This is a genomic window from Bacillus sp. PS237, assembly GCF_037963345.1.
GTDB classification, from domain to species: domain Bacteria; phylum Bacillota; class Bacilli; order Bacillales; family Bacillaceae; genus Bacillus; species Bacillus subtilis.
On record NZ_CP150156.1, the window covers coordinates 2,426,751 to 2,482,453 of the forward strand.

Here is a 55,703-nt window from a genome sequence, read left to right on the forward strand (position 1 = left end):
TGCAGCAATATGATCCCTTGTGAGGGCGTCAGCCTCTTTTCCTGTCATTCCCGGCTTAATATGTGCGACGCCAAGCGCCTGAGCATCAAATACAACCTGATAGATCTCCTTCAATTGATCACTGGGCTGACCTACAGCGACCGTCCGGGTAATATCAGAACAATATCCTTTATAATAAGCGCCAAAATCAAGCGTAACAAGGTCTCCGCTTTCAATCAGTTTGTCACTGGCCACACCGTGCGGAAGGCTTGAACGAAGGCCTGAGGCGACAATCATATCAAAAGAAGAGCTGTCTGCTCCCTGGCTTCTCATATAAAACTCCAGCTCATTGGCAACAGCGATTTCAGAAATGCCGGGTTTCATAAACGTCAAGATATGTCTGAAGGCATCATCTGCAATCTTCGCAGCTTCCTCTAATATCTTAATCTCTTCACTAGACTTAATCAAGCGCAACTTTTCCACGGATTCAGCCACAGGCACTAATTCGGCATCACTGATAACGGCGCTGTATGAAGCGTAAGTGCCATATGTCATGCTGTTCTGTTCAAAGCCGAGACGCTTGATGCCAAACGATTCAACAGTGTCGGCAGTGGTCTGAATCAAGCTGCCGCCATGTTCAATGATCTCAAAACCCTTTACCTGAACCTTCGCCTGCTCAGTATAACGAAAATCCGTAATAAACGCTGCTTTGTCACCCGATATAACAGCCAAACCCGCCGAACCTGTAAACCCTGTCATATAGCGTACATTAGTGTTGCTTGTAATCAGCATGCCGTCAATTCCCAGCTGTCCAAACAGGTTTCTTAATTTCTCTAGCTTCATCTTGATTCTCCCCCTTGCTGGCTTAATAAGTAGCGAACAGCAAGCTTGTAGCCTTCAGCTCCAAGACCGACAATCTGCCCTTTCGCAACAGGAGCGATAACCGACTGATGCCTGAATTCTTCCCTGGCGTATAAGTTTGATAAATGCACCTCTACCACAGGAAGACTGATGCTTGAAACAGCATCCCTGATCGCATAGCTGTAATGACTCAGGGCGCCGGGGTTCAGAACAATCCCGCTGTATTGCTCCTCAGCCTCATGTATCGCATCTATCAAATCACCTTCGTGATTAGACTGGAAGAAAGTGAGCTGGATATGTAAGGCTTCAGCAAACTGAAAAAGATCTGTTTCAATATCGGTCAGTGTCTGGCGGCCGAATACTTCAGGCTCACGACTCCCAAGCCGGTTAACATTCGGTCCGTTCAAAATCAAAAAATGAGGCACACAATCTCTCCTTTTCGCGAGGGTTTCTCATGTAAAAAATGTTCACTTCTCGTGAACATTTTATCATACTGGAAAAGGATTATACACTATTCTCTATGCATTCCCAGCGCACGTGCAAGCTTTTCCGAATTCAGCTCATTGTATTCAAATGAAATAGAATACCCGACAAACAGCCCGTAAAGCAAATAAATGCAAATGGTCGTAATAATTGTATCTGATGTCAGTTCGGTCACCGTGCGCACATCTGGAAAAATCGGATTAAAAACAAAAAACACGAGCAGCCAAAGCACCAAGCCGTATAAAATACCCGGCCACATTGTTTTTAAACGTTTCAATAGAAGAAAATAAAGAAATGCTGCGCCAATTGAAATTACTCCAATCAAAATGATGCTGATTACCGTTCCCAGCCCATGTTTTTTCCACTCTCCGAGTACAAACGGCTGCAATATCATATTCGGGCTGATTTCGGAAAAATGAAACAAATATGCGATATAAGCAACGAAACTCCAAAGTACGCCTCCGCAAAAACCTGTTGCCGCCACCCTGCCGGCCATTGAAACAGGCGGCTTTTGCTTCTCATTCAATTCTTCATTTTGTTCTGTATCTTTTTCGCTTGTCATCATGGCACCTCCAGTTAAAGTGTGCCCAAAAAATGAAATGTCAATAAAAAAGCTCACACTTTTTGGCAGCTGCGAGTAAAATTTGAAAATAACGGGTATAATGCATGTAGAAAAAGCAAGGCTATGGCAATTTTTTCAGCCTGTCAATCTAGAGGTTTAGCGCTGTTTCCTGTACAATAGAGTGAAAGGAAATGGTTAGCAATCCTAAAGAAATAGGCAGGTTGATAATATGTCAAAACATAAAGTTCCGCCCGCTTACGGCGGGCAGGCTGTTGTGGAAGGCGTTATGTTTGGCGGAAAGCATCATTACGTTACAGCCATCAGAAGAACGGATGGAAGCATTGACTTTTTTAAGCTTCCACGCAAACACAACCCGAAACTGAACATCGTGAAAAAGATACCGTTTTTACGGGGGATCGCGGCCATTATCGAAGCGAGTGCAAACGGCACAAAGCATTTGAATTTTTCAAGCGAACGTTACGGGCTCGATCCATCTGAAGACGAGACACTTGAGCAGGAAGAAAAAAAATCCTCTGGGCTGTCTATGTATCTCAGCCTCGCAGTTATAGGCGTCCTATCATTTTTGTTCAGTAAATTCGTATTTACATTGGTTCCAGTTTTCTTAGCGGAACTGACAAGGCCGATTTTTTCCTCGAACACAGCGCAAATCGCGATTGAAAGCCTGTTTAAGTTGATTTTGCTGCTCGGTTACATCTATTTTTTGTCCATGACACCGCTTATTAAAAGAGTGTTTCAATATCATGGAGCCGAACATAAAGTCATAAACTGTTATGAACAGAATTTGCCAATTACTGTGGAGAATGTCCAAAACCAATCTCGGCTTCATTACCGCTGCGGATCAAGCTTTATTTTATTTACGATTATTGTCGGCATGTTTGTTTATTTACTCGTTCCGACAGATCCGCTTTGGCTGCGTGTTATAGATCGTGTCGCACTGATACCGGTCGTGCTTGGTATATCCTTTGAAGTTCTGCAGCTGACAAACAAAGTGCGTGACATTCCCGGTCTGAAATTACTTGGGTACCCGGGACTTTGGCTTCAGCTGTTAACCACAAAGGAACCTAAGGATGAACAGGTTGAAGTTGCCATCGAAAGCTTTAACGAACTTCTCAGACTCGAAGCATTGTCTGAGCAAAATCAGAAGCCTTCTCACAACGTCATCTAAAATCCGTTGCCCTGCTATTACTTTCGGAGGTGGACAGTTATGAATCATCGTGTACAACCTATTATTGCTGTATTAATTGCGCTGGGAGCGTTCGGTTTCCTCTATGTGCTGGTAACCAATCCCGGAGAAATGGCAAAAATGGCGGTAACCGTCATCGTGGCAGGTATCATTATTTATTTTATTGTGAAATATGTAATGAATCGAAATGCGGGCAGCGAAGGAGCAGCCTTCAAAAAAGCGGCGAAACAATCACGGCGCCGGATGAAAGAACAAAAAGCAAAACACCGCGCCGGACATAAGGGACGTGTCAGCCACCTGCGAAGCGTTCCGAGCGCCAGCAAGCCTAAGCCGATGATTCTCAAGAAAAAAAGCCAGACTCAGCTGACTGTTATAGAAGGGAAAAAAAATAAAAAGAAAAACAGAGCGCTTTTTTAATAGGTCCACTGCTTTAAAAACAGCTCTGTCCGTCTTTTACCTAGCTCAATCAGGGCTAGTTTTTTTTGTTGTGTTAAATGAAAATCAGTGGCCATTACGTCATCAACAGGGAGAAAAATGATATTTTGTTCATAGCGTGACGCAATGTGCCTTGCGTCATGAGCATCCTTCATCGTTTCAAACAGGGCGCCGAACAGTTCAAAAGCGTTGCGGATATTTTTTTTCGGACGCTCTCTTTCACGCGGCGCAAGCGTGACACCGATCACAGGGCGCTTTCTTTCCTTTGAAAACAGCCAGATTGGAAAATTGCTTAACACGCCTCCGTCGACAACCGTGGCGGTGCCTGTGTCCGTTTTTAATTTTATCGGTTCAAAGAAATACGGAATGCTGCAGCTCATTCTGACCGCTCTGGCAACCGGGAACATATCTGGATTTAACCCGTAACGGGCCAAATCGTCCGGCAAAACAATCATGGTGCCGTTTGTCAGATCAGAAGCAATAAGGCGCAGAGACCCTTTCTGCAAATCGCCGAAAACCCTTATGCCTTTCGCTCTTAACAGATCAGCAATCCATTTTTCTATCGTATCGCCTTTGTATAAGCCAAGACGCCAGTAGATGGACACCCACTGGAGCATCTTTAAGGGGAGAAATGAGTACCTCTGATCCAGCAATTTCTCTCCGTCCACTTCTTCAATTAAAGCGTGGATTTCCTTACTGGTGTAACCTGACGCAATGAAAGCGGCAATAATGGCGCCGGCGCTTGTACCCGCAACTCTTTTAAAGCGGAAGCCTTTTTCCTCAAGCACTTCATAAGCGCCTGCGAGCGCAATGCCTTTTACTCCTCCGCCGGAAAACACACCGTCAATATACATCTCATTCCCTCCCCCTCCATCCGATCGTTTATTACCATTTTAAGAAAACACGCGAAGAAATAGACCAACGAATGACGGGTGGCGTCAGCGTATCAAAAAAGACGGCCTCCTTCGAGACCGCCTTTTTACTGATTATGATGTTCTGTTTTCTTTTGGATTGATTTCAGATCTTTTTTACGGGCATCATCTTCTTCAAAATATTGAACAAGATCCCCGATGCGATCAATACTGTTCCAGCTTAAATGATGTTCGATTCCTTCGACATCGTTATATATTTTCTCTTCATCAACACCAATGATTCTTAAAAACTGCTCAAGCAATTCATGTCTGTATACCAGCCGTTTGCCTATTTTTTTCCCTTTAGACGTTAACACGAGACCGCGATATTTTTCATAAATTAAATATTCGTCTTTATCTAGTTTTTGAACCATTTTTGTTACAGAGGAGGGATGGACTGCCAATGCTTCCGCGATATCGGAAACTCGTGCATATCCTTTTTCTTCAATCAGCATATAAATCTGTTCAATATAATCTTCCATACTTGGTGTTGTCATCGAAACCCTCCCAAAAAGCACCTTAACTTTATAAACCATTACAAGTTTACACTAATGAACTTGAAAAAACAAGGATGCTCCGCGGGTCAAAAGCCCTGTTTACCGCTTATAATTCCATTCATCTGAAGCGTACTTTGTTTCAGCCAAGTGATGAACAAAATCAAGCTCTTCCTGAGAAAGTTCATATGGCTCCAAATGAATGTTAAGACCTGTTTCAAATCCTTCTTTAAAGGCTTTACGAGCCTCATCCATCGTCACCCGCTTTTCGATGAGTTCATTAATGGCAACCGCTTTATTTTTGAAATTGCGCTGCATCCGCTCTCTTACTCTTTCACTTGGATATAAGAACAGATCGAACAGCTTGTCCTCATCTAAATCAAGAAGAATGGAGCCATGCTGAAGAATCACACCTTTTTGTCTCGTTTGCGCGCTTCCCGCCACCTTGCGCCCCTCAACCACTAGTTCATACCACGAAGGCGCGTCAAAACAAACAGATGACCGCGGATTTTTTAAGCTTTCTTTTTCTTTTTCAGTTCTCGGGATGGCAAAGTAAGCGTCCAGACCGAGATTTCTAAAGCCTTGAAGTATGCCTTCTGAAATAACCCGGTAAGCCTCAGTAACAGTCGCCGGCATCTCGGGGTGCTCTTCCGAAACAATTACGCTGTATGTCAGTTCCTGATCGTGCAGCACACCTCTCCCGCCGGTCGGGCGTCTGACGAATCCGAGATTATATTTATGTACTGCTTCAAAATTGATTTCCTTTTTAATATTTTGAAAATACCCTACAGAAAGTGTCGCCGGATTCCAGCCGTAAAAACGGATAACCGGGGGGATTTTCTTTTCGCTGTGCCAATATAAAAGCGCTTCATCAAGCGCCATATTGAATGCAGGACTTGCATTGCCTGAGTCTATAAACCGCCAAGTTTCTTTTTGCATTTTAAGACCTTCCTTACCGTTTTAATAGAATCAGTTTATCAAACTGTCGGGAAAATGAAAAATATTTTAGTTCCATTATAGATGACAATCACGCTGTGCTTTACTATAATAGTATTTGTCGAAAACGGCTCTATGACCTTGTTTTATGAAGCAGGGTTTTGATTTTATATGCTAAAGGAGTAGAATCACATTGTCTAATATGATCGTTTTGATTATTTTTGCTGCATTTATCATCTATATGATTGCTTCATATGTCTATCAGCAGCGAATTATGAAAACACTTACCGAAGAAGAATTCCGCGCGGGTTACCGCAAAGCGCAGCTTATTGATGTTCGTGAGCCAAATGAGTTTGAGGGCGGACATATTTTAGGCGCCCGCAACATCCCGCTTTCCCAGCTGAAACAGAGAAAAAATGAGATCCGTACGGACAAGCCTGTTTACCTGTACTGCCAAAACAGTGTCCGCAGCGGACGCGCGGCACAAACCCTGCGCAAAAACGGCTGCACTGAGATTTACAACCTAAAAGGCGGCTTTAAAAAATGGGGCGGAAAGATTAAAGCGAAGAAATAAAGCAAACAGCTGTCTGGTAGACAGCTGTTTTTATTTATCTTTCTTCCGCCTCGTATCTGAGCACTGGGTGTCTCGCCGCTTTTGTTTCATCCATTCTTTTTACAATCGTTGTATGCGGGGCCTCCTGAACAAGCTCCGGATTCTCCTCCGCTTCTTTTGCGATTTGAATCATAGCATCAATAAACGCGTCCAGTGTTTCCTTTGATTCGGTCTCTGTCGGCTCGATCATGATGCATTCTTCAACATTAAGCGGGAAATAAATCGTCGGCGGATGATAGCCGAAATCAAGGAGCCGTTTTGCAATATCAAGCGTACGCACTCCCAGCTTTTTCTGCCGCTTCCCTGATAATACAAATTCATGCTTGCAATGGCGGTCAAACGGAAGATCGTAATAAGGCGCGAGTTTTCTCATCATATAATTGGCGTTTAACACTGCGTTCTCAGTAACAGCCTTTAATCCGTCAGGCCCCATGGAGCGAATATACGTATACGCTCTCACATTAATGCCAAAGTTGCCGTAATACGGCTTCACACGGCCGATCGCATGAGGGCGGTCATAATCAAACGTAAAGCGCCCTTCTTTTTTGACTAAAACTGGCTTTGGCAAATAAGGAATCAGATCTTGTTTTACGCCGACAGGGCCTGAGCCGGGGCCTCCGCCGCCATGAGGGCCTGTGAATGTTTTATGCAGGTTGAGGTGCACCACGTCAAATCCCATATCACCAGGTCTCGCCTTGCTTAAAACGGCATTTAAATTAGCGCCGTCATAATACAGTTTCCCCCCCGCTTGGTGTACAATTTCCGCCATCTCTGTAATCTGCTCCTCAAACAAGCCGAGCGTGTTCGGATTCGTCAGCATAAGAGCTGCAGTTTCTTCATTCACTGCTCTTTTTAAATCCTCTAAATCAACAAGCCCTTTTTCATTCGATTTCACCGTAACGGTTTCAAAGCCTGCTACTGTTGCTGATGCAGGATTCGTCCCATGCGCGGAATCAGGGACAATGACCTTCGTCCGCTTGAAATCCCCGCGAGCTTCATGATAGGCACGGATCATCATCAGCCCCGTCCATTCGCCGTGCGCTCCGGCAGCAGGCTGAAGCGTAACCTCATCCATTCCCGTTATTTCTTCAAGGTGTTTGCTTAAATCATATAAAAGCTCTAATGCGCCTTGCACCGTGTCTTCATCCTGAAGAGGATGAATCGCAGCAAAACCAGGAATACGTGCGATTTTTTCATTGATTTTCGGATTATATTTCATCGTGCAAGAACCGAGAGGATAAAAACCGGAATCCACCCCGTGATTGCGTTTGGACAGCGCTGTATAATGGCGCATGATGTCCAGCTCTGAAACCTCCGGCAGCGCTGCGTCTTCGTCACGAATATAGGTGTCTGACAAGAGGTCCCCCAATTCGATTTCCGGTACATCGAGCTCCGGCAGACTATAGCCGATTCGGCCTTCTCTTGAAAGTTCAAAAATAAGTGCCTGGTCCTGATTACTCATGGCGATCCCCCAATTCCTGAATGAGTGCGTCAATTTCTTCTTTTGTTCTCAGCTCTGTTACAGCAATCAGCATATGGCAGTCCAGCTCTGGATACGTCAACCCAAGATCATATCCGCCAATCATGCCTTTTGCCAGCAAACGCTTGTTCACAGCTCTCACCGGCTCATCCAGTTTGATGACAAATTCATTAAACATCGGCCCGTCAAACATAACAGTAAGGCCTGCTTTTTTTGCTTCTTGCTTTGCATAGTTGGCTTTTAAGAGATTTTGGCGGGCTATATCTTTTACGCCGTTTTTTCCGAGAGCAGTCATGGCCACTGATGCTGCCAGCGCATTTAAAGCTTGGTTCGAGCATATATTTGATGTTGCTTTATCCCGGCGGATATGCTGCTCCCTGGCTTGCAGGGTAAGCACAAAGCCTCTTTTTCCGTTTTCGTCTTCCGTTTGTCCGACGAGACGGCCCGGCACCTTTCTCATTAATTTTTTAGTAACGGCAAAAAAGCCGCAATGCGGGCCGCCGTATGCTGAAGGAATGCCGAAAGGCTGCGCATCACCGACGACGATATCAGACTGAAACTTGCCCGGCGGAGTGAGAAGACCTAGCGCCAGCGGGTTGGCTGAAACAATAAACATGGATTTCCCTTGATGAGCGATAGGCTCAATATCCTTTAGCGGCTCGATCCTGCCGAAAAAATTCGGGTACTGAACGATCACTGCGGCTGTGTTCTCGCAAACGGTTTGGCGCAATGCATCAAGATCCGTAACGCCATCCGCAGCGGGTACTTCAACAACATCAATATACTGACCTTTTGCGTAAGTTTTCAGCACCTCTCGCGATTCAGGATGCACGGTTTTTGACACAACAATTTTTTTCTTTTTCGTGTGGCCTGAAGCAAGCATTGCTGCTTCTGCCAAGGCTGTTCCGCCGTCATACATCGAGGAGTTGGCGATATCCATGCCTGTCAGTTCACAGATCATCGTTTGGAATTCAAAAATAGCCTGGAGCTCTCCTTGTGAAATCTCTGGCTGATAAGGCGTATATGCGGTATAAAACTCAGAGCGCGAAATGACATGATCCACAATGACAGGCTGATAGTGGTCATATACACCCGCTCCTAAGAAAGAAGCGTATTGTACGGTATCACGATTTTTAGAGGCCAGCTTTGTCAGTTCTCTTGTTAATTCTGTCTCTGATTTCGCTTTTTTGATTTGATGCTCTTTTTTATATTTGACGTTTTCCGGTATATCAGCAAATAAATCATCGATGCTGCTTACGCCGATAGTAGCAAGCATCTCCTGTTTATCCTTTTCTGTTGCGGGCAAATAACGGTGCTTCATGTGTTGTCTCCTCTCTCCAAGAAAAAATATTAGCGTTTATAAAATGGTGTTTTGACAACCTTTGCTTTCACTAATTTTTTGCGTATCTCTACATCTACAACAGTCCCGATCTCACTCGTTTCCGAATCAATTAAGGCAAGGCCGACGTTTTTTCCTAATGTCGGTGACTGCGTGCCGGTTGTCACCTTTCCGACAGACTTGCCATTTTGGAAAACCTCATATCCGTGCCGCGGTATCCCTTTTTCAATCATTTCGAGACCGACAAGTTTGCGCTTCGCTCCGTTTTCTTTTTGTTCACTCAATACTGACTTACCAAAAAAGTCAGACTCCTTTTTGTGCTTTACAGCAAAGCCTATACCTGCTTCAATCGGTGTAATATCCCGGGTCAGCTCCTGACCGTAGAGCGGGAGCTTCGCTTCAAACCGGAGTGTATCACGTGCACCGAGACCGCATGGAATCAATCCGTATGCATCCCCTGCATCGATGATTTTTTCCCAAATATGCATAGCATCATCACTGCGGCAGTAAATTTCATACCCGTCTTCTCCCGTATAGCCAGTGCGTGAAATAAGTGCTTTGCGGCCGCTGATATCGGCTTCATCAATAAACGCAAACGGCTTTAATGCAGACACATCCGCATCTGTCAGATTTTTCAAGACCGCTTCTGCTTTCGGTCCCTGTACAGCCAAGAGCGCGATTTGGTCTGACTGATTGTCAATCTGTACATCACCTGCTGCATGTTCTTTCATCCAAGCCAAGTCTTTATCTATATTAGAAGCATTAATGACAAGCAGATAGCGGTTCTCTCCTTTTTGATAGATAAGCAAATCATCGACGGTTCCGCCATCCGGGTAACACATCGCTGTATATTGAGCACGGCCTGGCGTTAATGCGGAAACATCATTTGTCATCAATCTTTGCAAAAAAGACAGACTGTCGTTTCCTGACACTTCGACTTCTCCCATATGAGATACATCAAACAAACCGGCTGCAGTTCGGACAGCCTCGTGTTCTTTTTTTATAGAAGAAAATTGAACAGGAAGCTCCCAGCCTCCGAAATCAATCGTTTTTCCTCCATATTCCTTATACAGGTCAAATAACGGCGTTCTGTTCAGCATCTAATTCCTCCCCTTTATCAACGGCGCAGCTAAAAAACATACAAAAAAGGACAGAGAAACACCTCATGTAAAATGAAGGTTCTCTGTCCTGGCACCTGAAAGTTTACTTTGCATACGCAAAGACGTCCCCTTTGGTGGTTTGCGCATCCGCACAAACACTCTCCAGAGTTGCGTCGAGCAAGAGTTCTTTTGCCTGAGAGATTCACTCCGCAGTTTGCTCCTTCGGCGCCTGTATCCCGAGGTTTTCGGTCAGGTCTCTCCCCTTGCTGTCATTCGCTCATATTTTCATGCTGTTATGGACATACTATAGCAATATCTTACATCAAATACATACTCATATCCTACCATCATCACTATATGCTGGGCAACAGCAATTTGGGCAGATTTTTCTTATATTATTCATCTTAAGAATCGAAGAATAAGAAAGGCGGTTTCAAAGCAATGAATACAGAAATGATCTACGATGCAAAATGGCCTGAAGAATTTGCTGAAAGACTGAAAAACGATGGCCCTTGGGCAAACTGGGAACTGTACAAGCTCTCTGCAGAAATCCAGAAAACATTAGCAATTCCAGATTTTGAAGGCTTACGGGCTCCTTTATATCTGCCTTCCTTTACGCCGCTCCCCCACCAGCTTGAAGTGGCGCAAAAAGTGGTTGAAAAAATGAACGGGAAAGCGATTTTAGCAGATGAGGTTGGTCTCGGAAAAACGGTTGAAGCTGGACTGATTCTAAAAGAATATATGATTCGCGGATTAGCAAAAAAAATTTTGATCCTTGTGCCCGCTTCCCTTGTGTCACAGTGGGTCAAAGAGCTTCAGGAAAAATTTTTGATTCCGGCTGTTGAACAAAAGAAAAGCTATGTGTGGGAGCAATGCGATATTGTCGTCTCATCAATAGACACCGCGAAGCGCTCGCCCCATCGAGAAATCGTTCTGTCTATCCCATATGATCTTGTCATTATTGATGAGGCACACAAACTGAAAAATAGCAAAACGAAGAACTATGAATTTGTCCGGAATCTCGTAAAAAAATATTGCCTGCTTCTTACCGCGACGCCAATCCAGAACCGTATCGAAGAGATTTTCAATTTGGTGTCCTTATTAAAACCCGGCCATTTAGGCAGTCAGAATCACTTTCAGGAGGAGTTCGCCAAGAAGAAATCCAGTTTAGAAGCGCATGAACATTTAAAAGATCTTGTGAATAAAGTCATGATCCGTAACAGGCGGCATGATACAGGGCTGAATTGGAAACAGCGCCATGTTGAAACAGTGCCGATTCAATTTTCTCCATCAGAGCAGGCGCTTTATGATGAAATTTCTCGCTTGAAGGAAAGTATCAATAAACCAGCCAGCATGTTCTCGATTATGACCTTGCAAAGAGAATGCTGTTCGAGCAGAGAAGCGGTGTATATGACGCTGAAAAAGATGCTTGATCAAAAAGAGAAACAAGCACCTGCCATTGATGAGGATACGATTTCAGTTTTAATAGATCGCATCAATCAAGTGACACAAAATTCTAAAGCGCTTCAAGTCGTTGATTTAATCAAAAAGATTGACGATAAGGTCATCATTTTTACAGAATACCGGGCAACCCAGATTTATTTGCAGTGGTTTCTTCAGCAAAACGGCATCAGTTCTGTGCCGTTTAGAGGCGGATTTAAACGTGGAAAAAAAGACTGGATGAAGGATCTTTTCCGCGGAAAAATCCAAGTCCTTATTGCAACTGAAGCAGGCGGTGAGGGAATTAACCTGCAATTTTGCAATCACATGATCAACTATGACCTGCCATGGAATCCGATGCGGCTTGAGCAAAGAATCGGAAGAATTCACAGACTCGGGCAGGAGCGTGACGTGCATATTTATAACATGGCGACAAAACATACGGTGGAAGAGCATATTCTAAAGCTTTTATATGAAAAAATTCATTTGTTTGAAAAAGTGGTCGGTGAACTTGATGATATTTTAACGAAAATTCAAGTGAACAATTTTGAAGAGCATCTGCATGACATTTTGTATCACTCAGCAACAGAAGAAGAAATGAAAATAAAAATGGATAACTTAACCTCATTTTTGTCTTATAAAAAACAGCAGCCTGCTGAAAAAAGAGGATCTTAGCCTGTAAGGAGGTTTTATTAGTGAGACAGCAAGAGGTTCACGATTTTCTGCTGCGTTTTTTTCAAGCAAACAGCTGCCAAATCGTCGATCAAGGCTTAGGCTATATGACAGTGCAGCTTACAGTTGAAATGGACAAACAAATCATGAACCGCCCTTTCTACTGGCATTGGCGCGAGAAGACAGGCGGTGATCCGAATCCAATGAAAATCACTTTTATTACAGATAAAGAAAATGCGCCAAAAGACCTAGATGGTGAATTTATATATTTTGGGGCCCCGCGTCTTTTTCAAATATTTAAAGCTGTTAAACAAAATGGGAGATTTACCAGAATGTATGAGAAAATTGAATCAGCCGGAGCTAAAGTCCCACTTCAGCCTTGGCTTGGTATAAATGTCACGATTTCATACCAGTCCGACATGAAAAAGGATAAGTTATTGTCACTAGGTCTTCACCTAGTCTCTGGAACGATAATTGAAGATTTTCAAAGCAAGCTGACCCAGTTTTCACTGACGTCTCAAATATGTGACTATTGCTTCACCATTTCACCTATGATCAAACCAGAAAGCGGACTTAAGCGTATGGAAAACTATATTTCCAAATCCGCTATGCAGGAGCCGTCCGACTGGGCGGAACAGGCGGTTAACAGGTGGAAGAATGATATGACATTGCTTGATAAGTTTTACGAGCATATAGAAGAAAAACCAGAAGAATACCATCTAGAAAAACAGGCGCTGAAAACCTTGTATCAACCAAAGATATCAGTTGAAATTGAAAATGGCGGATTGTTTTATCTGCAAAATAATATTTCAAGCTAACTTTTTTACTATTCGACATCATTCTCGTTTTTTTTGAGAAAATACGATTATAATAAAGGTATATTGGAAAAAAATTCTGGTGATTTAATGGCAAATGACTTCCAGAGACTAATGAAGCATACAATAAGTCATGGCCGGACTGGCTGAAATACATAAACAAGTATTTTAGGAGGAGAAACTGCATGAAGAATGCAAAACAAGAGCACTTTGAATTGGATCAAGAATGGGTTGAATTAATGGTGGAAGCCAAAGAGGCAAATATCAGCCCGGAAGAAATACGAAAATATTTACTTTTAAACAAAAAGTCTGCTCATCCTGGTCCGGCAGCCAGAAGTCATACCGTAAATCCTTTCTGAATGTGCTATAATATCACAAGGAAGGTGATGACATTGATTGGCCAGCGTATTAAACAATACCGTAAAGAAAAAGGCTACTCACTATCAGAACTAGCTGAAAAAGCTGGGGTAGCGAAGTCTTATTTAAGCTCAATAGAACGAAATCTACAAACGAACCCCTCCATTCAATTTCTCGAAAAAGTCTCCGCTGTTCTGGACGTCTCGGTTCATACTTTGCTCGATGAGAAACATGAAACCGAATACGATGGTCAATTAGATAGTGAATGGGAGAAATTGGTTCGCGATGCGATGACATCCGGGGTATCGAAAAAACAATTTCGTGAATTTTTAGATTATCAAAAATGGAGAAAATCCCAAAAAGAGGAGTAGTGCCTGAGCAGAGGCACTAACTCCTCTTTTGTCAATAACCATCGAGACGGCCCAGTATATGAATACTGGGCCGTCTCTTTTTATGGCTGTTATTAATTTTTATCCTCGCTGTGCGCTTTTTCATTTTCTTTCACATAACCGTCTTTATCAGTATGGTCCTTTTTGATTGTCAAGCCGTTCCACTGTGTAGCTTCGAACGAGAATTGAAGCTTAATGGAGTTGCCTTGATATTTATTTTGAACCATAAGCCCGTTTTCATCTTTTGTTTTATCATCTTTGAATTGGATTTCCATTTGAACCTGATCGAAGTCAGTTGGTGTTTTTGGAACACCATCATATTCAGGAGCGGTTTTACCGTCAATTGTTGCTACATTGACTTTACCGCTTGCATTTAAGAATTTAGGGTCAATTTGTTTTTTGATTTTTTCAGTAGCCGCTGCATCATTTTTAGCAGACATCAAATACAAGTCTTTAAGGTTCGCATCATCTAAAATAATGTTTTTCGGGTAACCATTGCCGCCCTCTTTTCCAACTGTCAACAATGTCACTTCAAACTGGCTGAGGAAATCTTCTGGAGATGTATTGCTGCCGCCGTTTGCTTTAAAATCTCCATAATTAAGCGCCATTAAAACTTCTTTGATCGCAAGTGATCCGTTATTTTCAAATTGGAAATCCTTTGTCAACTTATCTCCCGGCTTTAGATTTGATAAGTTCACACTCGCTGAATTCTCTTTAGCAGATAAATCAAGCGTACCTGATGCAAAAGTAGCATCCTTTGATTTAATGTCGTTAAATGCTGCCCATGTTCCTCCTCCAACTAAAGCTAATCCTAGTGCTGCAGAAGCAACTCCTAAACTCAATTTCTTTTTCATACCCATGGTAAACTCCCCTTTTATTGAATGATTTTATATCGAAACCTGTTGCCAGGTTTACAACTGAAGTTAAGTAGACATGGTGCTGTCCTTTGTATCTGTTTCCAAGGCTTTTGTCTTTCTTTCAATTTCTCTAATGGCGCTGCTGATCGTCACAAAAGCGTACACTAACAGCATCACGCCGGGAACAATCAATAATACAGCCGTTCCAATCGGCTGGCTGGCAAAATGAAGCATATAGCCTGCATATGGAAGCTGAAAACCTGTGTATTGTGCGCGAACATTTTCGTCCGATACAGGCGCTGAATCAGCTGCTGCATTATTATCACCTTTTGTTTTAAATAACAAATGGTCTCCTTGCTTTGTTATGTCAACAATTCTGTGGGTGACAGCCGTATTTGCATCCTGCATAAATGTAATAACGTCACCTTTTTGAAGCTCTTTCACATCAGCGATTTCTTTTACCAATATTAAGGAACCTGTATTGAACTCCGGCTCCATCGAACCTGACAGAACTGATTTCAGCGTATACCCAAACACCGCCGGCTCTCCCCCGGATGAACGTGTTGAAATCACGACAAGTGTCAGCACAATAATAAGAGTAAAGATGATCACGTATAAAATATTACTGATCAGCTTCATTGCTTTTTTCATCCTCTTCCCCGCTTTCCTTCTGGTCTGATTGAGTTTCATTTTCTTTGGTTACAGCTTCTTGAGATGTTTCTTCTTTCATTGTTTTTTCCTGTATATCCTTTTGTGTTGTTTCATTCTCCTTTTTGACGTCCGACTTTGTTTCTTTTTTAGGGACTGTCGGTTTTTCATCGCATTTTGCAAGCGTCATAGGCTCCGACCACTCAAATGTACTGCCGTTTGCCGGGTAGCCTGCCGGTTTATATACTTTAAATGCATAAATGCCGGGTTTCATTTTTTTCTTCGTCTCAATTTTATAAAGTGAATCGCCAATTTGATTGGTGACAAATCCTTTTTCGATCACGTTCCCATCCTTTAACGGTTTGCGGGCATTTTCAAGCTTATGAAGCTCCCACTTCCACTTTGATTTCTTAAGTTTCTCACCTGTATTTTCGAGCACAGCAAATAAGGCGAAAGGTGAGCATACAGTGCCTTTCGTATCCGTTTGATCTGATATGTGCAAATCACTTTGATCCCAGCGTTTATCATAATGGCAGTTTTTATCTGTATGCTGAAAGTCTTTACACGTTTGAAGTGAGACATCAAATGTTTCAATATCATGAAAAGCAGCGCTTGTATCATCGGAAAATTGTAAGCATATTGCGGCAGTCAGACTGAAAATGACTGAAAGCTGAAAGATAAGCAGAACTTTCAGTTTCGTCTTCGCCTTTTGCTGATTGTGAAACAATCGAAACATATCTTACCTCCTGTAAAACACTGTAACTTGATATGACAATCGTTCTCTTTAAAGAACTTCACAAATAGAGTATAATCAACGATTTATAGATTTAAAAACACCGAAATCGCTCATTTCGTTCGTTTAAAAGAATGTTTTCATCATATTACAAAGTCTTGCTCAGTATTGCTCATTTTTTCAATTTTTTAGAAATTTTTGGGATTGTTATGTGAGAATTTAAATGCATATCCCATTATTATTTGGTAATAATAAACAAAGAAAGGGTGACAGCATGATGATCAAACAATGTGTGATTTGTCTATCTCTTCTCGTCTTTGGCACCACAGCCGCTCACGCAGAAGAAACACCGCTTGTAACCGCCCGCCACATGTCCAAATGGGAAGAGATTGCTGTAAAAGAAGCAAAAAAAAGGTACCCGCTCGCACAGGTACTGTTCAAACAAAAAGTATGGGACCGTAAAAGAAAAGATGAAGCAGTGAAGCAATACCATTTAACTCTGAGGGAAGGGTCAAAAGAATTCGGCGTTTTTGTGACGATTTCATTTGATCCTTATAGCCAAAAGGTCAATAAAATTGCCATATTAGAAGAATATCAATAAGGTCCTCCATTTTTTGAAGGACCTTATTCGTTTATTTGCGGTTATTTTTTCCGTTTCAGCCAAAGTCGGAAGCCATAGGGTAAAATACCGAACCACTGCTGGGAAACAGGCGTTTTTGTTTCTTTCCGCACCTCTTTTCGTTCTTTTCGCTCATCTCTCGGAGTATCTATATATTTGACAAATTGCTGCGTCATATATTTAACATAATCATTCGTTTTCACGTGATCACCTCATCATTCAATTATTATGAGTGTTGTCTCACATGACTTTTTTTATACCCTTTACACTGTTTTATTCTGTCCATCTCAGCAGTTTTTTCTGTTTTTGGTCAAACACGATCTGTGCAGTTCTTTCTGTTCCCGAATCCGTTGACACTCTTAAGTTGATTTCTTTTTGTTCTTTTATCGATGTATCATGAATGTAATAAGAAACCCGTCCATATAGAAATTGCTGCGTACCCTCCTGGCCTTTCCGTTCCTCTAGAACATGCCGAATCGAAAGAAGCACCCCATTTTGAAGCAAATTCTCTCCTATGTATAACTCTTTTGTTTCCTTCTCAAACATGCAGCGTGAAATATATTGAGCAGCAACAAAGTTCACGATTAACAGCACAAGCGCTGACACAAAAAGAACAGCTGGATAAATAAACCCTCTTGTACGATACATTCACCCCCCTCCTAAATACGAATAGACTGGAAAAGCAGTTTGATACACTTTTTGGTCTTCACTCTCAATTTTCAGCAAAACAACACCATTTTCAATATCAGCTTTCATGGCAGTAATATGATCTAAAATCGGAACATGCCCTTTGCCATCCACTCTTTTTCTTATCATTGAATGATAAATGTCAAAACGGATGTCTTGTCCGGAAAGATTGGTGCAGATTAACACGCTCCCATGCTCGGCTGTCTTAACTGCCTGTGATTCCTTGCATTCATTCATCATCTGTTCTATCGAAATCATCCATTCCTGCTGTGTGAAACCGTCATGTTCCTGCTGTCGAGACAAAAACAGATGGATAATCGCAGCTAACGATCCTGATATGAGCAAAAAGACTGAGAGCGAAAATAATACGTTAAGAAGCGTGTAGCCATTCTGTCTGCAAAATGCTGAGGCAAAATGATTTTTCTTTATAAGCTGCGGCTTTGATACATACGTTTTGATATTCGCCCTCCTCCTCCCACTTCATTGCATAGATATGATTGTTCTTTGTAATCGTTTTTGACGCGGCTCCTTCACCACTCATGACATATTTGCTAATGCTCTCATTCATCATCTGATAGCCAATTTCTCGTGATTCCGCCATTTTTTCATCAGCCATCAGCTTGTCCCACAAGGGGACGACTGTCAGCAGCACAAACAGCCACAGGCTTAGCGCAGACATTGTTTCTATTGTAGAAAAACCTTTATTTTCTCTCCACATTGACTCTCCCGCTCCCTAGATAAACTGTTATGTCATAAACGGCATGGCCTTTTACTCGTATTTTTCCGCCTGCATTCGGGTGCCCTTTCTCATTAAATTCCAAACGGTCTTTTAATGTCAGCAGTTCTATAGAAAGTCCCGTTGCATACGGACGTTCAATAACCGTATCACCAATGACTAATTGATATTCTTTTTTATGAAAGAGAATTTTTGTTCTTTGTTGACGGGAAATAGCAGTCTGCTGTGTGAGCATAATATCATTTTTCAGCTGACTTGCTGCCTGTCGGACAGCTGTATTGTCATAAGCAGGAGGAAGTGTAGTGAAGACGGCCACCAGGAGGATAGAGGCAAGGCTTAACACAAGCAAACTTTCTAAAAGGGTAAACCCCTTCTCCTCGTTTAATTTAATGTTCAACCTTAACTTCTCCGCCGGTGATGATAATGCGCTTACCATTTGGACAGACAGCATCCTTTTTCACATAGCCCTCTGACTGTAAATCGGCAAGGCTCGGAGTTTGTCCTTCATGATCAAGCTCAAATGCAGTCATTTGTGCCTTAACCATGTTTTGTAAGCCTTCACAGCCCTTTTTTTGAATGGTTTGATTATGTTTCGTGACGTTCGGTATCGTAATTAAAAGCAAAATCGAAATAATAAAGAGCACGATTAACATTTCAACAAGTGTAAATCCTTTCTCATTCATCAGCCTCTTCCTTTCACATTTGATTCATCATCTGATACATAGGCACAAGCATAGATAAATACACAAGTAAGATCATCGCTGCAACAAATCCATAAATCATTGGCTGAAGGATGCCTGTCCATTTTTGCGCTTTGTGTTCCAGCCGCTGTAATATGAATTGGCTGTATGTGAAAAGCTCCCGATCCAATCGGCCGCTCAGCTGGCCGTGAGATATGACTTTTGATAAATCAGTTTCATAAAAAAGGCTTCCACAAATAGCGGATTCAATTGACTCACCGGCTTTTAGCCGTTCAATCAATTGTTCAGCCTCGCAGCGGTAGAAAGGGAGAAACGTTTGATGTTTAAATGCATTAAGGCTGTCATAAATTGAGAGGCCTGATTTTAAAAGGCTGCTTAGCTGCAAAGAAAAAAAGTAGCTGTTAAACAGCTTTACAAGCTTTCCAACCAAAGGAATCCTGATACAAATCAGCATTTGCCGGGCAGGTGATTTTTTCTTAAACACAAGCCAATAATAAATCCCGATACCTGCTGTAAAAAGAACAAGCAAAATGATCACAAGATCAATATGCTGAAAAAAAGCAAAAAGCATATCGGTTGAACGTGAGGTTTCCATATTCATCGATTGATAGATACCGGAAAACTGAGGAATGATGATGGACTGTAACATATAAAACATGACAGCGACCGTAAAGATGAGGAAAAGCGGATAGCGCAGCACTCTTTTCAGCTGGTCTGCCTGTGCAATTTTTCGTTCCAGCAGCTCTCCGCTCTGGATCATTGAAGCAGGCAGTTCACCATGTGTTTCAGCAAAATAACAAATACCTACGGCTTCCTTATGAAATGACAAACTCTTTAGTACTTGATAAAACGGAGCCCCTTCCCTCAAACAAGTGACCGAATCAGTCAAGTCAGCCGCCTGCCTCTTATTCATCTGAAGTTCCATCAGGCGTAATCCATCCAGAAGTGTATATCCGCCCGCAGTCATTTCACCGAGCCTCTTTAATAACCTGGCTTGATCCTTTAACAACCAGACTTTTCTAATCTTTTTCATGATAAACCCACCGGTCATAGTTGTTTGTCGTTAAATAGCCGAGCGCAATTCCTTTTCTGATAATTTGACGAAGCGTTTGATATTGGTAATTTGCATGATTTCCTTTTGCCTCCTGGATACATTGCTGAAGATTTTTCCCGTATAGAAGCTCATAAACGCTAGCTCTCCTAGTATTTCGTGACTGTCGGCAATACACTGATGAACATCCGTTTTCACAAAACGGGCAAGCCAAATCAACCAAGCGCTGAGCCGCTATTGCAATGACAGTCTGTTCGATTTCATTCATATTGATACCGAATTCAAGCAGTCTGTAAATTGCGCCCTTTGCGTCTCTCGTATGAAGGCTCGTTAGTACCAGATGTCCCGTCATCGCTGCCCGCACCGCAATTTCAGCTGTTTCCGCGTCTCTGATCTCACCTAAAATAATCATATCGGGGTCATGGCGCAAAATTGCTTTCAGACCTGCGGAATAAGTTACACCGGCTTTTTCATTCACCTGAACCTGAAGAACATCTTCGTCCCTTGTTTCAACAGGGTCCTCTAATGTGACAATATTTCGATTAAAGTGTTTTTTTGCATATTGAACGAGAGAGTATAATGTGGTAGTCTTCCCTGAACCAGTCGGCCCGGTAAAAATGAGCATGCCATGGGAATGTTTTAAAAACGAGAGTAATGTGGCTCCTGTCTTCGGAAATAGCGACAATTTATCAATCGAAGGGATATTGTATTGGGGCATCACTCTGATCACGAGGCTTTCTTCATTAATTGTGGGCAGCGTTGACATTCTTAAATGAACATTTCCCTCTTTCAACTTTAACGTAAGCGAACCGTTTTGCGGCTTTCGCCTTTCACCTATATCCATTGCTGAAAGAAATTTAAAATGTGAAATCAGTCTTACGCACTCTTCTTTTTTCATGTCCCTTTTTTTCAGCAAGGCATGATCGACCCGAAAATGAATGATAGCGTCCCGCTCCCTCGGCACAATGTGAATATCAGAAGCCTTTGTTAGATATGCCTCTTCAATCAAGTTTTTGCTTACCTTTTCTATTGAATCCAATTTGATTCCCTCTCCTTTCAACGCATATTGTAGAAAAAGAAGAAAAGGTAATCAAACAGGGAAAACGTGATTTTGTGAGATGTTATATGCTGAAAAACCAATTCTTTCTGGCAAGAAAAAAGACTTTCAACTGAATGTACCCCTGTCATTATAATTTTCCCTATAAATAAAAAAGCAGACATGGTCACCATGCCTGCTAGATTCCATTTTCATTATGCTGTTTTCGCTTATTGACCAGTATCTTTCTCAACGGAAAGATCGCCTAATGCAACAATACCGGTCATTTGGTCATTTTCAAGAATCGATAAACTGCGGATTTAATGCTCTGTCATAAGCCCCTTGACATCGTATCCGGTCACCCTGATATGTCTGGTGAAAAAGCGGGGCACGCTGCACAAAATATGAAACATCCTATAGAGTCCGCCTTTTTCGAGGTTTCTTTTTCTTCTTCCGCTCCTGCAGCATATCTCCCGTCCAGCCTTTTTTTCTCAAATAGAGATAGATCAGAACTGTAGATGTGACAATCAATAAGAGGGAAAAGAGATATCCGTATTTCCAATTCAGTTCCGGCATCACTGAAAAGTTCATCCCCCATAAGGCACCCAGAGCTGTAATCGGAGTAAAAAGCGTCGTGAAAATGGTCAGCGCTTTTACAATTTCATTCCCCCTATGTGAGGTAATGACTTCCTCTGAATGCAGCAGATTGTTAAGCTCCCCTTCAAATTCGCTGATGTATGTAAATCCCCTGTCAATCTTCAGTTGTGTCCGCTGATAATCCTTTTTCCCTTCATTTTGAGGTAAAAAGGTTTCTTTCAACGCCATTTCAATTTTTTTAGCGCTTAATATCAAATTTTTCCAAATCATCAGTTCATGGCGCAGGAGATGGACGCGGTTTAAAATGCTTTTGCTATTGTCGTCTTTAATTTGCCATCTGAGCTTTCTCAGCTTGACTTCAAATTCATCAACACCGATTAAATACGCATTCATTAGTTCGCCGAGAAGAATTAAAAACCCCTCTATCGCATTGTCCGCTCTTTCCATTTGCCGAACAACTTCTTTGCCTTTAATCTCTCTCAAAATTGAAAAGTCAAAGTTGATTGTAAAAAAATATTGTCTGGTGATATAAAAGTGAAAAACAGTATGGTCTTTTTCTTCACCAAGCCCCTGATCATAAACAATCGACCCAAATACTGCTTCATTTTCCGTTTCAGTTGTATCTACTCGCAAAAAATTAACGTGATGGTTATTTTCAAACCACTTTTCACACTGAGGCCAGTGAGAAAAATGGATTAGATCTCTTGCCTTACTTCTTTCTTGAGGCCCCATTTGGTACCAAAACCAATCCTTTCCCGTATGTGCCTTCATGTCAAGCTCCTCCAAACTTTTGTTCTTTATTCTTTAATTGCCCAATAACCGCGTCACTAAACCAGTCTGCCGCTTCAACACATGTTTTATGAGCATTTTCAGGTGGTATGGAATGTAGAAAGACATCGGAAAAGGGAGGTGCATGCCTTCCTTGGAGAAGGCAGTTGTTTTGGAATTTATCAATTTACTAGCAGTCGCTATTCTCATTTTGTTAACAGGATTTTTCGTTGCCGTAGAATTTTCAATCGTAAAAGTGCGGCGATCCAAAATTGATCAGCTTGTCGCAAAAGGAAAGAAAGGTGCTAAAGCGGCAAAGCATGTCATCACTCACCTTGATGAATATTTATCAGCCTGTCAGCTGGGCATCACAGTCGCAGCTTTAGGACTGGGATGGCTTGGGGAACCGACTGTGCAAACTCTGCTTCGACCGCTTTTTCATAAAGCAGGCTTAAATGAATCGCTTACCCACCTGCTTTCACTCGTCATCGCATTTTTAGTGGTTACGTATTTAAATGTCGTTATTGGGGAGCTGGCGCCAAAGAGTTTCGCCATTCAAAAAGCAGAAAGCATTACCTTGTTGTTCGCTAAACCGCTTATTTGGTTTTATAAGATCATGTTTCCATTCATTTGGCTGTTGAACCACTCTGCCCGATTGATTACAGGAGTGTTTGGGCTGAAGCCGGCATCAGAGCATGAGCTGGCTTATACAGAGGAAGAACTTCGGGTCCTATTGGCTGAAAGCTATAAAAGCGGCGAGATCAGAAAAAGTGAATTAAAGTACATGAATAATATCTTCACCTTTGATAAACGAATGGCAAAGGAAATTATGGTGCCGCGAAATGAAATGGTTAGTTTGTCACTAGATGAAGACTCCATTTCAAATCTTCAGGAAACAGTCAAGCAAACAAAATATACACGGTACCCGGTTGTAAGAGAGGATAAAGATAACGTCATTGGCGTGATTAATATGAAAGAAGTGCTGTTTTCCATGCTGACGAAAGATTTTTCAATCAAGAAGCATCAAATTGAACCTTTCGTACAGCCCGTTATCCATGTAATTGAGACGATTCCTATTTATAAACTATTGCTGAAAATGCAAAAGGAACGCACTCATATGGCGATCCTCATAGATGAATATGGCGGGACGTCCGGTTTGGTCACTGTCGAGGATATTATCGAAGAAATTGTAGGAGAAATCCGTGATGAATTTGATGCGGATGAAGTGCCTCATATCCGCGAACTTGGAAAGGATCATTACTTGTTAAATGCAAAATTATTAATCAGCGATGTTAACAGCCTGCTTGGAACCGATTTATCAGAGGCTGAAGTAGACACCTTGGGCGGCTGGTTTTTGACACAAAACATAGACGCTGAGCCTGAAAGTGCCATAGAATATGATGGCTACTCTTTTAAGGTAAAAGACATCAACAGCCATCACATTTTATTTATAGAAGTTAAAAAAGCTGAATAGCCCGTGAAAGGCTGTTCAGCTGCTATCTTTCAAGATAAACATGGCAAAGGCATCAACACTCTTTTATTTTAAACCCTTTATTGGCCAGGGCTTTAGCAAGACTTTGCTCTGTTTTCACATTCGAAAAATCCAGACCCAGCTTCACGACAGTTTGGGCAATTTCCGGCCTGATTCCTGAAATAATAGTCTCAATGCCGAGCAATTTGGTGCTGTCAATCACTTTAAAAATTTGATAGGCTACCATGGTATCAACGATAGGAACGCCCGAAATATCTAAAAATAAATACGAGAGCTTTAACGCTGAGCACTGCTCCAGCACAGACTCCAAAATCGTCCTCGCTCTGTGCGTATCAATTTCACCGACAAGCGGAAGAATCCCAATTCCATCAGTAATCGGCATAATCGGCGCACTCAATTCATTAATCATTTCTTTTTGCGCGTTTAATTGTATCATGGTCACCTGGTGATATTCTTCCGTAAACACTTCGATGATCTCATCAATGTTTTGATTCAAGATCCGGCTCCACTCATAAAATTCCTGAATGCTGATGTCTTGAGAAGAAGCTTCGCTGAATTTATGAATCCATTCAAACATGATGTGCCTGAAAGTGTTAAACTGGCCGACACTTTGTGTAACCGTCACTTCATGAACGGCACGGTCTCTGGCGCATTGAAGAGACCACCGGTTGAGCTCATCCTCTACGTCTTCTTTTCTAAGGGATTTTGCTACGATGGTCACCAATAATTCATGCTGGTCTTTTAACTTTTGTTCTAGTTTTTGCTGATCTTTCGCTGAATACAGCCAGCTGCCGTTTGACGTACAAACTTCCAGCCATTGTTGCGTAATATCTTTTTTGTGCTCTGTTAAGTGCTGATCAAGAGCTATCATCTTAATGAGTTACCTCCTGTTTTTGAAAAATGTACGCTATATATGTATAACGCGTCTGCCTTTACACATACTATGTTTAGATTCAATGGGCTATAGCCAAGCGGTAAGGCAATGGACTTTGACTCCGTGATCGTTGGTTCGAATCCAGCTAGCCCAGTTTCTGAACAGGTGAAAAACCGAAGATAAGCTGATTCGTATAAATCAGCGGATCTTCGGTTTTTCATCATGCAGATTGATGAACCGTTTTCTTCTTCGATAACTTCAACAGTTCTCCCGGGTTATAACCAATCACCAGCTTTTTGTTGTCTACTAGAATCGGGCGTCGCAAAAGCTTCGGCTTCTCGATTAAAAGTTCCAGCACCTCATTTACCGTCATTTCTTCAATGTTTAAATTTAAATTTTTGAAAGTCTGGCTTCTTGTCGCCAAAATTTCATCAATTCCTTCTGTCGTTAACGATAAAATGTACTTTAATTCTTCTCTTGTCGGGGTTTCTCTGAATAAGTGCCGTTCGTTAAATTCAATTTGATGTGCTTTAAGCCAATGTTTTGTTTTTCGGCATGACGTGCAGCTTGGATATGAGTAAAAAGTTAATTGTTGTTCCATTCGTTTTTTCCTCCTCAGTTAACCATCTCTTTGTAGAATAACTACCCGGATCATTTTTCATTTAAACCATTTACAGAACTTTTTTCGGATTATTTTTTAAAAAACATTCATACAATAGAAAACACAATCAAAGGGACAAATTCCATTTGTATATTAATAATGAAAATGTTTACATTTCTAGGTGTGATCTATTATAATAACAGTCAGAGGGACTCTCGGGAGGGGATAAAAATGAATCGCATGTTCCGGGTGTTAGGATTTTGGACGGGAATTTTTGCAGTCATGTTTTATTTAGGTGATATGAAAGATGCTTCCCTTTTATTTTTTGGACAGACGATCTTATTTGTGTTTCTATCGTATTTGAACTTAACCGAACGCATGTATATTTATATTTTTGGCGCTTATTTAACAATTTTCTTCGCCGGCTTTACATATTACTCAATTTTTATTATGGTGCCCGGCGGCGGAGGCCATTAAATGCAGAAAGAGACAAACCTTATCGGTTTGTCTCTTTTTTTACAATGAAAACCCATTTAAAAACGGATTTTGATCCTGCTCAGTCAGTACGTCTGTTTCAGGTCCATGGCCGCTTAACACCAGCGTGTGTTCCGGAAGCGTAAGCAGTTTTTCATGAATGGACGTCAGCAGCGTCTCTTGATTGCCGCCTATTAAATCCGTACGTCCTATACCGCCTTGGAACAAGACATCTCCGGAAATGACCAAGTCTGCATCTTTCACGTAGTAAGACACACTGCCTGGTGAATGTCCCGGCGTAAATAATGTTTCCAAATGAAACGGCCCGATATTCAACTCACCGTCGCCTTCAATTAGATGATCTGCAGGCTTAGCTGTGACTTCTATCCCTCGCAGCATGCCGGAGCCGTTTAAAGAAGCGTCCGCAAGCCAATTTTTTTCATTTTGATGCAGGTAAACAGGGATATCCCATTTTTCTCTCACTTCATCAAGCGCCCCAATATGGTCAAAATGGGCATGTGTAAGCAAAATGGCTAAAGGCGTCAGCCCTTTTTCTTTTATGTATTGATTGATTTTATGTCCCTCGCCGCCCGGATCAAAAATCAGACATTGATCATCACTGATGAGAAAATATGCGTTCGCTTGAATCGGCCCTACTGGCATTCGTCTCCATTTCACTATTATCACCTCTTTCTTTTTTATGCTCTTATTATGAGGGTTTTTGAAAAAAGATTCAAACAATCGCAATGAAAACGCTATCGACAAACCTATAAAAAACAGGTAGAATAAAACTGGAAAGAATTGCAGGTTTTTCAATGTAAAGGGGGCTGTGTTATGTTACTTGTCGTGATTTTCGGCCTTGTCGCTCTTTTCGCTTTATGGGGAGTCTTGCGTTCTGTTAGAAATAAAAATATACTCGGGTTTTTATTAGCCGGTGCCACCTTATTTGTCTTTGGATGGTTTACCGTGATGACCGTAATAAACAGCGGGTATCCAACCGCACATTAAAACCTGTATCCGATCGGATACAGGTTTATTTTTATGGCTGTAAATGTTTATTGACACTTTCTATTTTGCTCTCAAGCGTCGTTTTTTTGTCACGCCTGTCATCGATACGGATATTCGTTGCCACTCTGTGCAATCCTTTTTGAAATGGCGCTTCGTGAATTGCCTGAATAACTGCAAAAAGGTCACTGAGTTCTCCCTCGATCAGCGTATTCATCGGTGTCAGCTGATATTTGATTTTCCCTTCTGCTTGATATCCTTCTAATATCTTTTGCACATCGGCTACGTAAGCACTGACACTGGGTGTTTCCGTACCGATTGGGATAATGGTTACATCTGCGATAGCCATCGTTATTCCATCTCCTTTTGATCAATGATGAGTTGCTTCGTTTCATGTGATTTCAATAAAATAATTTGCTCAAAATGAAAGCCGTATAACGCATATTTCCCGTTCGGAGATATTTGAATCGGCTCCATTTCCCGCAGAGACACAAGATCTTTTGTCTCTCCCGATGCTACATTGATTGCTGCGAGCTTATATGCATCGCCGCTTTGTTTGAATGTATAAAACAGGCCTCCTGCTTCATCATAGTCATACTCCATTGGAGCCAAACTTGTATATTTCGCTTGGAGCGGCCATTTCGCTGTAACAGGTGATGTTGATTGCGGCGTTTTAAACTGATACGTCCCTTTTCCTCCGGAAGCTGATTTGACAGTAAAACTCATTTGATGGAAAGAATCGAAGAATAGAACGTTATCCTCAAGCTTCTGTTCCGTCTTAGAAGCTGTATCGAACGTATATAAAGGCCCTGTTTTATCGTCTCTACCCTCTTTTACATAATCAAATGTATTTTTGGATGTCCAATGAATGAACGGAACCTGTACTGGGCTTAAGAAAGATTCGTCTTTTTTAGCATTCACCTGATATGTATGGAAATCCCAGTTTTCATTGAATTCCGTCACCATCATTTGATAAGGATCATACTGATTCCAAGCAGCTTCAAGCTCATACGTTTCGTAATCTTTTTCGTAAAGCGTCTCTCCTTCTGCATTAAGCAAAACCACTGCCGTCTTTTGGCTATGTGTGATTTGCAGCAGAATCATCTGCTCCCTCGCATTGATTTGAACATCAACGATTTGACCATCCGTTTGATAGAGCTTTTTCGCTTTGCCTGTAAAGATGCGGTACGCAAAAAGCTCTGTTTTCGTCGGATTAGACGCAGTATATAATATTGTGCTGTTATTCAGCCAGCCTTCCGCCCCATCCGCTTTTTCCGCGGAAAGCGGTATGATGTCTTTTTTCTCATCTTTTGCCGCCGATGCCTGTTTTTGCTGCTGATGAGATGGTTCGCATGCCGATAAACTAAACAGCAATACCGCCAGCAGAATAAAACAAACTGATCTCATCAGCATTCCCCTCCGATCATCTTTATTCTCTCATATTTGCTTCGGCAGAAAAAAGAAAAAGTTTCAGTTACTCATGAAAAAATAACGCCCTCCACAAGATACCGCTTGTGGCGTTATATATGTGTGAAAACTGCTGAAACGGCAAAGGATTTTGGCCTTTTCCAAGTTCCACCGTATACCCTTCCTTAAAATAATGGTGAATAAACCAATCACGAAATCCAGCATAGCTGTCTATATCCCTTACTCCCTTATAAATGTTCCCGCTTAACTCCTCAAACTCCTTTATGACGGCAGCAGATTCCTCAGGCTCAAGGCCTTTATAGCCCCAATAAATTTCTTCTCCTTGAGTATGAAGAGCCAGCAGTCTGTCAGGCGGATTCTCCGTGATCAGCCGGTACATCGCAATAGATTCCGGCTCCGTAAGCGGAGAGATTCCCGGAAAATCGCGGTAGCTGGGTGCTGTCGGTTTTCGGTATTTTTCAATTTCCCATAATGATGGAAATTGTTTATTTAAATCAACCCCGTTTATATTCGCCTTCCATTCATTAAAATTTGGACGATGTTCATTTAGCCTTTCGAGTTCATCTCTTCTGGCTCCCATGACTTCTGATCCGTTTAAAACAAGATCAACGCCATCCGGATTGACAAGAGGAACGAGGGATAAGGATGTGCTGTTAAACAGCTTTATGGGAGAAAAGCCAAAGAAAGGCGAATTGCAGCATAATGACATACAGTATTCCTTAAACCATTTTAGCAGGACAGACGTTGTAATCCACTCATTCGCATGAAATGACGCGTTCATATGGACCTTTTTTACGGCATGCTCCCCACCAGCCTTCAGCTCCCAGATAGGCCTGCCGAGTACAGAACGGCCAATTTCCCGGCATGAGACAAACGGAAAAACATCAATAATCTTCTTTATTTCCTTTTCAACAGCTGAATCATCATAGATTTTCTCTTGCTCAATCCAGCTATCTGAAAGTTTCAGCTGCCGAGGCTGTAAAAAGCGCTTTATGTCCTGAATGGTTTGAAGCTCTTTGCCGCTATGCTCCTCTATCACATAACCAGGGCAATACAATTGATGTTTTTGTGCGGAGCGATTTGCACTTTTAAGCAATTCCTCGTCTATCTTCAGTTCTTTCGCCACATTGGCCAAATTGTTCTTGATCTCAGGTTTCACCGTAATAAACGCCATCATCATCCCCCTTTTTTGTTACTATATGACAGCGTATTTAAAAAAAGAAAGCCTCCCGCTCACTTCGATGCGGGAGACATTGTGATTATGATGCCTGATCAAGCATTTGTTTTTCTTTCCGCTTTGACGAATTGTCCAGCCTTTTCTGGTCATAAAATCGCAACAAATCCCCATAAATGATTTCATCAGAAAGTGATAGCTCCTGTTTTGCTTTATCAGCAAATGCTTCACATTGTTTTGTCTCTTCTAACGGTTTTCCCGTCTCTTTGTCATAACACGCACCGTCTGTATAAACAACCTGATCTGTGATAAAGCTCCCGTCCCGGAGCACCGTGAAGTCCAGTTTTTCGTCTGAAAGCAGATCGTTGCCGAATTGAATTTGATCTTTCGTATCAATCCCTAAAAGATTCATCAGCGTCGGCCTGATATCAATCTGCCCGCCTACTGTTTCAATGGTTTGCGGCTTTTTATCAGTAATACCCGGAATATGAATGACCAGCGGCACTTTTTGGAGCTGTACCTCTTCAAATGGGGTTATTTCTTTTCCTAAAAACTGCCCCATCGCTTCATTATGGTTTTCTGATATACCATAATGGTCACCATATAATACAATAACAGAGTTGTCGTATAACCCGTCTTCCTTCAGCTTTTCGATAAACCGTTTCAGCGCCTCATCCTGATAACGCACTGTCGGAAAATATTTATTTAGCGTCTGGCTGTTTGAATCATATTCATCAATCAATTGATCCTCTTCATCAAGATCAAACGGGAAGTGGTTCGTCAGTGTAATCAGCCTCGAGTAAAACGGCTGAGGCAGATTTTTCATCAGCTCTGAGGACTGCTCAAAAAATTCTTTATCCTTAAGTCCCCAGCCGACTGAATTTTCGTCAGTTACATCATACGAGTTAATATCAAAAAACGAATCATATCCAAATGAGTCGTACATTAAATCACGATTCCAAAAGCTCTTATTATTAGCGTGGAGCACCGCTGAATAGTATCCGCTGTTTTTCAAAATTTCAGGAGCGGCCATATATTGATTGCCCGCATTCGTAAAAAATACGGCACCTCGTCCAAGCGGATACAGTGAATTGTCCACGATAAATTCAGAATCCGAGGTTTTCCCCTGGCCTGTTTGGTGGTAAACATTATTAAAGTTGTAGCTCTGTTTTATAAAGTCATTCAGAAAAGGCGTGATTTCTTCTCCATTCAATTTTTCATTAATCACGAAGCTTTGCGTCGACTCTAAGGATACGAGAATGACGTTCCTTCCTTTTGCAGCGCCGAATAAGCGTTTGTTGGCATCCTTCGCATTAGCGGTTACGTAGTTTTCAATCTCCGTCAGGCTGTTGCTGTCTGCCAACGCTCTCTGTGCGGATTGCTTTGACTGAAGAACGCCATCGTAAATATGAAAATTAAACAGGCTAATGTTTTTAACAAGCATTTCTCTGTCAAATGAGCGTGTCAATAGCTGAGGTCTTTCCGCCTCAGACAAGCCCAGGTTGAAGAAATAAACAGAAGCAACGAACAAAAAATAAGCCGCCCGTTCATTTTTCGTTGAGGGAATGTCCGATTGAAAAGCTTTTTGCCGGATGTGAAGCCATATTAAAACCGCAATATCTACAGCTAATAGGAGGTCTGTCGGCTCAAGAAGTGTTCCGATGCTGCTTCCGAGATCACCCATATTGCTCGTTTGAAAAAGAACAGGGATTGTTAAGAAATCATTGTAAAAACGGTAAAAAACCATATTTGCCAGCAATACAAACGTGACAAGACAGCTCATCGCGATAATGTAGCGATTTCTGTTTTTGCCTTTTAAAAACAGGCTGAGGCCAAAAATAAGCAACAAAAAACTCAATGGGTTGATAAACAGAATAAATTCCTGTGTTAGATTGTCGATTTTAATATGAAAACTGGTTTTGTAAACAGCATACGTTTTCAGCCACATCAATAAAATGGCAATCAGCATAAATGAAATCTTCGAAAAAAACGTTTTTCGCATTTCAACCTCCTATGCAGCACGCTCAAAAAAATCAGTCTATTCCCAACATTCTCATTAACACATCAAATTAAATCTTAACCTGAGCACAACAAAAAATCAATTTCATTTACACAATTTTAACAATTTTGATGTTTCAGCCATTCATTTTTAGCGATCCAAGCGCCTCCGATAACGCCGGCATCATTTCCAAGTGCTGCGATTGAAATATCAGCAGCTTGGGCTGCCCGCGGAAACGCGCATTTGCGGAATGTTTTCTCGACTTTTGATCTCAGCAGTTCTCCGGCTCTCGATACGCCGCCGCCAAGAACGATTTTGGATGGATTAAGCGAGCTTGCCAAATTTCCGAGCACCAAACCAAGATGCTTGGCTACATAATCAACCACCTCAAGGGCAATTTCATCATTTTCACCCGCCGCTTCAAACACATCTCGCGCTGACAATTGTTCGGTTGCTTTTAAACGTGTCGTCTTTTTAGCATTTGCTATTTTTTCTTTTGCAATTCTTACAATTCCGGTTGCTGACGCAATTGTTTCGATACAGCCCGTTTTGCCGCAGTTGCAGGGCGCTCCGCCTTCAGGGATGCTGCAAATATGGCCGATTTCTCCGCCGGCGCCATTTATACCATGTACAATTTCACCATTTGCAATGATGCCGCCGCCAACTCCTGTGCCAAGCGTCACGAGAATGACGTCTTTTGCGCCATCACCCGCTCCCTTCCACATTTCCCCGAGCGCAGCAATATTCGCGTCATTTTCTATAACAGCTGGGATGCCGGTTTCTGTCTCCAGATGGTTTTTCAAAGCATAATTTTTCCACCCTAGATTTACTGTTTCATAAACCACTCCTGCCGCCATATCTACAGGGCCTGGTGCACCCATTCCGATGTATTTGATGATGTGCTTCGGTTTTTGCAGCTCATCCAGCTTGCTGTCGATTGTTTTTGCAATTGTGACAGTAATCGTGTCGCCGGTTTTATCTGTCGGAACTTCCCACTTATGCTGAATTTCGCCATATTGATTAATAAAAGCGAGTTTAATCGTCGTTCCTCCCAGGTCAATGCCCGCAAACCATATCTCGTCCATTTTTATCACCTTAGCCTTTATAAAAATCTCTTCCGTTTTTTGTTTGTTCCAATTCTTTTCGAAGGACAGCTGCCGCTCTGGCCCACTGCTCCTTTTCAATCATGTGGTTCATGTATAATTCCTTTAATTCATCCAGCATAAACTCAATTTCAAGCTCTCTGTCTCCAAAATAAACAATGTGGCCAAACGTTTTTAACAGCTGCTGCACATCATAAAATGTATTCATTTTCCTCACCATTTCTTGAACTTAACTATCATAAGCGTATTCATAAGGAAGCGGTCAGTCAAGAAGAAAACGCTGACAAAAAAGCCAGCTTCCTTTCCATATTCCACCTCTATGATTCTTTATTGTTTTCAATTTGCCGCTGCAGCTCCTTGTAGCGCTGCTCCTTCGGCTTCAGTTTCACAGCCGTCTGGATGGCCTTTTCTGCTTGTGCAAGCTCATTTTTTTCCGCATACAATAACGCTAAATTGTAATAGGAAGCATGGTCTTTAGGTTCTTTTTTCACTGCTCGTTCCAAAAGGGAAACCGCCTGATCATATTCGCCGATTTGAATATCAGAAACAGCAAGAATTTTCAAAAGATCGGCAGAGGCATCTTTTTGCGCTGCTTCTCCGTTCAGCAATTCTGTTACTTCTTCATACTTTCCTTCCTGATACAGCTCGCTTGCCTGCTGAATCAGCGCTGACTCCTGGTGTGAAGGCGAATGCAATCCGTAATATAAAAATCCAACAGCCAAAGCAATCAGCAAAACCGCTGACAACAATCTTTTTCCAAAGGCTCCGGCTTTAGGCAACCCCAGTGCTGCTGCAGCGAAAAAGCCGCCAATCAAGCCGCCGATATGTCCTGAATTATCAATATTCGAAACCGCAAAACCAAAGCCCAGATTGATGATAATAATGACAATAATATTGGTTCCTATAGTTCTTAAAAACATTTTTCGATTAGACAAAGCAACATACAGTAATGCACCTAAGCATCCGAATATGGCTCCTGATGCCCCTGCCGAAGGATACGGGCTGAACACAAAACTCGCAATCGAACCCGTAATGCCAGCAGCCAGATAAATCAGCAAAAATCTCCCCGATCCATACATCCGCTCAACCGCTGTACCAACCGACCATAAAGCCAGCGTATTAAAAGCTAAATGCGCTATGCCGATGTGAAGCACGATCGGTGTCAGAAGCCGCCACCATTCTCCTTGTGCAATCAGGCTGTTTTCTTTTGCTCCAAAAGCCACCAGTGTCTCCGTATTAGTGCTGCCTCCGTTTATTTCGAGCAAGAAAAACATCAGGATCTGAAGCGCAATAAATAAATATGTAAAAGTCGGTTTTCCGTTTTGAAAAACCGCCGCTTCAGTTTTTCTCTGTTCTTCTTGTTTCAGCACTAGCGAAAGGAAGCGTTCTCGCGCCATTTGCGCGTTTTCAAACGAAGCGTGTTCCTCTGAACAATCTTCTGTACGAAATGATGGAAAAACCGCTTGAAGATCATCTCGAAGCATCGTTCCTCTAACGATCGCCGGCTCAACTGACACAGTTCCCTTCTCAAAAGTTTTTTTTGCAATCTCTTCCCAGTCATCAACTGGGGCTTCCGTTGAAAAAAACACGTTCAGCAGCTTCATCCTTCGTCTGCCCAATTGATGTCTGACTCGTTCTACTCGTTCGGCCTGCTCTTCGATGTCTCTAACCATTTCTTGACGGAAATCAAGATCGTGCTTATAAAGACGAACTAGATCATGAGAGGACTTGTCCGGCGCTTCCAGCCATATTTCATCTGACTCACCGGCTTGTATGACGCCATACCCGCTATTCACCAGGTGCGCCGCAATTTTCCAATATGTATACTCCAGCAAAAACATGTTTACCGCTCCAATAGTTTTTTTTCATTATAACAGCTGGCGCTCCGAAACGCCTACTGAAAGCAAAAAATCCCGTTTTTCACGGGATTTTAGAAAGCTTGCTGTATAAACTTATTGCGGATAAATGGAATTCTTAAAAACAAATGGATAAAAGACCGCCTGATTCCTGGCTGGCTGAGTACAGTATTCATAAGACGGTAGCGATTTTGATAAAACATGACGGCAGAAACCGCGAAAATGGCATATATCAAAAGTTTTTTCATGATATCCCTCCTGCCAATAGGGTTTGTTATTCTACCTTATTTATTCTCGAATAAGGGACAGGAAAGTTATGAAAAACAAGAAATAATCCGATCCTCTGTTATCAGCTTATGTACCGGGATGTCATGCGGCAGACGGGGTACGTGCGCAAACAACTGGCACTCCAAAAGCAAAGAGACTGTCTTCCCTTCATATTCACTTAAATAGCGATCATAATAGCCGCCTCCAAAGCCGACCCTAAACCCGTTAACATCAAAACAAACACCCGGAACGATCATCAAGTCAATTTGTGATGGGTTTACTTCTTTTGTTTTTTCAATTACCGGCTCGAGCAGTCCGGCGTACACGGTTTCGAGCTGATCATCAGTCTGATATGTGCGAAATTGCATTTTCTTCGTGTCCGGATGGCATTTTGGGATGCAAACTTGTTTCCCTTCTTCCCAAGCCTGCTCAATGACAGGACGCGTCGGTATCTCTAATCCTCTGGAAATAGTGACGGCAATGGTGCCGGCATTTTGCCACTCCGGCAGAGAAAACAAGTACTTATACATACGTTCCGTTTTTTGAAGAATATCTTCATTTGATAAAGCAGACAGTGCCTCCAGCGTCTTTTTTCTTAATTGTGATTTCATCTCTCATCCCCCTCGGAATAGAAAAAAAGCCAGAACCTTTTTCAAAGCTCTGGCTTTTTTCTTACACCTCAAACAGCAAAGCTGTTATTTTGTTTCACGGTGTAACGTAGATTTTTTATCACGTGGGCAATATTTTTTAAATTCAACGCGGTCTGGATTGTTGCGTTTGTTCTTTTTAGAAATATAGTTACGCTCACCACATTCAGTGCAAGCCAAAGTAATATTAACGCGCATTATTTTCCCTCCAAACTAAAATCATTTACTTATTCAGACTTATATATAATACCACTATAATGGACGGAATGCTAGGCTGTTTTTCAATGAATTGCTGAATTATTGAAGATACGCTCATAAAGCTGCAAATATGATGACATAATGAGTCGGGGGTGGTGGAGCTTGAACACTTGTTGTCTGCCAGCTTCTTTTATCCGGCGGGCTTTTTCCCGGTCTTTTAAAAAACTGTCCAGCAGATCAGCAGCTTCCTGTACGAGCGTAAAATCAGCGATGATTGCCGTTTTGTCATGAACCGCATAATCACAAAAACCACCTGACTGAGAAACGACAGTCAGCACACCTTGTTCCATGCTTTCTTGCGCGGCAAGCCCAAACGGTTCATAAGAACTAGGGAAAACAGCCATTTCACAGTGAGACAGTAACGTTCTGATATCTTTCCTATTTAGAAACGGCAGAAACATGACGCGATCCTTCAGGTTATATGCCGCAGCCAATTTCTCATAGCAGGACAGAGACGGCCCCTCCCCAGCCAGCACTAGATAGAGGTCAGGCTGACGCTGCTTCAAGATGGCAAACACCTTTAACAGCTGCGATAATCCTTTTTCCGGAACAAACCTTCCATATGAAAAGAGGAATCTTCTATTCATGCTTCTCGGGATTTTCCCCTTCTCTTCCTCCATAGATGCAGGGCTTGGGATAACGGTTATTTTCTTATGTGCCGCCTTATCAAGAGACCGCTTCATAAATGTGCTTAATACGATCAATGCATCAGCGGATTCTATAAGGAGCCGTTCGGTCATGAGCCTGTATGGGTGTGGGGCTTCTCGGCACACCTTCTTCCTTTCGCTTTCAAGACCGTGGATTGTCGCAGCAAGCGGAAGGCCAAGCCGTTGTTTCAAATACTGGGCGGCAGGGGCAGTTGTGTCATCATGGGCATGAATCAGATCAAAGCGTTTATTGTGTGATAACACATGGCGAACCATTGTAAAGTTAGCATCAGCTATGTAATCTTCAAACTTCGCATACGAAAACAGCTGCCCGCTCGGAGTAAAAACCGTAATGTTGATATGAGGGTTTAAATAGGAAATGAGGCGGTTTAAATGGACACCGAGCCCGCTTTTCGGCTCATCGGGATGTTCGGGTGAAAGCATGAGAATGTTCACCGTTCTTTTTCCCCTCTCCCATAACAGGTGTATGCAGAAAATTGCGCCTCCCACCTGGTGTGCGCTTCTTCAATCTGAAAACTGTTTATATGACGAATCCCATTTTCATCAAGATAGATGTCGTCTGTACCGGCAAGCTTGAGAGAGACATTCATTGAATTCACAATTCTGTATTCAGCCCGATATACAGCATCACCAGCCGCCTGTCTAATCGTCCATTCTCCTTTATCATACGTTGTGCGTTTTGTCCTGACAGCTTCAATGTCTTTTCTTTTGATGACAATGCGCAATTCTTTTATCATATCCTGCGTTTTTTCGAAAAGGACCGCTTCAGCCAGCCGCATTGTTTCTTCTGAGATTTCCCAGCTTACGGTCAAGGTGTGAGCGTTTTGAATGATTATGTCGAATGTGTCCCTAAAAAAGGAAAGCTTATGTCGTATATTATAGGGAAATGGGTGTTTATCCATGGACTCCTAACATTCTCCTTTCCAATCGTTCACTTCGTGTTCCTATTAAACCATTACATGAAGAAGAAGCGAAGAAAGATTTCTCGACAAAATCTCGTTTTTTTCGCGAATTCCTTTAGAAACTATTGGTTTTATGGTATAAAAAAGAAGGATAAAAAAAGAATAGAAGGTGATGAAACGTGGAAATTGCTATTATTGCGTTGTTTATCGTCAGTATAGCGCTAATTGCATTCTCATATTCTCAAAGAGACCCGATGAAAGATGTAGAACAGGAGCTCGAAACACTGCAGCTTTCTGCGATGCAGGAAATTTACAAGCTCAAAAAGAAAATGACAGTGCTTGAGGAAGAATTACTGGAAACAAACCTTGTCATTCGCAAATCAAAGCAGAACGACATCAATCAAAAAATCGCTAAACAAATACTTTCTAAATATAATAACGGTATGTCAGCTGAAGCGATTGCTAAAGCTGAACATGTATCAGTGGAAGACGTGAATACGATTATCAAAGATAATGAGAAGGTGCTCGTATGACAAAACGGGGCATTCAGGCATTTGCTGGCGGCATCATTTTAGCGACAGCCGTTCTTGCAGCTGTTTTTTATCTGACTGACGAAGACCAGGCCGCTGCTGTAAAAGATAATAAAACAGTAACCGAACAAGACGTGAACAATTATCTTGATTCTAAAAAATTGGTTTCTGTCAACCGTGATGAATATCAAAAACTTCTCGATTCAAAAGAGAAATCCTTAAACAATGACAGCGGCTCAGACACGAAATCAGACAAAGTCAAAACCTACAAGCTCACCATTAAAGACGGCATGAGCACGGCGGATGTATCTGCTATTCTTGAAAAAGAGGGCATTATCTCTTCGGCTCAAGACTTTAATGACTATGTCATTGATGCCGGCTATCACAAAGAAATTCGTGCCGGCGAGTTTAAAGTAAAATCAGACATGAGTTTCAAAAAGATCGTAAAAACGTTAACACGATAAAAAAACAGGCTGACTCAGCCTGTTTTTTTCATCCAAACTTTCCTGAAATGTAATCGAGCGTTCTTTGGTCCTTCGGGTTAGAGAACATTTTATTCGTATTGTCGCATTCAACAAGCTCGCCCATGTAGAAAAAGGCGGTTTGATCAGAAACCCTTGCTGCCTGCTGCATGTTATGCGTGACAATGACAATTGTATATTTATCTTTCAGCTCTAGAATGAGTTCTTCAATTTTTCTCGTTGAGATTGGATCTAGTGCAGATGTCGGTTCATCCATCAGCAAAATATCAGGATTGGTCGCAAGTGCTCTGGCGATGCAAAGACGCTGCTGCTGGCCCCCTGACAGCGAAAGAGCGGACGTATGCAATCGATCCTTCACCTCATCCCATAACGCCACGTCTTTTAATGACTTTTCCACAATTTCCTGAAGCTTCTTCTTATTTTTGGTGCCGTGGACTCTCGGTCCGTAAGCCACATTATCAAAAATAGATTGCGGAAACGGATTCCCTTTTTGGAATACCATGCCGATATTTTTTCGCAAATCCACGATGTCCACTTTATCCTTTAAAATGTTGCTGCCATTATAGTTCAGCTCACCTGCAAGCTTTACATTCGGCGTCATTTGAATCATTAAATTCAATGTCTTGATAAAGGTCGATTTCCCGCATCCGGATGGTCCGATAATCGCCGTAACCTCATTTTCATAAATGCTCAAATTGATATTTTTTAAAGCATGATGCTGCCCATACCATAAGTTCATTCCATTGACTTGATATACTTCCTGTTTCATTACAGCTTCGGTAGCAATACTCATTGCCGCCCTCCTATCCGAATTTCCCGTTAATATAATCCTCTGTCTTTTGCTTTTTCGGACTCGTGAAAATCTGTTCGGTCTGTCCGTATTCTACAAGCTCGCCGTTTAAAAAGAATGCCGTCCGGTCAGAAACCCGCAGAGCCTGCTGCATATTGTGCGTGACAATAATAATTGAGTATTCTCTTTTCAATCCTGTAATTAATTCCTCTATTTTTGCATTTGAAATCGGATCAAGCGCTGAAGCTGGTTCATCAAGCAGAAGAACAGCCGGCTTCATCGCAAGCGTTCTCGCGATGCATAAACGCTGCTGCTGGCCGCCGGATAACGAGAGTGCGGATGAATGTAAACGATCCTTCACCTCATCCCAGAGCGCTGCTTTTGTTAAACTTTCTTCCACAATTTCATCTAAAACAGCTTTATTCCGCTCTCCGGCATATTTCAATGCATGTGTGATATTCGCATAGATCGATTTCGGAAATGGATTTGGTTTTTGGAAAACCATTCCGATTTCTCTTCTCAAGCTGACAACGTTAATATTGCCGCCCAATATATTTAATCCCTCATAAAGGATTTCACCTTCCGCTCTTGCAGATGGAATTAAATCGTTCATTCGGTTAATATTTCTCAAAAAAGTAGATTTTCCGCATCCCGACGGCCCAATTAAAGCAGTCACCGCATTTTTTTCAATATCCATGTTTACATGATGAACGGCTTGTTTATTTCCGTAATAAATGGACAGATCTTTGACCTCAAGCACGTGGTTCTGCTTCGGAACAATAACAGCTCGCTCAGGTTTTTCTTTTACCATTTGTTCAGACATGTTTTTCGCCTCTTTCCGTTCTAATTTGCCGTAAGCTTTTTGTAGATCATCGTGCCAAGCCATCTCGCCGCGAGATTAAACACAAGAACAGAAATCACCAGCACGGCAGAACCACCGTTGGCAATCGCTTCAGCATCCGGAATCATTCCTTGTGTATTGACGTTCCAAATGTGGACCGCAAGTGTTTCAGCGGGCCTGAAAATATTAAGCGGTGATGTTTCCGAAAACGGGTTCCACTCCGTAAAATTAAGACGCGGTGTTGTCAGGCCTGCCGTAAATAATAATGCGGCCGCTTCCCCGAACACCCTTCCTGACGCTAAAATTGCTCCTGTGATGATAGAAGGAATCGCACTTGGAATTAAAACTGTTTTTACGGTATGCCAGCGTGATACACCTAAAGCGAGAGAGGCTTCCTTCAGATCTTTAGGGACTGAACGGATCGCGTCTTCTGTCACACGCACCATGACAGGAAGGTTAAAAACAGTTAACGCAAGCGCTCCGCCTATGATCGTATAACCCCAGCCTGTTAAGTTGACAAACATCAATAATCCAAACATCCCAATGACAATAGACGGAAGAGATGAAAGCACCTCTATACATGTTCTAATGAAGTCAGTTACTTTGTTATTAGGCGCGTATTCAGCCATGAAGACTCCGCCGCCCACACCGAGCGGGATTGTAATCAGCATTGTAATAAACAAAATATAAAAGGAGTTAAACAGCTGATCTCGTATGCCTCCTCCAGCTGCAATGGCGCTCGACTTTGTTGTAATAAATTGAAAACTGAGCTGAGAAACACCGTTTATAATAATATAGGAAAACAAACCTACTAAAATGGCAGCGATAATGGCTGCACACAAACCAAACATTCCGGTCGCCAGTTTATCTGTTATTTTGCGGTTCATTACACTTTCCTCCTAGATGACAAGTAGCGAATAAGCAGGATGAACAAGAATGACATCACCAGAAGCACAAGCCCCATTGACCACAGCGTATTGTTTTCAACACTTCCGTATGTGGTGTGGCCCATATTCAGCGTGATGATCGTTGTCAGCGTTCCCGCAGTGTCAAACGGGCTTTCCGGCAATACTCTTGTATTTCCAATGACCATCTGAACAGCCAAAGCTTCACCGAACGCCCGAGCCATGCCTAACACAACAGCTGTCATCAATGTTGGAAAAGCTGCAGGCACAAGTACTTTTCTGATCGTCTGCCATCTTGTGGCACCAAGCGCGTAAGAACCCTCTCGTAAACTCTTCGGAAGAGAAGCCATTGCATCAGCAGAAATCGATGTGATCGTCGGCAGAATCATGACGGAAAGGACAATCGTTCCCGCCAATAAACTGTGCCCTGTTCCGCTCGATTTGAACTGGGCGATAAACGGCACCAATACTGTAAGACCTATGAATCCATAAACAACAGATGGAATACCGACTAAAAGCTCAATCACCGGCTGCAGCACTTTCTTTCCCCAATTCGGGGCAATCTCTGTCATAAAAATCGCACCTGCAATGCCAAGCGGCGCAGCGATTAGAGCAGAAAGAATCGTTACTGCAAATGAGCCAAAAATAAATGGCAGCACTCCGTATTTCGGATCACTATCTGTAGGATTCCAATTTAAGCTCGTTAAGAATTCAATTGGGCTTACACCATTTACAAGAAAAGATTGCAGCCCCTTAACGCCGAGGAAAATGGTAATCGCAACAGATGCCGCAATCATAATCAGTGCACAAGCTGTGACTATCATTCTTCCCCGAACTTCATCCAATTGCCGATTTTGCCTAGAGCTGATTAAGCGCTCGCTCACAGACATATTTTCTCTATTGTTTATCATTGTTTTACACTCCTATGAATGTGTTAAGAGGAGAAACGGTTGTCCCCGCACTCCTCTTTTTATTAAGATCAGCTTTGCTTCCCGTTGGCATCACGTGTCACTTTCATATCAGTAACCGGAATGTAGCCTTGGTCAGTAACAATGCTTTTTTGAATGTCTTCACTCTTTAGATAATCAAGAAATTCTTTAGCTAAACCTGTCGCTTCACCTTTTGTATAAGAATGTTGATAAGCCCAGATCGGATACTCGCCAGTTGCTACATTTTTCGCTTCAGGTTTAACACCGTCAATAGATAGAGCAGTTACTTTGTCATCTGTTAAATATGAGAATGCAAGATATCCAATCGCTCCCGGAGTATCAGCAATGATCTTTTTCACCGTGTTGGAGGAATCTTCAGTAATGCCTTCTGCAGGCTCCGCTCCGTCAAGCGCATATTTCACAAATGTAGCACGTGTGCCGGAAGAATCAGGGCGGTTTACAAGTGTAATCTTTTGGTCTTTGCCGCCGAGCTCTTTCCAGTTTTTGATTTTGCCAGTGAAGATTTTTTTCAATTCATCTTTTGAAATATCCTTTACACCAGCATCAGGGTTTACAGCTGCTGCCATACCAACTACAGCGACTTGATGATCGACAAGCGCTTTTGCATCGATGCCTTCTTTTTCTTCAGCAAAAACGTCTGAATTCCCGATCTGAACAGCTCCTTCAGAGACTTGAGAAAGCCCTGTTCCAGAACCGCCAGCTTGTACCTGTATATCAGCATCAGGGTTTTCTTCCATAAATTTTTCCGCGGCTGCAAGTACTAGTGGCTGCATTGCCGATGAACCAGAAATGGTTAAAGAACCTGATGCCTTTTCTTCTCCTTTTGCAGAATCGCTATTCGATTTTTTACTTTCTCCTGCATTTCCGCATGCAGCTGCAATCATCATAAAAGCAGCCATCAGAAGCATAAGCACCAATTTGTTTTTTTTCATTTCCTGAATTCCCCCTGCGTATAATGTGTAATTTGTCCTACACGTATAGAGTAAAGGTTCTATGTAAAAAGGGTTTGAACCGAATGTTAAGGTTTTGTAAATCAGTGCGTTTTTTTGTATAAAAAAAACGCCCACATCATGTGAGCGTTTTTTTTTAGTTATCAGAAGACGTTGTGTTTTCTGCATTTTCTTCAATTTTGTCTTTATTCTTTTGCTGAGTACCTTCTTTGTCCTGCTTCGATTTCAGCTCAAAATATTTATCCATTACTTCCCTGCCGATTTCGTTTGTAATTGAGTATCTTTGATTGTAATCAATGTAAGTCCAAGGAACTACGACAGAAATAGCAATCTCAGGATTGTCAGCTGGTGCATAAGCCACAAGCGTCGTATTATAAGTGTCTGTTCCTGTTTTTGATTTATCCGGTCCGTCGTAAAATGATTGGGCTGTTCCTGTTTTTGCAGCTGGTTTATACGATGCTGAAGCCAGTTGACCTGCAGCTGTCCCTTTAGTGGCAACCCGTCTAAAACCGGCTTGGACCTCTTCAATATAGCTACTCTTCATATCGACTTTATTCAATACTTCAGGCTGAACAGAATCAACGACTGCGCCGATCCCTTTTTTCGCATTTGAATCTCTGACTTCCTTTACAAGCTGAGGCTTCATGCGGTAGCCACCATTTGCTATGGTGGAGACATATTGAGCCAATTCCAGCGGTGTATAAGTATCATACTGTCCAATGGCGAAATCAAGCAAGAAACCAGATAATCTGCTTGTACCTTTATATCCCGTCATTTCATTTGGTAGATCAATTCCTGTTTTTACTCCTAATCCAAATTGACTGAAATAATTTCTGAAGGTATCAAATGCAGAAGTATCCAAAGGCAATGCTTGGTGAGGTTTATATTCACCTTTACCAACTGCAATTGCTGTTTTAAACATAAAAACGTTTGATGACTTCTCTAATGCAGTTTGAATACCAACCGGCCCTAAGTTTTGCCAAGATTTTTTCCCTCTTTTATCCTGGCCGATATACAATGGTTCATCCTTAAATACAGTATTCAAATTAATCGCTCCAGTTTGAAGACCGGTCAAAACGGTTGCACCTTTTACAGCTGATCCCATAGCGTAGGATGAAGTCATGGCTCCTAATGCATAATCATCAAACTTATAGGCTCCATTTTCTCGTTTAATCTGCTTCCCTGCCATTGTCAGCACTTCGCCGTTTCTAGGGTCCATCATGACAACGAATGCACGATCCAACAATTCGGTACTAGGTCTTGCTTTAGCAGCTTTAAGTTTTTTCTCAATAATTTTTTCCACTGATTTTTGCAAATCAATATCAATTGTTAGTACAAGATCTTTCCCGGCTTTGCCTTCAGATACCGTTTTTGTTCCCGTGACATTGCCTTTTGAATCTGTGATATTTTCGACTTTTGCTTTTTGGCCCTGCAGAAGGCTTTCATATTGGTATTCCAGATAGCTTTTTCCGACCCTGTCATTTCGGCTGTAGCCAAGCGACAGATAATGGTCGAGCAAGTTGGACGGCAATCCTTCATTAGAGCTGGAAACACTTCCGAGCACTGAGCGAAGAAGGTTTTTATAAGGATATTCACGTTCCCAATCGGACGTGACATCAACACCTGGCAGTTCGTCTAAATGTTCACTTACCACTGCCATTTCCTTCGCTGATACATCTTCGTTTTTGATATATTGAGGGGTCAATGCATAGCCCGAATCCATCTGTCTTTTGATAGCAAGGATCTGCATATCTTTATCCGTCAATTCATTCAGCTGCTTATCAGTAATCCGTTTTAGCTGAAGCTGGTATAAATCGTCATCGGATATTTTTTTGTCTTCAACCTGCTGTCTTTCTTTAGAGCTAATGAGCTTTTTCGCTTCTTTCGGTCTAGTCAAAATCCAATAATCTTTTTTATCCCGTTCTGTTACTTTTTTTGTATCGACTTTGATCATGTCAGACAGCTTTTTTGCGATCTTTAAGCGCTGTTCTTGCGTGGTCGATTTAGATCTCGTGTATGTGATTGCATTTAAAGCCTTATTTGTCACAATGGCATTAAAGTTTCGATCATAAATTTTCCCGCGTGGTACCGCTGAGCTGACTTCACTTTGTTCCTGCTTATTCGCTTGGTTTTTGTAATCATCACCTTGCACGATCTGCTTGATGCCCAGTTCCACAATAATCCAGGTAAATATAACAAAGGCAGCTAAAAATAAAATATTCAGCCGGATCGGAAGCGACTTCTTTTTCTCTTTATGATTTTGCTTTTTTGGTTTATTTCTCCTCATAACATCACCTTTTCTATTTACAGAAAGAAAAGACACTCAAGTAAGAGTGCCAGTTTTCATTTTAAAGGTTTTTTCGACTTTTTTCTACAGATAACCCCTTTTTGGCAAAAAAATTATCTCTCGCCTTTTAAAAGGGTCGGTTCTGTTACCCGTTTTTGGCCGTCTTCTTCCATGGTTTCATTTTCCCCTTCTTTCTCCTTAAAACGAATATCCTTGACAAAGTAATAAATCAAAGGATGTCCTATACCCAATATCGCAAGTGACAAAGGAATTCCCACATCCTCTTTCAGAAGGGCCACAATCAGGAGAAAGCACAAAATGGAAACAATTCTGCCGGCGTTCAAGAACATTTCTCTAAGCACGATATATTCAATTCTTGCTTTTCTGGCATGCCTCGCGCGCCCTATCACATCATATGTAAGTGATACATATGGCACAAGCAACAGAGGATAGCCGATGGCAATAAAAACGCCGTACGTTAATAATGTCGAAAAGCTCATATGGAACAGAATCAAAAACAGCGCGCCATACAAAATAAGTCCGCCCAGCAAAATCGATTTTTTTCTCGCCTTTTTCTTAATCAGCCTGGATGCAAAGTAGTAGGCAAAGAAGGAAACAGCTGAATTGACAAGACCGAATGTACCGAGAGCAAGCTCGCTGTTTGTCTCAATAAATACAAACACACTGATTAAAAAGACAAAAATCCCTTCTCTCAAACCCTGAAAAAAATGCGCATTCGTGATTCTCCGCCAATTCATATTGCTATGGCGCTCTCCAAATACTTTGCTCAGCATAAAACGGCCCTTTGATTCTCTCCGTTTTAAGAAAAAGCTCATCACGACAGCCAGGGCAAATAAACTGAGGGAGAGACTGAAAATCACTGTATAACCCGTATTATTTTCAAGCCTTGAGATCACGAATCCGGCTACAATCGGGCCGATCATTCCTGCAGAGGAAGACAGAATGCCCATAAACCCGTTGAAAAAGTCTCGTGTATCCGGCTCTGTTATTTCAAAGGTCAGCACGTTAAACGCTAGCCAATAAAAGCCATAGCCAACTCCGAGCACCGCGCCGATTAGCACGAGGCGGCTGGCCGCCGTTTCTCCGGCTAAAAGCACACTTAAATAAAAGGCAGCTAAAAAAATGACGCCGAACCTTAAAATGAATACCCTGTCTATTTTTTTGGCTAACCGTCCAGCCAAATAAAAGGTTATCGGCTGCATTGTCACAATGGATAAATTATATATCGCCAAATCAATAAATTTCCCTGACTGCTTCCAAAGATACACATTAACAAATGTATTGGACAGTGCAATTCCCAGCGAGTAAAGCCCGCCAATGGTCAGCAGAAAGAGTAAGCCTTTGTTTACGTCTACATCGCCTATCACTTTTTTTAGTTTGCTCATTACTGACTCCCCTTTACTATCCCTTAGTCTGTCTCACTCAAACCGAGATATGTAAAAAGAAGACATAAAAAAACAAGGTCCCATAATGAGGACCTTGTTTGTGCCATTATTTTGCTTCGCTGTATAGACGAGCCACTTCGTCCCAGTTTACAACATTCCAGAAAGCTGAAATGTAATCAGGACGGCGGTTTTGATAGTTAAGGTAGTAAGCATGCTCCCAAACGTCAAGACCTAAGATAGGCGTTTTGCCTTCTGAAAGCGGAGAATCTTGGTTTGGCGTGCTTGTGATTTCAAGTTTACCGTTGTTCACAACAAGCCATGCCCAGCCAGAACCGAAGCGTCCAGCTGCTGCTGCTGCGAATTGCTCTTTGAATTTGTCAAAGCTTCCAAATACACTGTTAATCTCTTCAGCAAGCGCGCCAGTCGGTTCGCCTCCGCCGTTTGGAGATAAAAGTGTCCAGAATAATTTGTGGTTCGCGTGTCCGCCGCCGTTGTTGCGGACTGCAGTGCGGATGTTTTCAGGAACAGAATCAAGATCTGCAACAAGCTCTTCAACTGATTTGTTGGCAAGAGCAGTGTTTCCTTCAACCGCTTTGTTTAAATTTGTCACGTATGTGTTGTGGTGTTTCGTATGGTGAATAGTCATAGTTTCCTTGTCGATATGCGGTTCTAAAGCATCGTACGCATAAGGTAATTCTGGAAGTTCGTAAGCCATGATAATTCCTCCTTAGTATATATGTACTGAAATGCCGCTTCACAGCGAGCCTTTCTTCATTCAATGTAACAAAAGAATGCTTTGTAATCAATGAAAAAGCTCACGATTTGGCTCATTTCAGCGGACATATTTCACTTTAACCGATAATCTGCCCCATTAAACCTGCCGCCAGCATTTCTTATAGGACCGTCCATAAAAAGTAACCGATCATCAAAAGCTGTATGATGCCCTTTGCAATAACCCCTGTTAAAAAACCAATGAGTGAGCCGAGGCCAATTTTAAACGCTGACTTTAAGTCCTTCTGATGGACGATAAGTTCTGCGCAAACAGCCCCGATAAACGGCCCCAATATGATCCCTGCAACCGGAATGACAAAAGGCCCGATTAATAAACCGATCGTGCTTCCCCATATGGCAGCTTTGCTTCCTCCGAACCTTTTTACTCCAAGCAGATTCGACACGTAATCTGCTGCGAATAATACTGCGGCAAAAACTGCCTCAACAAGCCAGAACATATAAGAATACGGACTGAATGAAAATAAAAATCCGTACAATACAAATCCGGCAACAATAAATACTACGCTAGGAATAACAGGATACACCAGCCCGATAAAGGCAATGATAAAAACCGCTGCAATCAACAGCCAATACAACATATCCATAGCTTCCATCCTCCCATTTTACTCTGTCTTCTTCATGTCTTCCTTGTATTCACACGCATGCAACGATACAATAAGCAACATATATTAGTTTAGCTAGGAAGTGAAGATAGTGAATGTGTTTCAGCTTTTCATTAAAAGTACATACTCTCCCCGTGATATTGCAAAAACAAGATTTCAAGGAATCGGAAAAGCGATTCTTTATGTATTTTTGCTCTCTGTCCTGTTTGCAATCCCTACCGCTTATTATGTAAGTACAGGGACCGTAAAATCAATGAACGGCTTTAAAACTGTTTTAAACAAAGATTTCCCTGATTTCACAATTTCAAACGGCAAACTTCAAACGGATGAGAAAAAAGCCACGGAATCTCAGGCAAATGGTTTCGTTATCGTGTTCGATCCGACAGACTCCTATGGCACTGAACAAATTGAAGCAAAGCAAAACGCAATCGGCATCCTTCAGAACAAATTTGTTTTGGCCATTGACGGACAAGCCCAAGAAATGTCTTACTCAATGATGCCGTCAGAGTTACAGAAAAAAGATGTCATTGCAGGTTTAAACCAAAATAAAGCGATGATTGTAACTGTTCTCTCAGCTCTTATTTTTCTCGTAACAGCAGCGGGAAAATTTATTGAAGTATCGTTTTTAGCGCTTATCGGGTTAATCATTAAGAATTCGCAGAAAAAACATTTATCCTATCATCAGCTCTGGAAGCTTTCTGCTTATTCCATCACACTTTCAACTGTATTCTTTACAATCATGCGGGCACTAGAAGCAACCGTACCAAGTGAATTTTTGCTGAACTGGTTTGTCAATTTTGTCATCCTGTTTCTCGTTTTAAAAGAGATTCCGTCCAAAAAAGTAATTAATAAAAGTTAAATTATATTTATTTTTATCCTTTAAGTAGAGAGTGTGAAAGCATTTGCATTAACTTTTTACTTAAGGGATATTTAATAAAATGTATAGAGCTTAAACAGATACATTTATAAAAAAAGCTCTACAATTACTCAAGAACAAGCTCTGGACAATAATATCAGAAGTAGTAAGATGTAACATGAAAGAAGTTCTTAACAGCATTTGACATATGTTTTTAACAAAATAAGAATAATGTTAAATTTTAACTAATAGACTAGTTAAAATCATATGGCAAAATATTTTGCATCCTTTCACAACATATTTACATAAGATAGTTGCTATTTAAAAAGCCAGGTACCAATAGGGCACCTAGCTTTCAGAATTAAATCATCAACAAGTTAGAATTATCTTCTTTCCTTCTATTCTCATTATTGAACTGTTATCTTTTTTGTGGGTTTATGTATACAAATGCAGCTCCCTTAGCTTTCCCCTTATATACTGATAAACCTACTGCCCAAGGTGTTCCTGTCGGTTTTGGTAATTTACTGAAGTAAAACTTTTTGGTTGGAGTTCTACTTGAAAAGTACCCTGAATATTGCGGGCCAATGTCCCCACCCTCAACTATAGATACACCAAAGCTCTTATAATTTAGTTTACCGCATTTTCCATTTGTTTCGGCGTAAGCATCAATAGATGTTGCACTCTTAGTATATGTATAAGCATCTGTAATAACTCTTATTTTACAACCAGAAATACCACTTACCGGTTGCCAACCACTGCTTGCAGCCTCTGCTTTTTCTTTAGGTGCAACTACCAAAGTTAACATTAGTAGCAAAATTAAAAACACAGAAAATTTTCCTTGCTTCATTTTGTAGATCCTCCTTTAAACTATTACATAATTATCCTAACAGATCCATTGTTCATTGTAAATAATGGAATACGAGTTTTATATTATAAAAGCCTCTTTTTGATCTAATTTTGCACTATTTTCTATTTTCTATCTGAAGTTAATGTTTAGTCGAAGAAATCCTGTCAAAAAAGCGCCTGTATAAAAACCGAGCATTCGCAGTCTCTTTTCTTTTGTCATGAATCGAAATGGACAAGCATACTATGGTATAAAATTTCGTATGCGGGAGGAAAAGCGATGAAGCGTCTCACCTTAGTATGCAGCATTGTTTTTATACTTTTTATTCTTTTTTATGACCTTAAAATTGGAACCATACCCATTCAGGACCTCCCTGTCTATGAAGCATCAGCAAAAACGGCTGTACAAGAACCGGCTTATAAAACGGTGAAGGTAAAGCCGGGTGATACGGTTATGTCGATAGTCGGATCAGCAGGTTCTCCGGATGACATTGTAAAGGATTTTGAAGCACTGAATCCAAATGTGAAAGCTAACGCCATTCAAGCCGGAACAGCGTATAAATTCCCGGTCTACCCTTAATTTAACGTTAATTTCTTGTCAGTTCGGCGAAGACACTGTTACAATGTAATTTGTAAAATAAATTCACATAAACCATACTAGAATTGTTATATCTAGAAGCGGCAACTACAATTAAGGAGCGATTGCAAGTGAGTGAAATCACACATCGTACAAAAACGCGTCCCGTCAAAGTGGGACCTTTAACAATAGGCGGCAACAATGAAGTTGTCATCCAAAGCATGACAACAACAAAAACACATGATGTAGAAGCAACGGTTGCGGAAATTAACCGTTTGGCTGAAGCCGGATGCCAAATCGTTCGGGTAGCATGTCCGGATGAACGGGCGGCAAACGCCATTGCGGATATTAAAAAGCGCATTTCCATTCCTCTCGTTGTTGACATACATTTCGATTATAAACTTGCGTTGAAAGCCATTGAAGGCGGCGCAGATAAAATCCGAATCAACCCCGGCAATATCGGCCGGCGCGAAAAAGTTGAAGCGGTTGTTAAAGCGGCCAAAGACAAAGGCATTCCGATCAGAATCGGAGTAAACGCCGGTTCATTGGAAAAACGGATTTTAGAAAAATACGGTTATCCGACTGCCGATGGAATGGTAGAAAGCGCACTTCATCACATTAAAATTCTTGAGGATCTTGATTTTCACGATATTATTGTCAGCATGAAGGCCTCTGACGTGAACCTTGCAATCGAGGCTTATGAAAAAGCAGCGAAAGCGTTTGACTACCCGCTTCACCTCGGGATCACCGAGTCAGGAACACTGTTTGCCGGCACAGTAAAGAGCGCAGCAGGACTCGGCGCCATTTTAAGCAAAGGCATCGGGAACACCATGCGCATTTCACTAAGCGCAGACCCTGTAGAAGAGGTAAAAGTAGCAAGGGAGCTTCTGAAATCTTTCGGCTTAGCCTCCAATGCTGCCACGCTCATCTCATGCCCGACTTGCGGCCGTATTGAGATTGATCTAATCAGCATTGCCAATGAAGTGGAAGAGTATATTTCTAAGATAAAAGCGCCGATTAAAGTTGCTGTTCTCGGCTGCGCTGTAAACGGACCTGGTGAAGCGAGAGAAGCTGATATCGGAATCGCCGGCGCACGCGGTGAAGGGCTGCTGTTCCGGAAAGGGAAAATTGTCCGTAAGGTTCCAGAGGAAACGATGGTAGAAGAACTCAAAAAAGAAATTGACATTCTTGCTGAGGAACACTACGCAAAACTTGAAGCTGAAAAAGCAAAATTAAAAGAAGAAACACAAAAAGCTTGACGGGAACCCGTCAAGCTTTTTTGTGTTAGAAAAATGGAATAATAAATATTCCAAGCACTAATGAAACGACACCGATACCCATTGCCCAGGCTCCAAGGCCTTGAGCACCTCTTCTTCTTGCGATATAGCCGACAATAATACCAGCAGCTCCCAATAAAACAGGCAGTACAAACAATGAAATGATGGACAAGGCTAAAGCGATGTACCCTATTCCCCGTCCTTCATTGACATTGCCGCCGCTGCGATCATTGTCTTGGTCATTGCTGCGGTCAGCAGCACGATAAGGCTCTGCGATTTCAGCAGCTGTTTCCTCAAAAAAACCGTCATTGTCGCGGGTAATATTTGTCCCTTCAGATCCATGATCAACATAGTAACTGTTGTTATCACGCTTTTCGTAATCGTTTGCCACCTTCAATTCCCCCTTCTGTTTTATTAAAGGAGCTTTTATAGTTTGATCCATTTTGCCTGATTCATGTTTGCTAAACTTTTCTGTTAATGTCAATTGTTTATGTTACACTTGAAGGGATGAAACTGAAGGAGTGTGGGCATGTTACGCTTAGGAATAGATATTGACGGCACAATCACGGCTCAGGATACATTCGTCCCTTATTTGAACCGTTCGTTTAATCTTTCCATTTCATTAAACGATATGACGGATTATGATTTAACAAAGCTGTTAAACATTACCCAGGAAGAATTTTGGGATTGGATGAATCAAAATGAAGCGATCATATATAAGGAAGCATTGCTTGCACAGCATGCGAAACAGTCTCTCGATCTTCTCAAAGAGGAGCACAAGCTTATTTATATTACAGCGAGACGGACTCATTTAACTGATATTACTTATGAATGGTTTGACAGACAAAACATTCATTATGACCACATCGAACTTGTTGGGGGTCATCACAAAGTTGAAGCGGTCAAGAATCATAACATCGACCTGTTTTTTGAGGATCATCACGGGAACGCCATGATGATTGCGAAAGAAGCCGGGATACCGGTGATTTTGTTCAATTCCCCTTATAATCAGCTTCCGATTGATTCAAACATCATCAGAGTAAACAACTGGCTAGAAGCCGTTCAATGGATGAACAACAACAAGCATCACTTAATACGCGTCAATAACTGAAAAAGGAGCCCAAACCGGGCCCCTTTTTCATATATACGCATTTTACGCAGTAGTGTTTTCTTGGTTTTCCGCTGTACAATCAGGGCATGTGCCATAAATCTCAAATTTATGCCCGCTGACCTGATAGCCATCCAAATCATCACAAAGCTTGTCCATCGGACATGATTCAATTTCCTTTGTTTTGCCGCAGGCAAGACAAATAAAATGATGGTGGTGATGGGTGAATGAACACTTAAATCGGAAGAGCTTTTCACCGGACAGCTCAGTTGTTTCCAAAATCCCAAGTTCTTCATATAAAGAAAGATTTCTGTAGATTGTATCAAAGCTTAAGCCTGGATAATCATCATTCAGTGCAGACAGTACGTTTTTAGCGGTAAGATATCTGTCTGAATCAGCAAAAAGCTGCAGCATATCCTCCCGTTTGTTTGTATATTTATATCCGTTTTCTTTTAATAGGTTCAGCGCTTCTTGGACGTTCATGAAGGGTCCCCCTTTTCGCTTTGCTTAAGAACGTATCACATGTATGAAAAAGAAAATGGCAGCTGTCTGTCCAGCAAGCCATTTTCTTTACTGCAGATAAAATTATACCCATAAAATGAATAAAAGTAAATGAAAGCCTAGTGGATTGCGTTTTTGAATTTTCCGCCTCTCGTTTCATGAGTATTCATAATTGTTATGAATGCATTTTGATCAACTTCAAACACGATCGATTTGAGCTTTGTCACTTCCAGCCTTGTGACAACCGCGTAAATTACGTCTTTTTCTTCGTCCGTATACCCGCCTTTCCCCTTCAGCTTCGTTGTGCCCCGACCGAGACGGTGCAAAATCGCGTCGGAAATCTCATCATACTGCTCAGACACAATAATGACAGCTTTTGTTTCATCAAGCCCTTGGATCACGGCATCAATCGTTTTCATCGCAATATAATAAGTCATGAATGAGTACATCGCTTGCTCAGGACCGAACACAAAAACTGCCCAAATGAAAATGAACACATTGATGAACATAACGAACTCACCTACAGAAAACGGGAGTTTTTTGGTCAGCAAAATACCGAGAATTTCTGTACCATCCATTGAACCTCCATTTCGAATAACAAGCCCGACGCCAAAGCCGAGTAAAAGACCTCCGAACACAGTAGCCAAAATAGGCTGGGTTGTAATGGCTTCTACATGGTGAAGTGAGGATTCAATAACGGCAAGCCCGACAATCCCTATAAACGTAGAGACTAGAAAGGTCTTACCGATATATTTATATCCGAAGATCATAAAAGGAATATTTAATATGACAACGAAAAAAGCGAAATTCAGAAAGGGGTTTGACATAAAGAGGTGGTCTAAAATAAGAGATACACCGATAATCCCGCCATCAATAAAATCATTGGGGATTAAAAATAATTCAATACTTACAGCCGCAGATGCAGCTCCTACCAGAATCATAAAGACCCTGAAAATAAAATGGGTAAATGTTTCTTTCTTATGTTGTTTTGTTGGGGTCATAAAATCTCCTTTCCTGCAATAACTATTTTAAATACATTATAAATCTATTTTACCATTAAACACTGACACATTTTACTGATTTGCCCATACATTAAGTCTGGAGGTGGAATGACCGATGATTTTATTTCAAAGAATTATTTTGCAGCGGCTTAATCAGGCTACTGCTGATGATTTGCTGAAGTACTCAAAACAATACGGAATCAGCTTAACAAGATCGCAGGCCGTTGAAGTAGCGAACCTGTTATACGGGAAAAATGTAAACATCTTTAATGAGAGTGAACGAATGCGGCTGCTGAAACAAGTAGAGACGATTACATCGAAAGAAACAGCTCAAACAGTTAATGAACTATTCAAACAATTTACAAGCTAAAAAATGGGGGTGTTATCCCCCATTTTTTATTGCTGTAAAATCTTTTCAAGCAATGTATCATCAAATTGTTTTTCTTTCAGCATTTCAATCTCAAAACGGTATGGCGGTTTTTTGTTCTTTTTATCTTCACCGACGTATGGTGTTTCAAGAATTTTTGGAATGTCTTTTAACTGCTCATGGTGAACAACATATTGCAGTGCGTCAAAACCTATTTCACCAAAGCCAATATTTTCATGGCGGTCTTTTCTCGCACCTTTGACATTTTTGCTGTCATTGATATGAAGCACTTTAATACGGTCAATGCCAATGATTTTATCGAACTCATTTAGCACTCCGTCAAAGTCTTCGACAATGTTATACCCGGCATCATGTGTATGGCACGTGTCAAAGCACACTGACAGCTGCTCATTGTGTGTAACGCCTTCGATAATCTGCGCAAGCTCCTCAAAGCTTCTGCCGCATTCTGATCCTTTTCCAGCCATTGTTTCTAATGCAATCTGGACATTTTGATTCGGATCAATCACTTCATTTAAGCCTTCAATAATTTTTTTGATGCCGGCTTCAGCTCCTGCCCCTACGTGAGCGCCAGGATGAAGGACAATTTGCTTCGCTCCGATGGCCGCTGTCCGTTCAATTTCTGAACGAAGAAAATCAACACCCAGCTCAAAAGTGGACGGATTTGTCGTGTTGCCAATATTAATAATATAAGGCGCGTGTACGATAATCTCGTCAATGCCGTTTTCTTGCATATGTGCCCGGCCTGCTTCTATATTTAAGTCTTCAATTTTCTTTCGGCGCGTATTTTGCGGTGCGCCTGTATAGATCATAAACGTATTCGCCCCATAAGAGACTGCTTCCTGGCTTGCAGCCAGAAGCATATGTTTTCCGCTCATAGAGACGTGTGAGCCTATTCTCAGCAACAGGTTCCCCTACTTTCTTTTCTTAGATTGGTTTCTTCTCTGTTTTTTCTTGATTTTCTCCATCTCATAGCTCATTTTCTTTTTATACCCAGGCTTAACCTTCTTCGGCTTTTTCACGAGACGATGAGCAATTTCATCCGCTTCATTCGGCGTTTTTTTACGTTTTTTGCGGCGCTGACGGTCATCGCCTTTTTTCCATTCGCCCTTTTCAAGCTCTAAGTACTCAAATTCGATGCCCATTTTTTCAAGTCTTACTAATGCATCCTCATCAGTAAGCTCATAAATGGTCATCGCTTGTCCTGATGAGCCGGCACGAGCCGTTCTGCCCACACGGTGAACATAGAAATCGAGATCATCCGGCAGCTCATAGTTGATAACATGGCTGACACCTTTAATATCAATACCTCTTGCGGCAAGGTCAGTTGCAATGATATATGTGAATTCCAAATCATTGATCTGCTTCA

Annotated in this window: 69 protein-coding genes, 1 tRNA gene and 1 riboswitch (2 of these 71 cut by a window edge); of the genes, 19 read left to right on the forward strand and 51 right to left on the reverse strand. The window is 41.7% G+C overall.

Features of this window, described 5'->3' with window-relative positions; all coding sequences use genetic code 11:
- The 3 genes from papA to NST22_RS12420 form a co-directional block, all read right to left on the reverse strand.
- Positions 1-822, reverse strand: partial view of an aminopeptidase PapA gene (gene papA, locus NST22_RS12410; protein ID WP_003230224.1) — the 5' portion only. 240 nt of this gene lie to the left of the window's left edge; the window shows 822 of its 1,062 coding nt (coding positions 1-822); its start codon is at positions 820-822; the stop codon falls past the left edge of the window.
- The gene (gene aroQ / locus NST22_RS12415; RefSeq protein WP_003230223.1) at positions 819-1,265 is read right to left on the reverse strand and encodes a type II 3-dehydroquinate dehydratase; all 447 of its coding nucleotides are present in this window, start codon (positions 1,263-1,265) and stop codon (positions 819-821) included. Before aroQ ends, papA begins: the two co-directional genes overlap by 4 nt.
- A gap of 86 nt (positions 1,266-1,351) precedes the next feature.
- Complete coding sequence (locus tag NST22_RS12420; protein ID WP_003230222.1) at positions 1,352-1,888, reverse strand: YqhR family membrane protein; 537 nt, start codon at positions 1,886-1,888, stop codon at positions 1,352-1,354.
- Between the two features lie 226 nt (positions 1,889-2,114).
- Here NST22_RS12420 and NST22_RS12425 point away from each other — a divergent pair, with 226 nt between their 5' ends.
- Both NST22_RS12425 and NST22_RS12430 read left to right on the forward strand, forming a co-directional pair.
- Positions 2,115-3,071 (forward strand): DUF1385 domain-containing protein, encoded by a 957-nt coding sequence (locus NST22_RS12425; protein WP_003230221.1) that lies wholly within the window; start codon positions 2,115-2,117, stop codon positions 3,069-3,071.
- Positions 3,072-3,110: 39 nt separating this feature from the next.
- Complete coding sequence (locus tag NST22_RS12430) at positions 3,111-3,506, forward strand: SA1362 family protein (protein WP_003226367.1); 396 nt, start codon at positions 3,111-3,113, stop codon at positions 3,504-3,506.
- On the opposite strand, the gene NST22_RS12435 is transcribed toward NST22_RS12430, so the two are convergent.
- The 3 genes from NST22_RS12435 to lipM form a co-directional block, all read right to left on the reverse strand.
- Entirely contained in the window at positions 3,503-4,378 is an 876-nt protein-coding gene (locus tag NST22_RS12435; protein WP_003230220.1) for a patatin-like phospholipase family protein, read from the reverse strand. The genes NST22_RS12430 and NST22_RS12435 overlap by 4 nt on opposite strands.
- Positions 4,379-4,503: 125 nt before the next feature.
- On the reverse strand, positions 4,504-4,932 hold the full coding sequence (mntR, locus tag NST22_RS12440) for a transcriptional regulator MntR (protein WP_003236923.1): 429 nt from the start codon (positions 4,930-4,932) through the stop codon (positions 4,504-4,506).
- 99 nt (positions 4,933-5,031) lie between these two features.
- Positions 5,032-5,868 carry an octanoyltransferase LipM gene (lipM, locus tag NST22_RS12445; RefSeq protein ID WP_004398586.1) on the reverse strand — a complete coding sequence of 279 codons (837 nt, stop codon included), beginning with the start codon at positions 5,866-5,868 and terminating at the stop codon, positions 5,032-5,034.
- Positions 5,869-6,058: 190 nt separating this feature from the next.
- On the opposite strand from lipM, the gene NST22_RS12450 reads away from it, so the two are divergent.
- Entirely contained in the window at positions 6,059-6,439 is a 381-nt protein-coding gene (locus NST22_RS12450) for a rhodanese-like domain-containing protein (RefSeq protein WP_004398485.1), read from the forward strand.
- 34 nt (positions 6,440-6,473) lie between these two features.
- On the opposite strand, the gene gcvPB is transcribed toward NST22_RS12450, so the two are convergent.
- The 3 genes from gcvPB to gcvT are packed head-to-tail and all read right to left on the reverse strand — an operon-like array spanning position 6,474 to position 10,397.
- Positions 6,474-7,940 (reverse strand): aminomethyl-transferring glycine dehydrogenase subunit GcvPB, encoded by a 1,467-nt coding sequence (gcvPB, locus tag NST22_RS12455; protein ID WP_003230209.1) that lies wholly within the window; start codon positions 7,938-7,940, stop codon positions 6,474-6,476.
- Positions 7,933-9,279 (reverse strand): aminomethyl-transferring glycine dehydrogenase subunit GcvPA, encoded by a 1,347-nt coding sequence (gene gcvPA, locus NST22_RS12460; protein WP_003230207.1) that lies wholly within the window; start codon positions 9,277-9,279, stop codon positions 7,933-7,935. The genes gcvPB and gcvPA overlap by 8 nt, the downstream gene beginning before the upstream one ends.
- A 29-nt stretch (positions 9,280-9,308) precedes the next feature.
- On the reverse strand, positions 9,309-10,397 hold the full coding sequence (gcvT, locus tag NST22_RS12465; RefSeq protein ID WP_003230205.1) for a glycine cleavage system aminomethyltransferase GcvT: 1,089 nt from the start codon (positions 10,395-10,397) through the stop codon (positions 9,309-9,311).
- Between the two features lie 171 nt (positions 10,398-10,568).
- Positions 10,569-10,670, reverse strand: a riboswitch (glycine riboswitch).
- A gap of 168 nt (positions 10,671-10,838) precedes the next feature.
- Between gcvT and NST22_RS12470 the strand changes: the two genes are divergently transcribed.
- From NST22_RS12470 to sinR, 4 genes are all read left to right on the forward strand, one after another.
- Positions 10,839-12,512, forward strand: a complete 1,674-nt coding sequence (locus NST22_RS12470; protein WP_003230203.1) for an SNF2-related protein — start codon at positions 10,839-10,841, stop codon at positions 12,510-12,512.
- Positions 12,513-12,532: 20 nt separating this feature from the next.
- A complete protein-coding gene (locus tag NST22_RS12475) occupies positions 12,533-13,327 on the forward strand; it encodes a YqhG family protein (protein WP_003230200.1) in 795 nt (264 codons plus the stop codon).
- A 182-nt stretch (positions 13,328-13,509) separates the two neighbouring features.
- On the forward strand, positions 13,510-13,683 hold the full coding sequence (locus tag NST22_RS12480; protein ID WP_003230187.1) for an anti-repressor SinI family protein: 174 nt from the start codon (positions 13,510-13,512) through the stop codon (positions 13,681-13,683).
- A gap of 33 nt (positions 13,684-13,716) precedes the next feature.
- A complete protein-coding gene (gene sinR, locus NST22_RS12485) occupies positions 13,717-14,052 on the forward strand; it encodes a transcriptional regulator SinR (RefSeq protein WP_003226345.1) in 336 nt (111 codons plus the stop codon).
- Positions 14,053-14,144: 92 nt separating this feature from the next.
- Here the strand turns inward: sinR and tasA are convergent, their stop codons facing one another.
- From tasA to tapA, 3 genes are all read right to left on the reverse strand, one after another.
- Complete coding sequence (gene tasA / locus NST22_RS12490; RefSeq protein ID WP_003230183.1) at positions 14,145-14,930, reverse strand: biofilm matrix protein TasA; 786 nt, start codon at positions 14,928-14,930, stop codon at positions 14,145-14,147.
- Positions 14,931-14,993: 63 nt separating this feature from the next.
- On the reverse strand, positions 14,994-15,566 hold the full coding sequence (locus NST22_RS12495; protein WP_003230181.1) for a signal peptidase I: 573 nt from the start codon (positions 15,564-15,566) through the stop codon (positions 14,994-14,996).
- Positions 15,550-16,311, reverse strand: coding sequence for an amyloid fiber anchoring/assembly protein TapA (gene tapA / locus NST22_RS12500; RefSeq protein ID WP_003230180.1), 762 nt, complete (start codon positions 16,309-16,311; stop codon positions 15,550-15,552). The genes NST22_RS12495 and tapA overlap by 17 nt, the downstream gene beginning before the upstream one ends.
- A gap of 271 nt (positions 16,312-16,582) precedes the next feature.
- On the opposite strand from tapA, the gene NST22_RS12505 reads away from it, so the two are divergent.
- Positions 16,583-16,909: a YqzG/YhdC family protein gene (locus NST22_RS12505; RefSeq protein WP_003246051.1), complete on the forward strand. Its 327-nt coding sequence runs from the start codon at positions 16,583-16,585 to the stop codon at positions 16,907-16,909.
- A 41-nt stretch (positions 16,910-16,950) separates the two neighbouring features.
- Here the strand turns inward: NST22_RS12505 and NST22_RS12510 are convergent, their stop codons facing one another.
- The 9 genes from NST22_RS12510 to corA all read right to left on the reverse strand — a co-directional run bounded on the left by NST22_RS12510 (position 16,951) and on the right by corA (position 22,506).
- The gene (locus NST22_RS12510) at positions 16,951-17,130 is read right to left on the reverse strand and encodes a YqzE family protein (protein WP_003230176.1); all 180 of its coding nucleotides are present in this window, start codon (positions 17,128-17,130) and stop codon (positions 16,951-16,953) included.
- Between the two features lie 70 nt (positions 17,131-17,200).
- A complete protein-coding gene (gene comGG, locus NST22_RS12515) occupies positions 17,201-17,575 on the reverse strand; it encodes a ComG operon protein ComGG (protein ID WP_003230170.1) in 375 nt (124 codons plus the stop codon).
- Positions 17,576-17,959, reverse strand: a complete 384-nt coding sequence (comGF, locus tag NST22_RS12520) for a ComG operon protein ComGF (protein ID WP_003230168.1) — start codon at positions 17,957-17,959, stop codon at positions 17,576-17,578.
- Between the two features lie 25 nt (positions 17,960-17,984).
- Positions 17,985-18,332, reverse strand: coding sequence for a ComG operon protein 5 (comGE, locus tag NST22_RS12525; protein ID WP_003230165.1), 348 nt, complete (start codon positions 18,330-18,332; stop codon positions 17,985-17,987).
- The gene (gene comGD / locus NST22_RS12530; protein ID WP_004398628.1) at positions 18,316-18,747 is read right to left on the reverse strand and encodes a comG operon protein ComGD; all 432 of its coding nucleotides are present in this window, start codon (positions 18,745-18,747) and stop codon (positions 18,316-18,318) included. Before comGD ends, comGE begins: the two co-directional genes overlap by 17 nt.
- Positions 18,737-19,033 (reverse strand): comG operon protein ComGC, encoded by a 297-nt coding sequence (gene comGC / locus NST22_RS12535; protein ID WP_003230162.1) that lies wholly within the window; start codon positions 19,031-19,033, stop codon positions 18,737-18,739. The genes comGD and comGC overlap by 11 nt, the downstream gene beginning before the upstream one ends.
- Positions 19,034-19,046: 13 nt before the next feature.
- A complete protein-coding gene (comGB, locus tag NST22_RS12540; protein ID WP_009967727.1) occupies positions 19,047-20,084 on the reverse strand; it encodes a comG operon protein ComGB in 1,038 nt (345 codons plus the stop codon).
- Entirely contained in the window at positions 20,071-21,141 is a 1,071-nt protein-coding gene (gene comGA, locus NST22_RS12545; protein ID WP_004399124.1) for a competence protein ComGA, read from the reverse strand. Before comGA ends, comGB begins: the two co-directional genes overlap by 14 nt.
- A gap of 411 nt (positions 21,142-21,552) precedes the next feature.
- Positions 21,553-22,506, reverse strand: coding sequence for a magnesium transporter CorA (corA, locus tag NST22_RS12550; protein ID WP_004399136.1), 954 nt, complete (start codon positions 22,504-22,506; stop codon positions 21,553-21,555).
- 142 nt (positions 22,507-22,648) lie between these two features.
- Between corA and NST22_RS12555 the strand changes: the two genes are divergently transcribed.
- Positions 22,649-23,977, forward strand: a complete 1,329-nt coding sequence (locus NST22_RS12555; protein ID WP_009967730.1) for a hemolysin family protein — start codon at positions 22,649-22,651, stop codon at positions 23,975-23,977.
- Positions 23,978-24,029: 52 nt separating this feature from the next.
- On the opposite strand, the gene rsbRD is transcribed toward NST22_RS12555, so the two are convergent.
- On the reverse strand, positions 24,030-24,866 hold the full coding sequence (gene rsbRD / locus NST22_RS12560) for an RsbT co-antagonist protein RsbRD (protein WP_004398754.1): 837 nt from the start codon (positions 24,864-24,866) through the stop codon (positions 24,030-24,032).
- An 86-nt stretch (positions 24,867-24,952) separates the two neighbouring features.
- Between rsbRD and NST22_RS12565 the strand changes: the two genes are divergently transcribed.
- Positions 24,953-25,023: transfer RNA gene (locus NST22_RS12565), tRNA-Gln, on the forward strand.
- A 66-nt stretch (positions 25,024-25,089) separates the two neighbouring features.
- Here NST22_RS12565 and mgsR read toward each other — a convergent pair.
- Complete coding sequence (gene mgsR / locus NST22_RS12570; protein WP_003230147.1) at positions 25,090-25,470, reverse strand: transcriptional regulator MgsR; 381 nt, start codon at positions 25,468-25,470, stop codon at positions 25,090-25,092.
- Positions 25,471-25,701: 231 nt separating this feature from the next.
- Between mgsR and NST22_RS12575 the strand changes: the two genes are divergently transcribed.
- Positions 25,702-25,947, forward strand: a complete 246-nt coding sequence (locus NST22_RS12575) for a DUF2626 domain-containing protein (RefSeq protein ID WP_003226300.1) — start codon at positions 25,702-25,704, stop codon at positions 25,945-25,947.
- 39 nt (positions 25,948-25,986) lie between these two features.
- Here NST22_RS12575 and NST22_RS12580 read toward each other — a convergent pair whose 3' ends face one another.
- On the reverse strand, positions 25,987-26,622 hold the full coding sequence (locus NST22_RS12580; protein WP_009967732.1) for an MBL fold metallo-hydrolase: 636 nt from the start codon (positions 26,620-26,622) through the stop codon (positions 25,987-25,989).
- 156 nt (positions 26,623-26,778) lie between these two features.
- Here NST22_RS12580 and NST22_RS12585 point away from each other — a divergent pair, with 156 nt between their 5' ends.
- Entirely contained in the window at positions 26,779-26,952 is a 174-nt protein-coding gene (locus tag NST22_RS12585; RefSeq protein ID WP_003230141.1) for a DUF2759 family protein, read from the forward strand.
- Between the two features lie 31 nt (positions 26,953-26,983).
- Here the strand turns inward: NST22_RS12585 and NST22_RS12590 are convergent, their stop codons facing one another.
- The 12 genes from NST22_RS12590 to NST22_RS12645 form a co-directional block, all read right to left on the reverse strand.
- Positions 26,984-27,298: an MTH1187 family thiamine-binding protein gene (locus NST22_RS12590; RefSeq protein ID WP_003230139.1), complete on the reverse strand. Its 315-nt coding sequence runs from the start codon at positions 27,296-27,298 to the stop codon at positions 26,984-26,986.
- A gap of 2 nt (positions 27,299-27,300) precedes the next feature.
- Entirely contained in the window at positions 27,301-28,362 is a 1,062-nt protein-coding gene (locus tag NST22_RS12595) for a lipoprotein (protein WP_003230137.1), read from the reverse strand.
- Between the two features lie 61 nt (positions 28,363-28,423).
- Positions 28,424-29,554 carry a M14 family metallocarboxypeptidase gene (locus NST22_RS12600; protein ID WP_010886566.1) on the reverse strand — a complete coding sequence of 377 codons (1,131 nt, stop codon included), beginning with the start codon at positions 29,552-29,554 and terminating at the stop codon, positions 28,424-28,426.
- 82 nt (positions 29,555-29,636) lie between these two features.
- Positions 29,637-31,553 (reverse strand): LTA synthase family protein, encoded by a 1,917-nt coding sequence (locus NST22_RS12605; protein WP_004399146.1) that lies wholly within the window; start codon positions 31,551-31,553, stop codon positions 29,637-29,639.
- A 116-nt stretch (positions 31,554-31,669) separates the two neighbouring features.
- Complete coding sequence (glcK, locus tag NST22_RS12610; protein ID WP_003230132.1) at positions 31,670-32,635, reverse strand: glucose kinase GlcK; 966 nt, start codon at positions 32,633-32,635, stop codon at positions 31,670-31,672.
- Positions 32,636-32,645: 10 nt separating this feature from the next.
- A complete protein-coding gene (locus tag NST22_RS12615) occupies positions 32,646-32,861 on the reverse strand; it encodes a YqgQ family protein (RefSeq protein WP_004399107.1) in 216 nt (71 codons plus the stop codon).
- Between the two features lie 109 nt (positions 32,862-32,970).
- The gene (yqgP, locus tag NST22_RS12620) at positions 32,971-34,494 is read right to left on the reverse strand and encodes a rhomboid protease YqgP (RefSeq protein ID WP_003230128.1); all 1,524 of its coding nucleotides are present in this window, start codon (positions 34,492-34,494) and stop codon (positions 32,971-32,973) included.
- An 89-nt stretch (positions 34,495-34,583) separates the two neighbouring features.
- Positions 34,584-34,757 carry a hypothetical protein gene (locus NST22_RS12625; protein WP_003230126.1) on the reverse strand — a complete coding sequence of 58 codons (174 nt, stop codon included), beginning with the start codon at positions 34,755-34,757 and terminating at the stop codon, positions 34,584-34,586.
- 66 nt (positions 34,758-34,823) lie between these two features.
- Positions 34,824-35,387: a 5-formyltetrahydrofolate cyclo-ligase gene (locus NST22_RS12630; RefSeq protein ID WP_003230122.1), complete on the reverse strand. Its 564-nt coding sequence runs from the start codon at positions 35,385-35,387 to the stop codon at positions 34,824-34,826.
- A gap of 84 nt (positions 35,388-35,471) precedes the next feature.
- Positions 35,472-35,621 carry a 50S ribosomal protein L33 gene (gene rpmG / locus NST22_RS12635; protein ID WP_003153056.1) on the reverse strand — a complete coding sequence of 50 codons (150 nt, stop codon included), beginning with the start codon at positions 35,619-35,621 and terminating at the stop codon, positions 35,472-35,474.
- An 83-nt stretch (positions 35,622-35,704) separates the two neighbouring features.
- Positions 35,705-36,784: a glycosyltransferase family 4 protein gene (locus tag NST22_RS12640; RefSeq protein ID WP_009967743.1), complete on the reverse strand. Its 1,080-nt coding sequence runs from the start codon at positions 36,782-36,784 to the stop codon at positions 35,705-35,707.
- Positions 36,781-37,251, reverse strand: a complete 471-nt coding sequence (locus NST22_RS12645) for a hypothetical protein (RefSeq protein ID WP_009967744.1) — start codon at positions 37,249-37,251, stop codon at positions 36,781-36,783. Before NST22_RS12645 ends, NST22_RS12640 begins: the two co-directional genes overlap by 4 nt.
- 179 nt (positions 37,252-37,430) lie before the next feature.
- On the opposite strand from NST22_RS12645, the gene NST22_RS12650 reads away from it, so the two are divergent.
- Positions 37,431-37,784 (forward strand): hypothetical protein, encoded by a 354-nt coding sequence (locus NST22_RS12650; RefSeq protein WP_003245993.1) that lies wholly within the window; start codon positions 37,431-37,433, stop codon positions 37,782-37,784.
- Entirely contained in the window at positions 37,781-38,245 is a 465-nt protein-coding gene (locus NST22_RS12655; protein ID WP_003230109.1) for an endolytic transglycosylase MltG, read from the forward strand. Before NST22_RS12650 ends, NST22_RS12655 begins: the two co-directional genes overlap by 4 nt.
- A 28-nt stretch (positions 38,246-38,273) precedes the next feature.
- On the opposite strand, the gene pstB (NST22_RS12660) is transcribed toward NST22_RS12655, so the two are convergent.
- The 9 genes from pstB (NST22_RS12660) to NST22_RS12700 all read right to left on the reverse strand — a co-directional run bounded on the left by pstB (NST22_RS12660) (position 38,274) and on the right by NST22_RS12700 (position 47,768).
- A complete protein-coding gene (gene pstB / locus NST22_RS12660; RefSeq protein ID WP_004399074.1) occupies positions 38,274-39,056 on the reverse strand; it encodes a phosphate ABC transporter ATP-binding protein PstB in 783 nt (260 codons plus the stop codon).
- 10 nt (positions 39,057-39,066) lie between these two features.
- Positions 39,067-39,876: a phosphate ABC transporter ATP-binding protein PstB gene (gene pstB / locus NST22_RS12665; RefSeq protein WP_009967747.1), complete on the reverse strand. Its 810-nt coding sequence runs from the start codon at positions 39,874-39,876 to the stop codon at positions 39,067-39,069.
- 20 nt (positions 39,877-39,896) lie between these two features.
- Positions 39,897-40,781 carry a phosphate ABC transporter permease PstA gene (gene pstA / locus NST22_RS12670; RefSeq protein WP_003230103.1) on the reverse strand — a complete coding sequence of 295 codons (885 nt, stop codon included), beginning with the start codon at positions 40,779-40,781 and terminating at the stop codon, positions 39,897-39,899.
- Positions 40,781-41,710, reverse strand: coding sequence for a phosphate ABC transporter permease subunit PstC (gene pstC / locus NST22_RS12675; protein WP_004398935.1), 930 nt, complete (start codon positions 41,708-41,710; stop codon positions 40,781-40,783). The genes pstA and pstC overlap by 1 nt, the downstream gene beginning before the upstream one ends.
- A 68-nt stretch (positions 41,711-41,778) precedes the next feature.
- A complete protein-coding gene (locus NST22_RS12680) occupies positions 41,779-42,681 on the reverse strand; it encodes a phosphate ABC transporter substrate-binding protein (protein WP_004398774.1) in 903 nt (300 codons plus the stop codon).
- Positions 42,682-42,835: 154 nt separating this feature from the next.
- Positions 42,836-44,986 (reverse strand): penicillin-binding protein 2A, encoded by a 2,151-nt coding sequence (pbpA, locus tag NST22_RS12685; RefSeq protein WP_004398702.1) that lies wholly within the window; start codon positions 44,984-44,986, stop codon positions 42,836-42,838.
- A gap of 113 nt (positions 44,987-45,099) precedes the next feature.
- The gene (locus NST22_RS12690; protein ID WP_003230095.1) at positions 45,100-46,392 is read right to left on the reverse strand and encodes an MFS transporter; all 1,293 of its coding nucleotides are present in this window, start codon (positions 46,390-46,392) and stop codon (positions 45,100-45,102) included.
- 106 nt (positions 46,393-46,498) lie between these two features.
- Positions 46,499-47,107, reverse strand: a complete 609-nt coding sequence (sodA, locus tag NST22_RS12695; RefSeq protein WP_004398583.1) for a superoxide dismutase SodA — start codon at positions 47,105-47,107, stop codon at positions 46,499-46,501.
- A 178-nt stretch (positions 47,108-47,285) separates the two neighbouring features.
- Positions 47,286-47,768, reverse strand: a complete 483-nt coding sequence (locus NST22_RS12700; RefSeq protein WP_004398518.1) for a DUF456 domain-containing protein — start codon at positions 47,766-47,768, stop codon at positions 47,286-47,288.
- Positions 47,769-47,877: 109 nt separating this feature from the next.
- Here NST22_RS12700 and NST22_RS12705 point away from each other — a divergent pair, with 109 nt between their 5' ends.
- Positions 47,878-48,645: a DUF1189 domain-containing protein gene (locus tag NST22_RS12705; RefSeq protein WP_003230089.1), complete on the forward strand. Its 768-nt coding sequence runs from the start codon at positions 47,878-47,880 to the stop codon at positions 48,643-48,645.
- Between the two features lie 415 nt (positions 48,646-49,060).
- On the opposite strand, the gene yqgA is transcribed toward NST22_RS12705, so the two are convergent.
- On the reverse strand, positions 49,061-49,489 hold the full coding sequence (gene yqgA, locus NST22_RS12710; RefSeq protein WP_009967754.1) for a cell wall-binding protein YqgA: 429 nt from the start codon (positions 49,487-49,489) through the stop codon (positions 49,061-49,063).
- Between the two features lie 276 nt (positions 49,490-49,765).
- Here yqgA and NST22_RS12715 point away from each other — a divergent pair, with 276 nt between their 5' ends.
- Together NST22_RS12715 and ispG are read left to right on the forward strand one after the other, a co-directional pair.
- Positions 49,766-50,065: a LysM domain-containing protein gene (locus NST22_RS12715; protein ID WP_003230087.1), complete on the forward strand. Its 300-nt coding sequence runs from the start codon at positions 49,766-49,768 to the stop codon at positions 50,063-50,065.
- Between the two features lie 122 nt (positions 50,066-50,187).
- Entirely contained in the window at positions 50,188-51,321 is a 1,134-nt protein-coding gene (gene ispG / locus NST22_RS12720; protein ID WP_010886567.1) for a flavodoxin-dependent (E)-4-hydroxy-3-methylbut-2-enyl-diphosphate synthase, read from the forward strand.
- A 25-nt stretch (positions 51,322-51,346) separates the two neighbouring features.
- Here the strand turns inward: ispG and NST22_RS12725 are convergent, their stop codons facing one another.
- On the reverse strand, positions 51,347-51,736 hold the full coding sequence (locus NST22_RS12725) for a DUF308 domain-containing protein (protein WP_010886568.1): 390 nt from the start codon (positions 51,734-51,736) through the stop codon (positions 51,347-51,349).
- A 132-nt stretch (positions 51,737-51,868) separates the two neighbouring features.
- Here NST22_RS12725 and NST22_RS12730 point away from each other — a divergent pair, with 132 nt between their 5' ends.
- Positions 51,869-52,450 (forward strand): nucleotidase, encoded by a 582-nt coding sequence (locus tag NST22_RS12730; RefSeq protein ID WP_003246215.1) that lies wholly within the window; start codon positions 51,869-51,871, stop codon positions 52,448-52,450.
- Positions 52,451-52,492: 42 nt separating this feature from the next.
- On the opposite strand, the gene zur is transcribed toward NST22_RS12730, so the two are convergent.
- Positions 52,493-52,930 carry a zinc uptake transcriptional repressor Zur gene (gene zur / locus NST22_RS12735; protein WP_004398578.1) on the reverse strand — a complete coding sequence of 146 codons (438 nt, stop codon included), beginning with the start codon at positions 52,928-52,930 and terminating at the stop codon, positions 52,493-52,495.
- Positions 52,931-53,067: 137 nt separating this feature from the next.
- Complete coding sequence (locus NST22_RS12740) at positions 53,068-53,949, reverse strand: YitT family protein (RefSeq protein WP_003230077.1); 882 nt, start codon at positions 53,947-53,949, stop codon at positions 53,068-53,070.
- Positions 53,950-54,064: 115 nt separating this feature from the next.
- Here NST22_RS12740 and NST22_RS12745 point away from each other — a divergent pair, with 115 nt between their 5' ends.
- Entirely contained in the window at positions 54,065-54,319 is a 255-nt protein-coding gene (locus NST22_RS12745; RefSeq protein ID WP_003230076.1) for a DUF2624 domain-containing protein, read from the forward strand.
- Between the two features lie 26 nt (positions 54,320-54,345).
- On the opposite strand, the gene NST22_RS12750 is transcribed toward NST22_RS12745, so the two are convergent.
- Positions 54,346-55,239: a deoxyribonuclease IV gene (locus NST22_RS12750; RefSeq protein ID WP_009967756.1), complete on the reverse strand. Its 894-nt coding sequence runs from the start codon at positions 55,237-55,239 to the stop codon at positions 54,346-54,348.
- Positions 55,240-55,248: 9 nt separating this feature from the next.
- Positions 55,249-55,703, reverse strand: the end of a protein-coding gene (cshB, locus tag NST22_RS12755) for a DEAD-box ATP-dependent RNA helicase CshB (RefSeq protein ID WP_004399101.1). 862 nt of this gene lie beyond the right edge of the window; only the last 455 of its 1,317 coding nucleotides appear in the window; its start codon lies off the right edge, out of view — the gene reads right to left on this strand; its stop codon occupies positions 55,249-55,251.

Coding starts and splice junctions, on each gene's coding strand:
- NST22_RS12420 (WP_003230222.1), bottom strand. CDS start 1,888: ATGATGACAAGCGAAAAAGATACAGAACAAAATGAAGAATTGAATGAG.
- NST22_RS12425 (WP_003230221.1), top strand. CDS start 2,115: ATGTCAAAACATAAAGTTCCGCCCGCTTACGGCGGGCAGGCTGTTGTG.
- NST22_RS12430 (WP_003226367.1), top strand. CDS start 3,111: ATGAATCATCGTGTACAACCTATTATTGCTGTATTAATTGCGCTGGGA.
- NST22_RS12435 (WP_003230220.1), bottom strand. CDS start 4,378: ATGTATATTGACGGTGTGTTTTCCGGCGGAGGAGTAAAAGGCATTGCG.
- mntR (WP_003236923.1), bottom strand. CDS start 4,932: ATGACAACACCAAGTATGGAAGATTATATTGAACAGATTTATATGCTG.
- lipM (WP_004398586.1), bottom strand. CDS start 5,868: ATGCAAAAAGAAACTTGGCGGTTTATAGACTCAGGCAATGCAAGTCCT.
- gcvPB (WP_003230209.1), bottom strand. CDS start 7,940: ATGAGTAATCAGGACCAGGCACTTATTTTTGAACTTTCAAGAGAAGGC.
- gcvPA (WP_003230207.1), bottom strand. CDS start 9,279: ATGAAGCACCGTTATTTGCCCGCAACAGAAAAGGATAAACAGGAGATG.
- gcvT (WP_003230205.1), bottom strand. CDS start 10,397: ATGCTGAACAGAACGCCGTTATTTGACCTGTATAAGGAATATGGAGGA.
- NST22_RS12470 (WP_003230203.1), top strand. CDS start 10,839: ATGAATACAGAAATGATCTACGATGCAAAATGGCCTGAAGAATTTGCT.
- NST22_RS12480 (WP_003230187.1), top strand. CDS start 13,510: ATGAAGAATGCAAAACAAGAGCACTTTGAATTGGATCAAGAATGGGTT.
- tasA (WP_003230183.1), bottom strand. CDS start 14,930: ATGGGTATGAAAAAGAAATTGAGTTTAGGAGTTGCTTCTGCAGCACTA.
- NST22_RS12495 (WP_003230181.1), bottom strand. CDS start 15,566: ATGAAGCTGATCAGTAATATTTTATACGTGATCATCTTTACTCTTATT.
- tapA (WP_003230180.1), bottom strand. CDS start 16,311: ATGTTTCGATTGTTTCACAATCAGCAAAAGGCGAAGACGAAACTGAAA.
- NST22_RS12505 (WP_003246051.1), top strand. CDS start 16,583: ATGATGATCAAACAATGTGTGATTTGTCTATCTCTTCTCGTCTTTGGC.
- comGG (WP_003230170.1), bottom strand. CDS start 17,575: ATGTATCGTACAAGAGGGTTTATTTATCCAGCTGTTCTTTTTGTGTCA.
- comGE (WP_003230165.1), bottom strand. CDS start 18,332: ATGTGGAGAGAAAATAAAGGTTTTTCTACAATAGAAACAATGTCTGCG.
- comGC (WP_003230162.1), bottom strand. CDS start 19,033: ATGAATGAGAAAGGATTTACACTTGTTGAAATGTTAATCGTGCTCTTT.
- comGB (WP_009967727.1), bottom strand. CDS start 20,084: ATGAAAAAGATTAGAAAAGTCTGGTTGTTAAAGGATCAAGCCAGGTTA.
- corA (WP_004399136.1), bottom strand. CDS start 22,506: ATGAAGGCACATACGGGAAAGGATTGGTTTTGGTACCAAATGGGGCCT.
- NST22_RS12555 (WP_009967730.1), top strand. CDS start 22,649: ATGCCTTCCTTGGAGAAGGCAGTTGTTTTGGAATTTATCAATTTACTA.
- rsbRD (WP_004398754.1), bottom strand. CDS start 24,866: ATGATAGCTCTTGATCAGCACTTAACAGAGCACAAAAAAGATATTACG.
- mgsR (WP_003230147.1), bottom strand. CDS start 25,470: ATGGAACAACAATTAACTTTTTACTCATATCCAAGCTGCACGTCATGC.
- NST22_RS12575 (WP_003226300.1), top strand. CDS start 25,702: ATGAATCGCATGTTCCGGGTGTTAGGATTTTGGACGGGAATTTTTGCA.
- NST22_RS12585 (WP_003230141.1), top strand. CDS start 26,779: ATGTTACTTGTCGTGATTTTCGGCCTTGTCGCTCTTTTCGCTTTATGG.
- NST22_RS12590 (WP_003230139.1), bottom strand. CDS start 27,298: ATGGCTATCGCAGATGTAACCATTATCCCAATCGGTACGGAAACACCC.
- NST22_RS12595 (WP_003230137.1), bottom strand. CDS start 28,362: ATGCTGATGAGATCAGTTTGTTTTATTCTGCTGGCGGTATTGCTGTTT.
- NST22_RS12600 (WP_010886566.1), bottom strand. CDS start 29,554: ATGATGGCGTTTATTACGGTGAAACCTGAGATCAAGAACAATTTGGCC.
- NST22_RS12605 (WP_004399146.1), bottom strand. CDS start 31,553: ATGCGAAAAACGTTTTTTTCGAAGATTTCATTTATGCTGATTGCCATT.
- glcK (WP_003230132.1), bottom strand. CDS start 32,635: ATGGACGAGATATGGTTTGCGGGCATTGACCTGGGAGGAACGACGATT.
- NST22_RS12615 (WP_004399107.1), bottom strand. CDS start 32,861: ATGAATACATTTTATGATGTGCAGCAGCTGTTAAAAACGTTTGGCCAC.
- yqgP (WP_003230128.1), bottom strand. CDS start 34,494: ATGTTTTTGCTGGAGTATACATATTGGAAAATTGCGGCGCACCTGGTG.
- NST22_RS12625 (WP_003230126.1), bottom strand. CDS start 34,757: ATGAAAAAACTTTTGATATATGCCATTTTCGCGGTTTCTGCCGTCATG.
- NST22_RS12630 (WP_003230122.1), bottom strand. CDS start 35,387: ATGAAATCACAATTAAGAAAAAAGACGCTGGAGGCACTGTCTGCTTTA.
- rpmG (WP_003153056.1), bottom strand. CDS start 35,621: ATGCGCGTTAATATTACTTTGGCTTGCACTGAATGTGGTGAGCGTAAC.
- NST22_RS12645 (WP_009967744.1), bottom strand. CDS start 37,251: ATGGATAAACACCCATTTCCCTATAATATACGACATAAGCTTTCCTTT.
- NST22_RS12655 (WP_003230109.1), top strand. CDS start 37,781: ATGACAAAACGGGGCATTCAGGCATTTGCTGGCGGCATCATTTTAGCG.
- pstB (WP_004399074.1), bottom strand. CDS start 39,056: ATGAGTATTGCTACCGAAGCTGTAATGAAACAGGAAGTATATCAAGTC.
- pstB (WP_009967747.1), bottom strand. CDS start 39,876: ATGTCTGAACAAATGGTAAAAGAAAAACCTGAGCGAGCTGTTATTGTT.
- pstA (WP_003230103.1), bottom strand. CDS start 40,781: ATGAACCGCAAAATAACAGATAAACTGGCGACCGGAATGTTTGGTTTG.
- pstC (WP_004398935.1), bottom strand. CDS start 41,710: ATGATAAACAATAGAGAAAATATGTCTGTGAGCGAGCGCTTAATCAGC.
- NST22_RS12680 (WP_004398774.1), bottom strand. CDS start 42,681: ATGAAAAAAAACAAATTGGTGCTTATGCTTCTGATGGCTGCTTTTATG.
- pbpA (WP_004398702.1), bottom strand. CDS start 44,986: ATGAGGAGAAATAAACCAAAAAAGCAAAATCATAAAGAGAAAAAGAAG.
- NST22_RS12690 (WP_003230095.1), bottom strand. CDS start 46,392: ATGAGCAAACTAAAAAAAGTGATAGGCGATGTAGACGTAAACAAAGGC.
- sodA (WP_004398583.1), bottom strand. CDS start 47,107: ATGGCTTACGAACTTCCAGAATTACCTTATGCGTACGATGCTTTAGAA.
- NST22_RS12700 (WP_004398518.1), bottom strand. CDS start 47,768: ATGGATATGTTGTATTGGCTGTTGATTGCAGCGGTTTTTATCATTGCC.
- yqgA (WP_009967754.1), bottom strand. CDS start 49,489: ATGAAGCAAGGAAAATTTTCTGTGTTTTTAATTTTGCTACTAATGTTA.
- NST22_RS12715 (WP_003230087.1), top strand. CDS start 49,766: ATGAAGCGTCTCACCTTAGTATGCAGCATTGTTTTTATACTTTTTATT.
- NST22_RS12730 (WP_003246215.1), top strand. CDS start 51,869: ATGTTACGCTTAGGAATAGATATTGACGGCACAATCACGGCTCAGGAT.
- zur (WP_004398578.1), bottom strand. CDS start 52,930: ATGAACGTCCAAGAAGCGCTGAACCTATTAAAAGAAAACGGATATAAA.
- NST22_RS12740 (WP_003230077.1), bottom strand. CDS start 53,949: ATGACCCCAACAAAACAACATAAGAAAGAAACATTTACCCATTTTATT.
- NST22_RS12745 (WP_003230076.1), top strand. CDS start 54,065: ATGATTTTATTTCAAAGAATTATTTTGCAGCGGCTTAATCAGGCTACT.